Raw genomic sequence first — 57671 nt, forward strand, 5'->3', positions numbered from 1 at the left:
CCACGCGCGCGAGGAGGTCGTCGCCGGTCTGCATGGCCACCTTCAGCATGTGGCTGCCGTGGTTCTCCATGCGGGCGGTCACAGGTGCGGGGGCGGACGTCATGCGTCCGGCACCCCGGGTGTTCGGGTGACAGCCCGTCACATGTCGGGGGTCGCCACAAGCTGGGCCATCTGCTGCACCGCGACCTGGTCGGCCGCCCCGCTGTAGACGCGCACCTCGTCGATGGCTCCGGCGAAGTACTCGCTCGCCCCGCGCAGCGAACGGCCCACCTGCAGGCCGCCGGTGGCGGACCACAGGGTGTCGTCCGTGCCGTAGGCGCCCGCGACGAGCTGGCCCTGGACGTAGAGCCGGACCGTGTTGGCGAAGGCGTCGTAGACGACCGCCAGGTGCTGGCCGGAGCCGCCGGTGTCGGGGAGCTCCTGGTCGTCGGTGAAGGTGACGACCTCGGCGTCGGCGGCGTCGGTGGTGGCGACGGCCAGTTCCCACTGGCCGGTGGCCGCCTGGTAGCGGACCTGGACGCGGTTGGCGTTGGCGCCGGGCAGCGACAGCACGGTCTGCGACTTCTCCGGGTCCAGCGAGGTGAGCTGGGCGCGCGCGGTCACGGTGAAGCTGCCGTTGCCGGCGACCGGGGCGGTGGCGGTGGACGCGTAGTCCCCGTCGCCGTCCAGGACCAGGTTGCCGTCGCCGACGAGGGCCGCGGTGTCGAACAGCGGGTCGGCCGGGCGGTAGACGGAGGCGTTGCCCGCCAGGGTGAGCGCCTGGCCGCCGCCGGTCTCGGCCGCCGCGCCGCCCGCGGCGTCGTCCAGCTGCCAGTAGCCCTTGCGCTCCGGCTTGACCGTCATCAGCTCGGCGACCTGGGCCGGCGGCAGGACGCGGTCGAAGACCCGGACCTCGGCGAGGTCGCCGGTGAAGTGGTCGCGGTAGCCGCTCCTGGCCGTCGCGCGGCCGATCTGCAGCGGTCCGTAGGACTTCCAGGTGGAGCGCCGTGTGGCGGAGCCCTTCAGGTCCTTGTTGACGTAGAGCTGGAGCACCGGGCCGCCGCTCTTCTGCGCGTCGTACACGCCGGTCAGCTGCACCCACTGGTCCTTGACGACGGTCAGCCCGGTGGACACGGCCTTCCACTCGCCGAGGGAGTCCACGTCGTTGACCGGGACGGAGAACTTCCAGGTCTGCGCGGACGCGTCGTAGCCGAGGGTGAAGCCGGGCTCGCCGGTGCCGTCCTGGCTGACGACCGCCATGTCGCGGTCCAGCGAGGTGGGCCGCACCCAGGCGCTGACGCTGAAGCTCCGGGCGGTGTCGAGCACGGTCTCGCTCGCGTCGAGGTACGCCTCGGCGCTGCCGTCGAAGCGGGCCGCCTTGTCGGCCTTTCCGCCGGGACCGTCCACGCCGAACGTGACGGCGCTGCCCGCGGTCGCCGCGTACTGGCCGCTCTCCTCGTTGGCCTCGCCGCTGCCGTCCTGGTCGGCGAGGTTCCACTGGCCGACGACCGGCGCGCCCTCGCTCACCAGGAACTCGTAGTGCGCCTTGGTGCTCGGGTTCTCCGCCTTGTCGACGGCGATCACGTCCACCCAGTGCCGTCCGGAACGGGTGGGCATCCACTGCACGGAGACGGAGCCGCCGGCCGAGGACGGGGTGAGGGTGGTCGCGGGGCTGGCGGTGCTGTCGAAGGCGTAGCGGTACTTGACGACGTCGGTGTCCGGGATGGAGTCGTTCGGGTTGGGCGCGAAGGTGAAGGTGCCGTAGGTGCCCACGCCGTCGTGGTAGACGGTGTCCGACGGGTACTGCTTGGACAGGACGTTGGGCTTGCCGGGCAGCGTCTTGTCGTAGATGAACTCGCAGCGCTGCGCGGTGTCGCCCTCCCAGCTCCACGGGCCCCAGCCGTCACCGTCGTAGGCGCGCGCGCTCCAGTAGACGACGGTGTTCTGCGGGATCGTCGACTTGACGGTGTGCGTGAACTTGGTGCTGGTCGTCGGGGAGAGCCAGTCCGGTGTGGTGTAGCTGTAGGACTTGGCCTCCTTGGTGGCGGGGTCGGTCCACTCCACCTTGAACTCGACCTTCACCTTGTCGGTCTGGCCGTTGCCGTGGTCGGGGTCGCTCGCGATGGCCTGCAGCTTCGGCGGGACCTCGGTGAACTCGCGGCTCGCTCCCCACTTGCACAGGCCGCCGGGATCGGTGGACATGTCGGAGGTCTTGATCTGGCGCGGCAGGTTGTTGTACTTGACCGACAGGTAGGCGTTGCCGCAGATCCGCTTCCACTCGGCGAAGCGGGTCTCGTCCGAGGCCCTCAGGCCCAGCGTCATCGAACTCCAGCCCTCGGCGGCGGCCGTCTTGACCTCGCTGGTCAGCTCCCCGGTCGCACCGCTCTCGAAGTGCAGGTTGGCCTGGCTGGAGCAGGAGGTCGGGGAGATCGCCTTGTCGACGGTCTGCAGGTAGTCGACCCAGTCGTCCGAGGTGTTGGACCAGTTGCTGGACGAGGTGATCGAGTAGTTCTTGCCGCCGACCCGGTACAGCTTGATCGGTTCCGCGGTCGGGGAGGCGCTGTAGATGTGCTCCACCCGGGCGGAGAAGGTCGCGCCCAGGATCTGCTTCCCCTTGTAGAAGGAGAGGGGCATCGTGAACAGCACGCGGCGGACGCCGACGCCGTTGCAGGAGACCGGGTTGTAGTCGGTGGGGCACTTGCCGACGCCCGCGCTGCCCGAGTACTTCCAGTCCTGCTCGCTGGGCATCCCCGACATGACGCCGGTCCAGGCGGTGCGCGAGGTGGTCCGCTGGATGGGGTCGATGACGACGGGAAAGACGGTGTCCGCGCCGGTGAGCAGCCTGCGGTCGGGGACGAGGCTCAGTCTGCCCGGTGCGACCTGGACGTCCAGCGGTGCGACACGGCCGCCGCCGCCCGGGCCTTCGAGGGCGGCCTGTGGCGCCCGGCCCCCGGCCGTGGGACCGGCGGTCGCGGTCGCCGTGGCGGTCGCCGTCGTGCGCTCGCCGGCCCCGGCGGCCGCGGACCTCAGGGCCTTGGTGACGGCCTCGGGGCCCTGCCGCCGCGCCGCGGCCTCGGCGACGGCCGCCGAGTCCCACATCGCCGGCTTGCCGGCCTGGAAGACGGTGCCGCCCACGGCGGAGTCCTCGGCGACGATCGCGCCGGTGGCGTCCTCGGCGACCTTCAGGCCGTCGGTCGTCATGCCGAGGTCGAGCCGGGCCAGCTTCGGGTTCGCCGCCGCCTCGGGCGTCTTGACGACCAGCAGATGGCCGAAGCCGTCGGGCTCGGCGCGGACGGTCAGGTCGACGCCGGGCAGGGCGTCGGGGTAGGTGGCGGTGTCCCCGTCGACCCGCGGCGCGGGCAGCTTGCCGTACGGCCAGGTCAGGGCGAACTCGCGGCCCGCCCGCCGCAGGGTCACGAACGGCTTGCCCGCCTGGCCCGAGGAGAGGCTCAGGTCGACGGTGGCGGCCTTGGGCCCCCAGCCGCCGTCGGCGCGCTTCACCAGGGTGGCGTCGATGTCGACCCACGCGCCGTCGCGGACGGTGCGGACGGGTTCGGTGTACTCGCGGGCGGTGAAGGTGCCGTCGGGCTCGGCGAAGATCTCCCTGCGCTCGGTGCGCAGCCCGACGACCTCGGCCTTCTTGCCGCTCCTGCGGGCCAGTTCCAGGGCCTGCTGCTCGGTCTGCGCCGGCCGGCCGGCGGCGACCGGCGCCTGGTCCCGCGCCGGGGCGTCGCCGCCCGGCAGGACCGCCGCGCCGCCCGCCACCACCGCGCCGGCGACGGCGGCCGCCACGGCGGCGCGCAGCAGCACGGCGCGCCGTACCGGTCTCTGTCTGTCTGCGGACACGCGTCCACTCCCCAGTCGCTTCGTGTCGGTTGTCTCGGAGTTCCGGTCGCCGGACCGCCCGGTCCGGCGTGAGGGGCCAAGGGGCCGGCGGGTGCTCACCGCACGGCCGCGCCGAAGGCGGCGCCGCCCGCGGGAATGCCGCCCTCGCCGGGCTTCCAGGTCTGCGTGGGCGCGCCGCCCGAGGCGGTGTTCCACGGGACGGCGTGAACGGCCGGTCCGCCGGGGGTCACCCTCGGGGTGGCCGTCGTGGGGCCCGGGCGGTGCCGGTCCCCACGACGGTGCGGGCCCTCGTCAGCGGACGGTGGTGCCGAAGGCGACGCCGTCCGCCGGAAGACCGGCCTCACCGGGCTTGATCGTCAGCGTCGGAGCCCCGCCGGAGGCCACGTTCCACGGGAAGCCGTAGACGGCCCTGCCCTCGGCCGGCCCGTAGGGCACCCCCACGTACAGCAGCGCGGAGTTGCCCCCCAGGGACAGGCCGGTGAGCATGCGCGGCGCGGGCGTGGACGGGATGCCGTATCCGGGGTCGACCCACTGGTCGGAGCCGCCGGCGGCGCCGACCATCGGCACGACGAGGACGCCGCCCTTGTCCGCGTGCTCCTCGGACGACTCCTCGCCGGGCACGCCGATCGCGAGCCGGGTCGTCGTCGCGGTGGACGTCGCGTTCGGGGAGGTGTTGACGGCGGCGAGGCGCCGGCCGAAGAAGTCGCCGGCCTCGGCCTCGCCGTCGACATCGGCGCTGTTCTGGTCGATCCAGGCGACCTCGGAGAAGCTGCCGCTCGCGGTGAGGCGGAAGACCTGCACGGCGCCGGCGTCGACGGTCGTCGACAGGTCCTCGCCGGGGACGCCGACCGCGAGCAGCGACTCGGTGGTGGAGGTGGCGCCGGAGGGGCGGTAGGGGACCATGGCCAGCGCGGCGCCGAACTGGTCGCCGACCTCCTCGGCGCCGCTGATCGCGTCCTGGTCCTGGCCGAGACCGCCGAGCGGCTTCGGGTAGCCGGAGGTCAGGGTGTGGTTGAACCAGGCCACGCCGCCCGCGAAGGTCGTCGTGCCGAGCGCCTCGCCGGGCGTGCCGACCGCGAAGTGGGTCGGGGTCGCGGCGAAGGTGGAGCCGAAGCGGTCGTCCTGCTCCGCGACGCCGGCCACGTCGCCGGCCTTGTCGGTGTCCTGGCTGACGAAGACGACCGTCTGCGCGGTGCCGCTCACGTAGTAGAAGGCGCCGGCGTCGTCGACGGTGCCGACGGACTCGCCGGGGCTGCCGATCAGCAGGTACGGCTGGCCGCCGGACGTCTTGCCGGCGGCGACCGCGTAGCCGACCCAGTCGTCGGTCTCCGCGCCGCCGCCCAGTGGCTTGTCGGTGCCCTGGTAGAACTCCTTCACCGCCCGGCCGGCGTTCAGGCCGCTGGTGGAGCCGTAGAAGACGTGCACGGACCCGGAGTCGGGCACGGTGCCGATGTCCTCGTACGGGTTGCCGACCACCAGGTCGCTGCAGCCGTCCAGGTCCGCGTCGTAGACGGCGAGGGAGAAGCCGAACCGGTCGCCCGTCTCGGGGGCTCCCGGCACGTTGTCGAGGGACTGCTTCAGCGTGAGGGTGCCCTTGCCCCCGCCGTAGACGACGTGCACCGCACCCGACTTCGCCACGCCGTCGTCGCTCGCCTCGGGATCGGCGACCGCCGTGTCCCTGACGCCGTCCCCGTTGAAGTCGGACTCGGTTCCCGACGGGCACGCGACGGCGGCCGCGGCCGACGTGGCGCCGGCTCCTAATCCCCCCGTCAGCAGCGCTGCCGTCAGCGCGGCGGCAGCACTGTGCCGCCAGACTTTCCCCACCCTTGACACCGGCCCCCCGTAGATAAAGACGGTCTAAAAACGCCAGGGGATCATCGCGTCACTTGAGGTGAGCATGCAATAGGAGATTCCACTGCCCCGAACGTGGCAAAGGTCACACCGGCCGAGGCGGCCGTTCACAAAACCCGCGTAAGCCGCACACGTGGGACACAGGACCGGCGTGGGTCCGCCACACCGTCGGCGGCTCCGCCCCGCCGGTGGGCGGCCTCCGGCATCCGCGGGACGACGCCCCGCCCTGTGGGGCGCCCGGTCCCCGTATGCTCGCTGCCGAAGCACCAGGGGAAGGCAGAGAAGTGAACTACAGGGTCCAGCCCAGCGCCCAGGTCGACGACACCGCCGAGATCGGCGCCGGAAGCAGCGTGTGGGACCTCGCGCAGATCCGTGAGGACGCCCGCCTGGGCGAGGGCTGCGTCATCGGCCGCGGCGCGTACGTCGGTTCGGGCGTGCGCATGGGCGACAACTGCAAGCTGCAGAACTACGCGCTCGTCTACGAGCCGGCCGAACTCGGTGACGGCGTCTTCATCGGCCCCGCCGTGGTCCTCACCAACGACCACAACCCCCGTTCCGTGGACCCCGAGTTCAAGCAGAAGCGGGGCGGCGACTGGGAGGCCGTCGGCGTGAAGATCGCCGACGGCGCCTCGATCGGCGCGCGGTCGGTGTGCGTGGCCCCGGTCCGGATCGGCCGGTGGGCCATGGTCGCGGCCGGCGCGGTCGTCACCAAGGACGTCCCCGACTTCGCGCTCGTCGTCGGCGTGCCCGCGCGGCAGATCGGCTGGGTCGGCCACGAGGGCGTCCGACTGGTCGAGCGCGAGGGCGAGGCCGGGGTCTGGGAGTGCCCCACGTCCGGCCGGCTGTACAAGGAGACGGCCGAGGGGACGCTCGCCGAGGCGGAGTGAGCGCAAGCGGCATCGGCGGGGGCGGCCCGGGACACCGGAGCCTTCGGTCCTCCGGCCTCACCGGCGCCCGGGCCGCGCGGCCCGGGCGCCCAGAACACACAGCGAGGACCAGACATGTCCCAGACCGACGTCAAGGTTCCGGCACCCCGTGACGCGGCGGACGCGCGCGGCTCCGTGCCGCCCGCGAAGGCGCCGGCCCCCCGGTTGTACGCGCTGGACGCCCTCCGGGTCGTGGCGGCGCTCTCCGTGCTGATATTCCACTTCACCGGCGTCGACGCGGCGACCCGGGCGAACTGGGGTGTGAACCCCAAGGAGCTGTTCCCCTGGCTCTTCCCGGTCACCTCCTACGGCTCCTACGGCGTCCAGCTGTTCTTCATCATCAGCGGCTTCGTCATCTGCCTGTCCGCCTGGGACCGCACGCCGGGGCAGTTCGTGCGGGCCCGCTTCCTGCGGCTCTTCCCCGCCTACTGGTTCTCGGTCGTCGTCGCGGTCCTCGTGTGGCGGGGGCTGCCGGACGGCGCGCGCAAGGCACCGAGCGTCAGCGAGTCCCTGACGAACCTGACCATGTTCCAGGTGCCCCTCTCGGCCCGGCACCTCGTGGGCGCCTACTGGACGCTGTGGGTGGAGCTCACCTTCTACCTGATCTTCCTGGTCGTCCTCTGGAAGGGCCTGGACTACATCCGCGTCTCCGTCTTCTGCTGGCTGTGGCTGCTCTCGAGCGTCCTGGTGCAGCAGGACGACGTCCCCCTGCTCGGCATCTTCGCCCAGCCGCTGAACACCGCGCTGTTCGTGTCCGGCATCGCGATGTACCTGATGTACCGATTCGGCCCCGACCTCAAGCTGTGGGGCCTGCTCGGGGCAAGCTGGCTCGTGATGCAGAGCGACCTCGTCCAGCACGCCGACCACCTGCGCCACGACGAGGGCATGGACCGCGACCCCTACGTCGCCCTGGCTCTGGTCACCGTCTTCTACCTGCTGGTCCTCGCCGTCGCGCTGCACAAGCTCGACCGGATCGGCTGGAAGTGGCTGGCCACGGCGGGCGCGCTGGTCTACCCGCTCTACCTGCTCCACGAGGAGCTGGGCTGGGCGATGATCCGCACCCTGTACGGGCACCTGGGGGCCTGGGCCACGCTGGGCGTCACCACGGCGTCCCTGCTGGTGCTGTCGTGGCTGGTGCACCGGTTCGTGGAGAAGCCCTCGCAGCGGTGGCTGCGCAGCGCCCTGGAGAAGGAGTCCCGCCGGCGCGCGGCCGACGCCGGGAGCTGACCGCCGACACGAGGAAGGGCCCGTCCAGCCGGACGGGCCCTTCGTCGTGAGGGAGGTGTCAGCCGCCGATGACGACGCGGCGGACGCCCTTCCAGGCCTCCGGGTCGGTGGTGCGGCGGCCGTCGACGAGGACCGTGACGTCCGGCAGGTCGGCCGGGGTCAGGGAGCGGTACTCGGCGTGGTCGGCCTGCAGGACCGCGGCGGTGACCTTCTCGCCCTGGTGGGGCGTCAGACCCAGCGCGGTCAGCTCGTCGGCCGTGTACATCGGGTCCGAGACGAACGGGACGGCGCCGCGCGCCTTGAGCGCCTCGACGGTCGGGAAGACGCCGGAGAAGGCGGTCTCCTTCACGCCGCCGCGGTAGGCGGCGCCCAGCACGAGGACGTTCACGCCCGTCAGGTCGCCGTACGCGGCCGCGAGCAGGTCGACGGCGTACTGGGGCATCGCGGCGTTCGCCTCACGGGCGGAGCGCACGACGGTGGCGGCCGGGTCGTTCCACAGGTACATCCGCGGGTAGATCGGGATGCAGTGGCCGCCGACGGCGATGCCCGGCTGGTGGATGTGGCTGTAGGGCTGCGAGTTGCAGGCCTCGATGACCTTCTTGACGTCGATGCCGTTGGCGTCGGCGAAGCGCGCGAACTGGTTCGCCAGGCCGATGTTGACGTCCCGGTAGGTCGTCTCGGCGAGTTTGGCCAGCTCGGAGGCCTCGGCGGTGCCCAGGTCCCAGACGCCGTTCGGCTGCGGCAGGTCGTCGCGCTCGTCGAAGTCGAGGACCTGCTCGTAGAAGGCCACACCGCGGGCGGTGGACGCCTCGTCGATGCCGCCGACCAGCTTCGGGTAGCGGCGCAGGTCGGCGAAGACCCGGCCGGTGAGCACGCGCTCCGGCGAGAACACCAGGTGGAAGTCCTCACCGGCCCGCAGGCCCGAGCCCTCGGCCAGCATCGGCGCCCAGCGGGTGCGGGTCGTGCCGACCGGCAGGGTGGTCTCGTAGGAGACGAGGGTGCCCGGCTTGAGGCCCTGGGCGATCGCCTTCGTGGCCGCGTCCATCCAGCCGAAGTCCGGCACGCCCTCGGCGTCGACGAACAGCGGCACGACCACGACGACGGCCTCGGACTCGGCGACCGCGGCCGCGGTGTCCGTGGTCGCGCTCAGCAGACCGGCGTCGACGGCCTGCTTGAGCTTGACGTCCAGGTCGTGCTCACCGGGGAAGGGCTCGGTGCCGGCGTTGACCAGCTCGACGACCTTCTCGTTGACGTCCGCGCCGATGACCCGGTGGCCCTTGGACGCGAACTGAACGGCCAGCGGAAGCCCGATCTTGCCGAGCGCTACTACACAGATGTTCATGGAGGGTGGCTACTTCCTTTTCGAACCGTTCGGCTTCTTGGAACCGGTCGACGTCAAGCCGACGGCACGGGACTTCAGCTTCCCGGCCACGCGCCGCATGGCCCGGTAGGCCAGGGCCCGCCTGGGCGGGTGCATCTGGGCCGTGTCGATCACCACACGGCCCTTGTCGTTGACGAGCGCGGAGCCGCGGTAGGGGTCCTCGTCCCGGCCCCAGCGGCGGGCCAGGGGCATGGGCTTGTCCTTGCCGCGCACCGCGATCTCGTAGGTCTCGCCGGCGACGTCCACGTACACGCGGACGCCCAGCCTGACGGTACGCCTCTCCAGCGGGACCCGGGCGTGCAGCACGGTGCCGGCCCCGTCCGCGGCGGGCTCCGTCGTGATCTCCCCGACCGGTGCGGGCGGCGTGCGGTCGGCGGGGAGCCTGCGGGCGCCGGTCTTGTTCGCCGACTTCGGCATGGCGCCCTGGACCAGCCGCAGGGTGGCACCGCCGACGTCGCCGACGACCGGCAGCCGCACGGAGGCCGTGTAGACCAGGCCGTCGCCCGGCTGCTCCCAGCCGGAGCTCAGCAGCTCGGTCCCCTCGGCGAGCCGACCGGGGACCGCCTCGCCGATCAGCTCGTAGGTGCGGTCGGGCAGGCCCAGGCGCGGCGAGCGGAAGCCCGGGTAGCGGGCGTAGGCGCGATCGCCCTCGACGACGAAGGGGGGCGCGCCGTGCTCCTTCTCGCCGCTGATCGCCTCGCTCAGCTCGTCCACGGCGCCGGCCTGGGCCAGGGCGATGCGCACCCGGCGCTTGACGTCCATGGCGTCGCGGATGCCGTCGGTGAAGTAGACGTCGGCGAGCTTGGCGATGCCCGCGCAGATCTCCCGCTGCAGGGCGCGGTCCAGGGCGGGGAAGTCGTCCTGGACGAGCTTGGCCAGCTCCCAGGTGAAGTGCCGGCGCAGTACGGCGTCGCGCTGCGGGCCCGGTTCGAGGAGACCGGCCGTGAAGTCCATGATCTCGGCGGTGCAGCGCAGCCGGGACAGGTGGTCGGCGCGGTAGGTGATGTTGCTGGCGTCGCCGCGCTTGACGGCGAAGTAGCAGATGTAGTCGGCCACCACCGAGATCTTCCGCGCGCGCACGCAGGCCTCGATGGTGAACGGCTGGTCGCTGCCGACGGGCAGGTTCTCGGGGAAGCGCAGCTTGTGCTTCTCCACCAGCGACCGGCGGAAGAGCTTGGTGTTGGCCAGGGTGAACGGCAGGGCGGAGTCGTACAGGCTGACGTCCCGGTTGCCGTCCTTGTAGAGCGCCTGGTGCACGTACCGGCCGTTCGTGCCGGCCATCTTGCCGACGACGACGTCCGCGTCGCCCGCGTCGGCGCAGGCCACCATGCGCTCCAGGGCCTCCTCGCCGAGGTAGTCGTCGGAGCCGATGAAGTACACGTAGCGGCCGGTGGCGACCTCCAGCGCGCGGTTGCTGGGCGCGGCCGGGCCCCCGGAGTTGGGCTGGTGGATCACCTTGACGGTGTCCGGGTACAGCCGCGCGAACCGGTCGAGTTCGCGGCCGCTGTCGTCGGTCGATCCGTCGTCGACCGCGACGATCTCCAGCCGCTCGCGGCCGATGCTCTGCCCCACCAGGGAGTTCAGGCACTCCGTGAGGTAGGGCATGGTGTTGTAGACGGCCACGACGACGGTGACGTCGGGAACTCGCCCGGTCATGAACCCGCCCCTGTGGATCTCGCGACCAGCCGGGTGTACAGCCCGTCCAGCACCTCGGCCTGTGCCTCCCAGGTCCAGGTGTCGAGCAGCCCGGGCTTGTCGTAGGCGGCCGTGTACTTCGCGGGGTCGGCCAGCACGGCCTTGATCGCGCGCACGAGGTCGTCGACGTCCTCGGCCCGGCATATCTCGCCCTGGCCCGTGGAGCGGGTCACCTCGGACATCGTCTTCACGTCGCTCACCACCAGCGGCAGCCGGGCGTGCGAGTACTCGAAGAACTTCGTGATGAGCGCGATCTCGTGGTTGGGCCAGTGGTGGATCGGGATGCAGCCGACGTTCGCCGCGGACAGGAAGCGGACGACCTGCCAGTGCTTGACGTACGGGACGGCGTGCAGCCGGTCGCCGACGCCGAGTTCCTGGGCGCGCCGCAGCAGGCTCTGGATGTAGGCGGCCGCCGGCGAGGGGACCACGAACGCCATGTGGACGCCGTCGAGCTTCGGCAGGGCCTCGACCATGTCGCCGAGTCCGCGCTGCGGCCCGGGCGAGCCGCTGTAGACGACGAGCGGGACGTCCGGTCCGATGCCGCACAGGGCGCGCAGGTCCGGCTCCGGCTCGGTGTCCTCGAGCGCCGGGTCCCGCTCGACGGGGCGGTCGGGCGCGTTCAGGACGACGGTCGGCTGCTCCGTGAGGCCGTGGCGCTCTTTGAGCAGGTCGGCGAGGCCGTCGGAGACGGTGACCACGGCGTCGGCGAACGGGGCGTACTCGCTCTCGTGCGCGGTGTTGCCAGGGATCCAGTGGGCGTTGTCCTCCCACGGGCGGACACCGGGCAGATACTCGTGGGCGTCCCAGACCAGCTTGACCGGGCGGCCCTTGGCGCGCGCCCGTATCGCGGCGCGGGCGCCGACGCCGAGCATCCGGAAGTCGTTGGCGTGGATGAGATCGGGCTTGAGGGCGTCGATCTCCTTGCCGTACGTCAGCTCGTAGTCCCACAGGACCGGTTCGAGGCGGCGCCAGGCCCGCCTGCCCTTGACGGTCTTCCACACGGCGGTGAAGGCCCGGTCCAGCGGCCCGCGCAGGGCACGGCCCGCCTTCTGCGCCTGGCTGGTCTGGCGCGCGCGGAACTCGACCCACTTCTGCATGAACTTCGACAGCGGCCCGGCCGCGAGGAGGCGCAGCTTCTCCACCCGTCGGAACGCCGGGCCGCCCACGGCCTGCGGCGCCACCTTCAGGGCGGCTCTGCGGGTGGCCACGTCCGCCCGCCAGGCCTTGGCCCACTGCCGCCGGTAGGCCGACATCGGACCCGGCGGGTAGGCGAACGGACGGCGCAGCAGCGAGCGGTGCCGTTCGGCGTGCCGCTTGGCCAGCGGCGTCTTCAGCGGGAGCAGCCGGACCTCGGCGTCGCCGAGCTTCCAGCTGCGCCCGTTGCCGGAGCGGACGAGACCGAGCAGCACCACGTCCCAGCCGGCGGCCGCGGCGGACTCGGCGGCCTTCTGCACCCGCGAGTCGTTCTGGACGTTGTTGTCGACCAGCATCACGACCCGGCCCTTGACCGGCCGGGGCGCGTCGGCGCTCTGCGCTTCCATGAACAGCCTTTCTGAACTGGTCACTTCAGGAAACCGCCCAGGACCTGGGCGGTCCAGGTGCCGTCGTGGTAGGTCCGGGCGAACTCGGCGGACTGCCGGCCGATGCGGGCCGTGCCCTCGCGGTCGGCCACCAGGCCCTCCACGACCTCGCGGAGGGTGTCGGGAGTGGCGCTGACGATGGGCAGGGCGCCGTCCGTCGCGGCCTTGACACCGTCGCTGATGTAGGCGACGACGGGCTTGCCCGCGGCCATCGCCTCCACGGCGAAGGTGCCGTAGCTGCCGGTGGTGAACTGGTCGAGCACGAGGTCGCAGCTCTGCACCAGGTCGCGCATCTCCGCCCACGGGATGCCCTCGGCGAGCCGGAACTCGATGATCCCCGCGTCGTGGAGCTCGGTGAGCACCGGCATGATCCGGTCGGTGCCCTTGGTCCACCGCTTGGACGGGGCGTGCAGCACCAGCGGGCGTTCGCGCTCCATGACCGGGCGGTCGGTGGCCCAGCTGTCGACGTCGACCACCAGCGGCGCCCACTTCGCCGTCGGCAGGTCCTCCAGGAGATCCGGCGTCGTCACGTAGAGGGGCAGGCCCGCTTCGGACGCGATCCGCTTGTTCAGCTCGGCCTTGGCCTGGAGCCGCTTCGCGATGCCGTCGGGGGCGTCGTGGAAGAGCGAGTACGGGTGCCGCGCCATGTGGTTGCCGGGGTGGCGGATCTCGCTGCCGTGCGCGAGCAGCGCCACCTTGATGCCGGCCTGCTTGAGCGCGTCGAGGTCACCGGCGACGGACGTGCCGTTGAGGTGGCCGAACACCGGCATGAAGGCGTCGACGAGCAGGTGCGTGCAGCGGCCGATGATCCGCTCCACCTGCTGCATCTGCACGTCGAGGTCGCGCAGCCGGTCGGCGTCGACGTACACGTCCGCCGGGTAGTCGAAGGATTCCGGCCGCTTGTTCATCACGACCTCGGCGGACACGTCCGGGTTCAGGCGGGTGATGGCCTGCGCGAACGCGGCGCCCTGGCCGGCGTAGTTGGCGGGGCCGAGGCCCAGCCGGACGCGGGTGTCACCGATCCTGCGCCACAGCGGCCGGCCGTCGGCCGTGGTGGTGTCCGCCGTGCGCACGGCGTCGGGCGTCTCCTGCACCGTCCAGGACACCTCGGGCCGGGAGCCGGGCGGCGTCTTCTTCGACAGCTCGCGGTACAGCTGGAGCAGCTTGCCGCTCTGCGCCTCCCAGGACAGGTCGGTGAGGACGTCCTCGGTGATCGCCTCGGCGAGCCGGCCGCGGTTCTCCATGGCCCGGGCGGCGGCCTCGGCGAACGTCTTCGGGTCGTCCCAGGTCCACACCTCGCCCAGGCCGTGCTCCTCGACGTACGCCTTGATGACCTTCACGTCGCTGGTGACCAGCGGCAGCCCGGCCTGGAGGTACTCGGAGACCTTCGTCGGCAGCGACACCTCGCAGTTGGGCACGCGCCGGAAGGGGGTGAGACCGAGGTCGGCGGAGGACAGGTAGTCGGCGACCTCGTGCTGCGGCACGTACGGCACCAGGTGGACCCGGTCGCGCACGCCGAGCGCCTCGGCCCGCGCGAGCAGCTGCTCCAGCAGCGGCGTCATCCGGCCGTGGACCAGGGCGAGGTGGAAGCCGGGCAGCTCCGGCAGGCCGTCGATGACGGCGTCCACGCCGCGCTCGGGGCCGATCCAGCCCGAGTAGACCATCAGCGGTACGTCGGGGCCCAGACCGCAGGCCTCGCGCACCGACGAGGCGGCGCTGCCGCCGCCGATCACCTCGCGGACCGGCGCGTTGCCGACCACCAGCGGCAGCTCGGGCAGCTCGTGGTCGTTCTTCAGCAGCTCCGCCATCTGCGGGGAGACCGTGACGACCGCGTCGGCACGGCCGATGAACTCGGCCTCCACCGCGGGCAGCGCGTACGCCTGGCGGGGGTTGGGCCACTCCACGCCGCGAACGTACTCGTGCGCGTCGTACAGCCAGGCGCACTTCAGGCCGCGGGCGCGCAGCCGGGCGGCGCTGAGCGCGGCCGTGGCGATCATCGTCACGTCGTTGGCGTGGATGACGTCCGGCTCGATCTCCTCGATCACCGGCCCGAAGGCGAGGTCCAGGTCGACCACCTGCGGCCAGTCCACCCGCCAGTCCCGGACCGGGGCCGGATCCTTGGGCCGGCGCCGCTGCTCCCACTTGTACGCCTGGACGCGCAGCCGGTGCACCGAACGGCGGGCCCGCAGCAGCGCCTTGATGGACGTGCGGCGCGGGGCACCCGCCCAGTTGCTCTCCGCCGACTTCTGCCGGACCCAGGCCTTGTAGGCCGCGGTGTAGCGGTTCAGGGCCGCCTGGTCCGGGAGGTGGAACTGGGTGGCCGCCGCGCGCAGGGTGCGGGTGCGGCGCGCCTTCACCTCACGCATGTAGTCCGATCCGACGGGCACCCGGATCACGTCGATCGGTCCCATTTTCGACCGCTGGACGCGCTTGGTGTCACTCCGGCCTATGAGGGTCACGTCCCAGCCGTCTCGTGCCGCAGCGACGGCGGTCTTCTGCACACGAGAGTCGCCCGTGATGCCGTTGGCGACGATCACTGCCAGCCTCGGCCTGCGAGCACGGGATTCCATCAGGTACTTCCTCCGGGTGGTACAGGAGTGCGGCCCCCCTTGTTCAAAGGGGGGCCGGGGAGCAACGGCGGCGCGCGCCGGAGCCTATCGGGCAGCCGTGTGCTCGTCGCGGTCGATGAAGACGGTACTGCCGTCGGCGGCCGACTCGAGCACCGCCGCCGCCACCTCCACCGTGCGCAGACCCTGGCGCAGGGTGCAGATGTCCTGTCCCTTCCCGAGCACGGCGTCCCGGAACAACTCGTGCTCCACGAGCAGCGGCTCGCGCTTCTGGATCGCGTAACGGATCATGTCGCCCTCGGACACGCCGCGGAAGGCCAGCAGCGCCTCCCACTCCGTCGCCACCGCCGCGTTGGAGTGGAACGTCAGGTCGGCGGTGAGGGTGTCGGCGATGAAGCAGCCGCGCTCGCCGGTGACCGAGGTGAAGCGCTCCTTGAGCGGGCTCAGCCAGTTGACGAGGTGGTTGACCATCGTGCCGTCGTCCAGGCGGCCGACCGCGGAGACCATGTCCTCGTGCTCGCGGCCGCTCTTGGAGACGGTGTGCGCGGCGATGGACACGTACTGGCGGCCCGTCACCCAGCCGGTGAGGTCGATGTCGTGCGTGGCGAGGTCCTTGACCACGCCGACATCGGCGATGCGGTGCGGGAAGGGGCCCTGGCGGCGCGTGACGACCTGGTAGACGTCACCGAGCTCGCCGGCCTCCAGCCGGGCCCGCAGCGAACGCAGCGCGGGGTTGCACCGCTCGATGTGGCCGACGCCGGCCACCAGGCCGCGCGACTCGAACGCCTCGACGAGGCGGCGCGCGCCCTCGACCGTGTCGGCGACCGGCTTCTCGATGAGCGCGCAGACACCGGCCTCGGCGAGCGCCAGGCCGACCTCCTCGTGCAGCGCCGTGGGGCAGGCGACGACGGCGTAGTCCACACCGAGGTCGACCAGTTCCTGGACGGTGCTCAGGACGGGAGCACCGTGGGCGGCGCCGTGCTTGTCGCCCATCGGGTCGACGGCTCCGACGAACTCGACGCCCTCCAGCCCGGACAGGACGCGGGCGTGGTGGCGGCCCATGGAACCGAGGCCGACGAGTCCGGCCCGCAGGGATCCGGTGGTCACAGCTGCTCCCCCAGCGCGTTCACGGCGGACACGATGCGCTCCAGGTCCGCCTGGGACAGGGCCGGGTGGACGGGCAGCGACACGACCTCGGCCGCCGCGCGCTCCGTCTCGGGCAGGTCCCAGGTGCGGCCGGCCTTCTGGTCGGGCTCCCAGTACGGCTTCAGCCGGTGAATCGGGGTCGGGTAGTACACGGCGTTGCCGATGCCGGCCTCGGCGAGGCGGGCCATCGCGGCGTCCCGGTCGCCCCGGAAGCGCACGGTGTACTGGTGGTAGACGTGCCGGGCGCCCTCGGCGACCTTGGGCGTGACCGCGTTCTGGGCGGTGATGTGCTCCGTCAGGTACGCGGCGTTGGCGATGCGCTGCTCGGTCCAGGCGGGGAGCTTGGCCCGCTGGACGCGGCCGATCGCGGCGGCGACGTCGGTCATGCGCATGTTGGCGCCGACGATCTCGTTGGCGTAGCGCTGCTCCATGCCCTGGTTGCGCAGCAGGCGCAGGGTGCGGGCGAGTTCCGCGTCGGCGGTGGTGACCATGCCGCCCTCCAGGGCGTGCATGTTCTTCGTCGGGTAGAAGCTGAACGTTCCCGCGGCGCCGAAGGCACCGACCGGCGTGCCGTGCAGGGCGGCCGCGTGCGCCTGGCAGGCGTCCTCGACGACGGCCAGGCCGTGCTTGCCGGCGATGGCCATGATCTGGTCCATGGCCGCCGGGTGGCCGTACAGGTGCACCGGCATGATCGCGGCGGTACGCGGCGTGAGGGCGGCCTCGACAGCCGCCGGGTCCAGGCAGAAGGTGTCCGCGTCGATGTCGGCGAAGACGACGTCGGCACCCACCAGCCGCACGGCGTTCGCGGAGGCGGCGAAGGAGAACGACGGGACGATGACCTCGTCGCCGGGGCCGAGGCCGAGGGCCATCAGGGCCAGGTGCAGCGCGGAGGTGCCGGAGTTCACCGCGACGCAGTGCCGATCGGCGACCAGGTCCGAGAACTCCGCCTCGAAGGCGGCCACCTCGGGGCCCTGCACGACGCGGCCGCTGCGCAGCACACGGACCGCGGCCTCGATCTCCTCGTCCCCGATGACGGGCCTGGCGGCTGGTATCTCATGGGTGTCGCTCACGACATCCCCCTCCTCTTCGGCGACCTCCGCGGGCGCCACGTTGTACATGGGCCGGGACGGAACGGTGCGCAGCGCGCGTCCGCATCCCTGAAAGTTCGCCAATGCCTGTGCGGCGAACGGCTTTCGCGGAAGACCTGCCCCCACAGATAGTCCTTGCGAGAAGACAGCCGTTGTGCGGACGGTGCGAAGCGGGTGTGCACCCCGGCTGCGGCCCGGCGTGCGGTCAGCACCTGCCGGGGCCGAAGCCACGTTACCAGGACGGGGGGACGCGCTTTCCCCAGGGTTACAACGGAAACACCTCAGCTTGGCGCACGCGAGGTCACAGCCGTCATGCGATCGTGACCGGTTCGTGAGCAGGAGCGGGGAACCGGATGGGGGCCGCTCCACGCGCGGCGCCCGGTGCGTACGGCAGCACGGCGCGGAAAGGTCCCCATGGGGGATACACCGGAGCATTTCGGCCACGCGGCGCGGGAGTTCCTCCGCCGGAGCGCGGCCGGGCGCGGGGCGTGCGTACCGGACGTCGCGCGCCGGGCGCACCTGCTGTTTTTTCGGAGCCCTGAGCCGGCGCGCGCCGACTGCGACTGCGAACTGCGGTGCGGACTGCGGCTGTCGCCGCGAAGTGCGGTGCGGACTACCTCTGCTGCTGCGAGCTGCGGTGCGGACCGCGGCTGTCGCCGCGAAGTGCGGTGCGGACTACCTCTGCTGCTGCGAGCTGCGGTGCGGACCGCGGCTGTCGCCGCGAAGTGCGGTGCGGAGTACCTCTGCTGCTGCGAGCTGCGGTGCGGACTGCGGCTGTCGCCGCCAAGTGCGGTGCGGGCTGCGGGCTGCGGACTGCGGACTGCGGACTGCGGCTGTCGCCGCGAAGTGCGGTGCGGGCTGCGGGCTGCGGGCTGCGGGCTGCGGGCTGCGGGCTGCGGGCTGCGGGCTGCGGGCTGCGGGCTGCGGGCCGGATACGCCGGCGGGGCACCGGTGGTTCACCGGTGCCCCGCACTGTTCCGCTCGCGACGCCGCGAGGGCGACGGCCGGGTCAGTCCTCCGTGGAGGCCGACGCCTGCGGCGCCTGCGCCGCCTTCTTCGCCGCCGCCTTCTTGGCGGTCGTCTTCTTCGCGGCGGTCTTCTTGGCCGTCGTCTTCTTGGCGGCCGTCTTCTTCGCCGTCGCCTTCTTGGTGGCGGCCTTCTTCGCCGTCGCCTTCTTGGCGGTCTTGCGGGCCGCCTTCTTCGCGGGCGCCGCCGCCTCGGCCTCGTCGGCCTCCGCGACCGGGGCGGCCTCCTCGACCGGTGCCTCGGCCGGGGCGGGGGCCTCAGCCGGTGCCTCGGCCAGGACCGGGGCCTCCGCCTCCGCGGATGCCGGGGCCCGGTCCTCGGACGCGGTGCCCGCCGCCGACGGGACCACCACGACGGCCGCCTCCTCGGGCGCGGTCGGCGCGGTGGCCTTGCGCACCGCACGGCGGCGCGGACGGGCCGGGGCGGCGCTCTCGGCGGGCGCCTCGGCCGGGGCCTGCGGCTCCTCGGCCGGCGCCTGCCCGGCCTCGGCGGCCTGCGGCTCGGCGGCGGCCGGCGCGGACTCGGACACCGTCACCACGGCCGGCTCGGCACCCGCCGGGGAGCCGGCCGGGGCCGACACCTTGCGGGTCGCGCGACGCCGGCCACGGCCCCTGGGCGCCTCCTCGGCCGGCGCGGCCGCGGTCTCGGTCTCGGCCGGCGCGGTGTCGTGCCGCTCCGCGACGACGGGGTCCTCGACGGCCACGGGCTCGGCCTTCGCCTCGGCGGCCGGCTCCGGCCGCACCGGGCGCTCGGCCTCCTCCTCGGCGGTGACCTGCTGCGCCGTCGGGGCCACCGGGCCGCCGTCGGCGCCGGCCCGCGGCGCGCCCGCGGGAGCCGACACCCGCCGGCTCGCCCGCCGCCGGCCGCGGCCGCGGGTCGCCGCGGCCTCCGCCTCGGCGACGCTGCTGTACAGCTCCTCGTCCGGGGCCATCTCCGGCGCCGGCAGGGCGACCGACTCGGCGACGGCCTCGGCGGTGACCTCGGCCTCGGCCTCCGCCTCCTCCTCGGCGGTCGGGGCGGTCGCCACGGCCGTCTCGAGCTCGTGCGGCTGCTCGGCACCGGCCCGGGCGCGCTTGCGGCGCTTGCCGCCGTTGCCGCCCGCCGCCGGCTGGTCCAGGTGCACGATCACGCCGCGGCCGTTGCAGTGGACGCAGGTCTCCGAGAACGACTCGAGCAGTCCCTGGCCGACCCGCTTGCGGGTCATCTGCACCAGGCCCAGCGAGGTCACCTCGGCCACCTGGTGCTTGGTGCGGTCGCGGCCCAGGCACTCCAGCAGGCGCCGCAGCACCAGGTCGCGGTTGGACTCCAGGACCATGTCGATGAAGTCGATCACGATGATGCCGCCCAGGTCGCGCAGCCGCAGCTGGCGCACGATCTCCTCGGCCGCCTCCAGGTTGTTCCTGGTGACCGTCTCCTCGAGGTTGCCGCCCTGACCGGTGAACTTGCCGGTGTTGACGTCGACGACGACCATCGCCTCGGTCCGGTCGATGACCAGCGAACCGCCGCTGGGCAGCCACACCTTGCGGTCCAGCGCCTTGGCGAGCTGCTCGTCGATCCGGTGGGTGGCGAAGACGTCGACCTCGCTGGTCCAGCGCTGCAGGCGCGGCGCGAGGTCCGGCGCGACGTGCGAGACGTAGCCGTGGATGGTCTCCCACGCCTCGTCACCGCTGACGATGACCTTGGAGAAGTCCTCGTTGAAGATGTCGCGCACGACCCGCACGGTCATGTCCGGCTCGCCGTACAGCAGCGCCGGCGCGTTGGAGCCGCCGCTCCTGGCCTTCTTCTTGATGTCCTCCCACTGCCCCTGCAGGCGCTCGACGTCGCGGCGCAGCTCGTCCTCGGTCGCGCCCTCGGCGGCGGTGCGCACGATGACGCCCGCGTCCTCGGGGACCACCTTCTTGAGGATGGCCTTCAGCCGGGCCCGCTCGGTGTCGGGCAGCTTGCGGCTGATGCCGGTCATCGAGCCCTCGGGGACGTACACGAGGTAGCGGCCCGGGAGGGAGACCTGGCTGGTCAGGCGGGCGCCCTTGTGCCCGATCGGGTCCTTGGTGACCTGGACGAGCACGGACTGCCCGGACTTCAGGGCGGACTCGATGCGGCGCGGGCCGCCCGCCATGCCCAGGGCCTCGAAGTTGACCTCGCCGGCGTACAGGACCGCGTTGCGGCCCTTGCCGATGTCGACGAAGGCGGCCTCCATCGACGGCAGCACGTTCTGCACCTTGCCGAGGTAGACGTTGCCGACGTACGACGTCGACTGCTCCTTGTTGACGTAGTGCTCGACGAGCACGCCGTCCTCCAGGACGCCGATCTGCGTACGGTCGCCGTGCTGGCGGACGACCATCACGCGCTCGACGGCCTCGCGGCGGGCCAGGAACTCGGCCTCGGTGATGATCGGGACGCGGCGACGGCCCTGCTCACGGCCCTCGCGGCGGCGCTGCTTCTTCGCCTCCAGCCGGGTCGAGCCCTTGATGGACTGCACCTCGTCGGACGGCTCGGCGGGCTTGCGCGGCTCGCGGACCTTGACGACGGTGCGCTCCGGGTCGTCGGTGGACGTCTCGGCGTCGCCGGAGGCGTCACCGGCACGGCGGCGACGGCGACGGCGGCGACGGCTGCTGCTGGAGCCGCCGGCGCCCGGCTGCTCGTCGCGGCCCCCGGCCGACTCGTCCTCCTCCTCGCGGTCCTCCTCGGCCTGCTCGGCGGTGTCCTCGGCGTCCTGCGCGGCCTGCTCGGCGGCGACGTCCTCGGACTCGTCCGGCTCCTCGTCACCGCCGGAGTCCGCGGACTCGCCGCGGCGACGGCGGCGGCCACCGCGACGGCGGCGCCGGCGGGTGCCGCTCTCCTCGCCGTCCTCGGTGTCCTCGGTGTCCTCGCCCTCGGCGGACTCGTCCGCCTCCTCGACCTCATCGTCCTCGGCGGGGGCCTCGACGGCCCGCGCCTCGGACTCCTCGCCGTCACCGGCGCCGCGGCGACGGCGGCGACGGCGGGACCCGGGCTGCTCGTCCTGCTCGGTCTGCTCGGCCGCGGCCCGCTCCTGCGGGGCCTCCTCGGTCCCGGCCGCCTCGGCGGCGGCCTCGGCGGCGGCGCGCTCCGGCGTCTGGAACGTCGGCTCGGTGAAGACCGGCGGCTGGAACACGGCCACGGCGGGACGCGCGGGCCGGCGCGGGGCCTCCTCCTCGGCGGATTCACCGGCGGCGGGCCGGGCCGGCTCGGCGAACCCGGTGGCGGCGCGGCGCACGGCCCGGCGCCGGGCGCGGCGCGGACCGCTCTCCTCGGCGGTCTCCTCGGCGGCGGGCGTCCCGGTGGCGGGGACGTCCTGCGGCGCGTCGGCGGCGGGGGCGGCGACGGTCGACGCCTTCGGCTCACGGGCGGCCCTGCGGGACCGGGTGGCCCTGGCCGGCGGGGCGGCCGCCTCGGCCTCGCCCTCCGCGGCGGAAGGCGTCCCGGCGGCGGGCTCGGGGGTGCCGGCGACAGCTGCCGGTGCAGCGGCGTCGTCGGCGGAGGCACTCACGGCCGGAGCGGCCTCGGGCGCCGGCTCGGCCGCGGGGGCCCCGGCGGGCGCGGCCGCGCGGCGGGTGGCACGGCGGCGGACGCGGCGCGGAGCCTCGTCCTCGGTGGTCCCGGTGGTCGCGGCGGCCTGCTCGGCCGCGGTCTCCGCCATGGGGCTCGCGGCTGCCTCGGCGGCCGGGGCCGCCTCTACGGTCTCGGCGGCCTCGGCGGACCGGGGGGCTCCGGCCGGGGCGGACGCACGGCGCGTCGCCCGGCGGCGGGTCCGTCCGGCGGCCGGGGCCTCCGCGGGCGCCTCGGCGGCGTCCCCGGTGACCGCGGCGGGCTCGTCGGCGACGGCGGGCGCGGCGGTGGCCGGGGCCCCGGCGCTCTCCGCGGCGGCGGGCACGACCGTCTCGGCGGCCTCGGCGGCGGGGGCGCCGGCGGGTGCGGCGGCGCGCCGGGTGGCGCGGCGGCGGGCACGGGGCGGAGCGGCGGCGTCGCCGGACTCGACGGAACCGGCAGGCGTCTGCGCCGTCTCCTCGGCGGCGGCCGGCTTCCGGTCGCCCGCCGCGGGCAGGACCGTCTCGGCGGCCGCGTCGCCCTGGGCAGCCCTGGGGGTCCCTGCGGGCACCGCGACACGCCGGCGCGTGCGCCGTGCGGGCGCGGGCTCGGCGGGACGCTCCCCGGCTTCAGCGGGCTGGAGCGCCTCGGCGGTCTCGGCGGCGACGGCGCCCTCGGCGCTCTCCAGCGCCCCGGTGGCCGCGGCGGCCTCGATCTGCTCCGGCTCGGCGGTCGTGTCCGCCTGGTCCCCCGCGAGGGCGGCGGCATCGGCGGCCGGTATGGCCGGCGCGGTGACCTCGGCGGGCGTGCCCCCTTCGCTCAGCTCGTCGGAGCCCAGGGGGGCGGGCGGCCCCGCCGGGCGGGACGCGGCACGGCGCCGGCGACGCGGGGGCAGCGTGTCGCTGGGGGTGTTCGGTTCGGACCCGGTCACGGGCCCGGTGGGTTCGGTCGGCTCGAGCATGCGGGCGTATCTCCCGTCGGGCTCCCGGGCGCCGCGCCCGGTCCGGCGGCTATCCGCCGTTGACGTCCGCGGCTCGCGCGGTGCGCGGTGCCGCCGTCCGGGGCGCGTGCGCCACACGGGAGCTTTCTGTGTCCTGTCTCGCCGGTTCCGTACGCCTTGTCGGTACGGCCTGGCGAAAGTCTTCTGGTCGGTGCGCTGCCCGACCCAGGTGGCTCCCGGATACGAGGGCGGCGCTTCGACGTCCGTCCCTGACGCGGAACCGTCCCTACGCCGGCGCTGTCGCGGCGGCAGTGGCGGCGGCCGTCTCCGGCGCGGTCGCTGCTGCCTCGCGGTCGGGCGCGAGCGGGTCGGTCACCGTGCCGGTCTCTTCATCGAACAGCCCCTGCGCCAGCCTGGTCACCGCTGCGGGGACCGGCGGCGCCAGGTCGGCCACGGCGCGGAGACCGGACAGGACGTCGTCGGGTCGTACGGCAGGCGTCACGTGCCGAACAACCAGGCGCAGTATCGCACAGGCCCGGTCGCCCGGCCTATCAGCCGGGTCACTCCGTGTTTCGGCGCTCTCCAGGTGCGCGACGGCCGGGCGGGCGTCGAAGGTACGCATGCCGTTCTTGGTCAGGCGCTGCACCTCGACGGTCCCGGCCCGGTTGAAGGCCTCGACGGCGCGCTGGGCCTCGGCCGGTTCCACGCCGTCCAGCCGCAGCTCCCACACGGAAGCCGTCAGCCGGTCGGCGAGTCCCGGCGTGCGGGCCTCGACCGCGTCGACGACGTCCAGCCCGGCGGGCAGCGACTCGTCGAGGAGGACGCGCAGGCGCTCGGGATCGCGCGGCTCGGTGAGCGCGATCTCCAGGTACTCCGCCTCACTGCCCGTGCCGGTGGGTGCGGCATTGGCGTAGGACACCTTCGGGTGCGGTGTGAACCCCGCCGAGTACGCCATCGGCACCTCGGCACGGCGCAGAGCACGCTCGAAGGCGCGCTGGAAGTCACGGTGGCTGGTGAACCGGAGGCGGCCGCGCTTGGTGTAGCGCAGTCGAATGCGCTGCACCGCGGGTGCGGGCGGCGGGCCTTCGGGCTGTCGCTTGCCCAGTGTCGTTCAGTCCTTCGTGAGAACGGTCCTGCTGCTATCAAGAGTACGTGCCGCGCGGCCCGAAGGTTCCCGGCGGGCCCCGGACGGCCGCGGCCGCGGCCCACCGGACATCGTCCGGCGTTCGTCGGCGCGGGCCCGCCGCGCGGTGGCCGTGCCGAGGCCGGGGCCGGGCGGACGGCCCGCCCCTCGAGCGCGGCCGCGGCGGCGGGCCGCGGGACGACGTCCCGTACCGGATGCCCCGGGGGAGCCGGCGCATGCCGGCACCCCCGCCGCAGGGGCGGCCCCCGCGGATCCGGTCCCGGGACGCCCCCTCCCACCTCGCCGTCCGCCCGTCGGCGCGGGTTCCCCGAGGGGCCCCGGTGAGCGGTTGCAGGCGGTGCCGCGGGGGCGTTTTCTGGAACTGTTCGAACCATCCGGCGGTGAAGCGAGAGCATCCGGGCCGCGGCGCAGTCGAGGCCGCGATTCCTCCTGTGTGTCCCCGGGTCGGGCCCGTTCGGCACCGCCTCATCCAGCGTTCGACGCGGAGGTGACCGAGGTGAAAGCCGTCGTTTACGAGAAGCCGTACACCGTGAGGGTGAGGGACGTCGACGATCCTCGCATCCAGCATCCGAACGACGTGATCGTACGAGTGACGTCGAGCGCGATCTGCGGGTCCGACCTGCACATGTACGAGGGCCGCACGGCAGCGGAGCCCGGCATCGTCTTCGGGCACGAGAACCTCGGCGTCATCGAGGAGACCGGGTCCGGCGTGACCTCCCTGGAGGTGGGGGACCGCGTCGTGATGCCGTTCAACGTCGCCTGCGGCTTCTGCAAGAACTGCGTGGCCGGCAAGACGGGGTTCTGCCTGACCGTCAACCCGGGCTTCGCCGGCGGCGCCTACGGCTACGTGGCGATGGGCCCGTACCCCGGTGGGCAGGCCGAGCGGCTGCGGGTTCCCTACGCCGACTTCAACTGCTTGAAGCTGCCGCCGGGTGACGAGTTCGAGACGGACTTCGTCCTGCTCGCCGACATCTTCCCGACCGGGTACCACGGGTGCGAACTCGCCCAGGTCTCCCCCGGTGAGAGCGTGGCCGTGTTCGGTGCCGGGCCGGTGGGGCTGATGGCCGCCTACTCAGCGCTGCTGCGCGGCGCGGCGCGGGTGTTCGTCGTCGACCGGGTGCCCGAGCGGCTCGCCAAGGCGGAGGAGATCGGGGCCGTCCCGATCGACTTCACCCAGGGCGACCCGGCCGGGCAGATCAAGGAACAGACCGGCGGAGAGGGGACCGACAAGGGCGTCGACGCCGTCGGATACCAGGCCCAGGCGCACCACGACACCAACCGCGAGGAACCCGCCGTGGTCCTCAACACGCTGATCGAGACGGTCCGGGCGACCGGCATGCTCGGCGTGCCGGGCCTGTACGTGCCGGCCGACCCGGGCGCCCCCGACGAGCACGCCAAGCACGGCCAACTGCTGGTCTCCGTCGGCCGCATGTTCGAGAAGGGCCAGCTGGTGGGCACCGGTCAGTGCAACGTCAAGCGGTACAACCGCCAGCTGCGCGACATGATCATCGCCGGGCGGGCCAAGCCCAGCTTCGTGGTCTCCCACGAGCTGCCGCTGGACGAGGCACCGCAGGCGTACGAGAAGTTCGACAAGCGGATCGAGGGCTACACCAAGGTGATCCTGCACCCCGGCCACGCGCCGGCGGCCTGAGGGAAGGCGCGGCCCGGGCACGCCGTCCGTGCCCGGGCCGCGGCACGTCCTGTGCGCGCAGGAGGCAGGGCGTCGGCCACCCCGTCCCCGGCCCGGTCACCCGCGGCCGCCGGGGTCGCCGCGGCGTCCGCCGGACCGCGGCCCGTACCAGTCCAGCACCATGGTCGTGGCGTCGTCGGGCAGGTCGCCGCCGCAGACGTCGTACACCGCCTCGATCAGGGCGCGCACGACCTCCCGCGGGTGCCGGTCGCGGGTGTCGAGCAGCGCCTCCACCAGATCGGCGGCGGCCGCGCCCCGCTCCTGCATCCCGTCGGTCAGCAGCAGCAACCGGTCGCCGGGCCGCAGGTCGAGCCGCTGCACCTCGTGGGCGGCCGGAAGCACCGGTACGCCGAAGGGCAGGTTGACCTTCAGCGGCACCTCCTCCACCCGGGTGCCGCGCAACCGCAGCGGCCAGGGGTGACCGGCGTTCACCAGGGTGCAGGTGCCCGTGTCCAGCCCCACGCGCAGCAGCTGCCCGGTCGCGATGCCCCGGCCGTGGGCCCGGAGCGCCTCGTGTGCCGTCCGCGCCTGGTCGGCGAGCCCGCTGCCGGCGCGGCGGGCGCACCGCAGTGCGTTGACGGTGAGGGTCGCCAGCAGGGCGGAGTTGATGTCGTGCCCCATGGCGTCGGTGATCGACAGGTGCAGGGTGTCGTCGTCGAGCGTGTAGTCGTAGGTGTCGCCGCCCACGTCGTCGGCCGGGGCCAGGCCGCCGGCCACCGTGAACTGGGGGGCCTCGCAGCACGGCGCCGACGGCAGGAGCTGGTGCTGGATCTCGGCGGCCAGGGTCATCCGGGTGGTGCGCTTTCCCCAGTGGTAGAGGTCGGTGAAGCGCCGGTCGGTGACCACGATGTACGCCAGCGCGTGAGCGGCCTGCGCGACCCCGTCCCGGACCGCGTCGTCCACGTACGGCACCGACAGCTCCAGCACGCCGATGCAGTCGCCCCGGTTCGTCACGGGCGCGACCAGCCGGACCCCGCCGTCGCCGTCCGGCTCCTGGTGCAGACGCTGGCTCTGCAGGACCCGGTCGTACACGCTGCCGCGCAGCCCGGTCCGCTCCATGCCGGTGCCCCGCCGCACCTCCCCGGCCCGGGGCAGCCGCACCACCTCCTGTCCGATCACGTCCACGAACAGGAACGACACCGCCCGCGCCCCGAAACGCTTCTCCACGTTGCGGGCCACCACGTCGACCGACTCCACGGGCGCGGCGTTCTCAGCTTCCCGCAACACCTCGTCCAGCCCGAGACCGTCCTCACCCACCACACCCACCTCCCCAGCTTTTTCCCAAATGCCCGCCCTCGCGACCGGCACACGGCGTTCCTCCACGGCGGCAGCGGCGCGAGAGGGTGAGCGCGGACGGCCGTGCGCACCCCCCGTCCGGGTGCGGCGGCCCCTGCCGGTGGGCCGCCGGCCGAGCAGCCCACCGGCAAGAAGAAGCGACCGACCGGCACGACGGGGGCCCATCGGCGTCCGGCGCTGCTCAGCGCTCAGGCCCGCGGCGCACCGGCTCCCTGCCCGCCGGGCCGCTCCGGAGGCGGACGTCCGTCCGCGGACACGACGGCACCACGCACGGCGCCGGGCGGCGCACCTACTCGACCTCGATGCCGTAGTCCCCGACGAGCTCCTCCAGGCCCCCGGTGTAGCCCTTCCCACCCAGCACGAAGTCCCAGTCGCCGTGGGCCCTGCGCCGGAAGGAGCCGAGCACCAGCGCCGTCTCCCGGGCGCGGCCGTCGGAGACCTCGAGCCGCCCCAGCTCGGTCATCGCCGGATCCAGCAGCCGGATACCGGCATCGGTGAACCCGGAGAGGTCCGCTCCCGGATTCGCCTCGGGATCGACGGCCGCCACCAGCACCAGCCGGTCGGCGGCCGCCGGCAGCGCGTCGAAGGAGACGCGCATCGCCGCCCTGTCCGGCGCCTCGGCGGGCACGGCACGCACCGCACCGTCCGGAGTGCTCGGGTTGTTGAAGAAGACGAAGTGCTCCTCGCTCAGCACCCGGTCGCCGCGGCAGACGAGCGCGCAGACGTCCAGCGCCACATCGCCGGACCACGTCATGCCCAGCACGTTGCCGGCGCCCTCCACGTCCGCGGCACCGGAGGGCGCCGGCCGCGCCGGGGCGGCCCGTCCTCCCTCCCCCAGGCGTCCACGGAGCCCGTGCCGGTGCAGCAGGTCGACGAGTTCGCTTCCCGAGACGAGCTCCAGGGGCTTGCCGCGGGCGAAGGTGTGCGAGCCGGGGCCGAAGCCCGACGTGGTGACCAGGACGCCCTTGTTCGCGCCGGCGTCCTGGACGGTCCCGTACAGGTCGCGCACCGCCGCCGGAGGCACCGTGTTGCGGTAGCGCTTCACCTGGACGACGATCTTGCCGCCGCGGATGGGCGCCGGGTCCAGCGCGTCGACGTCCACGCCACCGTCGTTCGAGCGCTGCGTCGTCACGGCCCGCATCCCCATCGCCCGGAACAGGTCCGCCACCAGGGACTCGAAGGCGACCGGATCCATGGCGTACAGGTCCGGCTCCTCGCCGTCGCCCGCCGCGACCCCCTGGCCACCGACGTCCTGGGGCCGGCGGGCCGGGCGTACGGCGGTGAGCTGGTCGGGCCGGGACGCGAGCTGCCCCCGCAGCGCGTCGGTCAGGCAGCTGACCCCCTCCACCTGCTCCGGACGCAGCTCGGTGAACACCGCCCGCGACGCCATGACGGTCGCCAGGACGATGTGCGCCCGCCTGCCCGTCGCCGGATCGCGGGCGTCCACGAAGCCGTTCAGGGCCACCGAGTCCAGGGCGCCGTACTCGTCCGCCGCGAAGAGCTGGTGCAGGACGAGCAGCATGCTCTGTGCCAGCACCTCCCGGTACACAGCCCGGCGCCGGCCCACCGGGCGGGCCGTCTCCCGGAACTGGTCGTCGGCCGCCACGTAGCGCACCGACTTCGCCTCCGGGACGACCCCGTACCCGGGGAGCTCCCAGTCCAGCACGAGCTGGCGCCCCGCGGAGTCGTAGGCCGCCGAGGCCCGCCGGGGGAACCCCTCCGGCCACGCCGCCGACGAGTGCAGAGCAGCGGAGAAGTACTCCACCACGGCCTCGGGCTCGCCCCGCCGGACCCCCTCGGTCACCTCGGCGACCGCGGCGTTGTGCCGGCCCACCTCCGCCCGCTGCGCCGCCGCCCTCTGCTCGTACTCCCGCTGCATCGCCGCCAGTTGCTGCTGCCGCTGCGCCTCGGCTGCCTGCGCGGCATACCAGTCGTGCTCGAAACGGGTCCGCGCCTCGGCCTGGGCCTGTGCCCGCCGGCCCGCCGTCCAGCCGCCCTGCACCTGGTACCGGCTCGGGTCCGGCATGGGGACGGGCCACGCCAGCCGTCCGGGGTCGAACGGCGGGACCTCCTCCCTGCGCATCAGGGAGGACGCCCGGAAGGCCGGCGCCCGGCAGCCCGCGGCCAGCAGGCCCTCCAAGGTCGCGACCTGGGCCTCCAGCTCCTCGGTCCGCCGCCTGGCCTCCGCCTGCCGGTACTCCCGCTGCCCGCGCTGGTGGGCCCGCGCCCGTCGCGCCTCCTCCTCCCGGCGGCGCCTCGCCTCGGCCTCCGTCCGGCGCTGCTGCTCACGCTGCAGCTCGGCCCAGGCACCGACAAAACCAGCAGAGCGACGACTCATGCGCTACAGGCCCTCCCCAGGACGTCGGCACCGCCGACCACGCACCGGTTGCCCCCACAACCAGTAGTAACGGGACGACTGTAACCAGCAACCGCCACCCGGGACATCGACTTGGCGAAGCCTTCGGAACCGGCCGTTCGGCCAGGTCACCGCCTTCCGTGGGCCACGGACGCAGCCGCACGGGCCGCTGTGAGCGCCCGCCCTTGCGGGCAGGGGCTTCAGGGGCCACGCGGTCAGCCCCGGCCTGGACCGGGCCGGACTCGATCGAGGACCTCTCGTCCCGAACCGTCGGCCAGGCCGTTGAGGGCCGGAGAGCCGCCCCCTCGGCCGCGGGCGTGGTCGACGGCCGGTGGTGGGCGCGCGGTTGTCGTGGGCCTCTTCGCATACCCCGGCAGACGGGGGCTGCCGAGTGGGGTGTCTGGCGCAAGATCCGGAAAATCACTACCATGCGCACGATCCGGCCACAGTCGGGTCGGTCAGGTGATCCTCCCTGGAAGGGCGGGAGCACATTCAGCGGCGAGAGTCCCATCACCCCGGGAGGGAATGGTGTCGCAGCCCCCTGAGCTCTCAAGTCACCTCACTGGCTGGTTCCCAACGGCCACCCACTACAGTGCGTGGCCGATCCGGTTGAGCACCGTTGATCCCTCAGGGGAAGTAGTTCACGCCGCGGCAGGGAGATCTAGTGGAAGACGTCGGATCGGTGCGTACTGCCGCATTCCGGGAAGATGAGCCCGATTCCGGCGCCTTCCAGGCCAGCGCGAGCATCGTGCAGGCGGGCTTCTACTGCTGGGAGATCGCCACAGGCGAGGTGAGCTGCGATCCGCTCACGCTCGCGCTGCACAGCATGCCCGAGAACGGCCCGTCGGACCTCTCGAGCTTCCTGGCTTGCGTACACGAGTCCGATCTGGCCGATGTACGCCATGCCTTGGGTGTGATCGCGGAATCCTGTGGCAACTACCAGATCAAGTACCGCGTCACTGCCAAGGACGGCCGGCACCGGTCCCTGGAAGCCCGGGGCCGCGTCCTGCCCGGCGCGGACGGGCTGCCCGCCCGCATGGTCGGAGTGGTCATGGACACCACGGCCGTCCATGAACGCCACGAGGCGGAGAAGCGGCGGTTGTACGAGCGTGCCACCCGTGAGCGCTGGATGCGGGAGCTGACCTCGGCCCTGGCCGCCGCGGTGACGGTCAAGGACATCATGACCGCCGCACAAGCCGGATTGCGCACCTTCGGAGCCGGCGCACTGAGGGTGATCGCCCCGGAAGGGAACCGGTTGACCGTCGTCGCCTCGTGCGCCGACGACGAGCAGAACGAGGACTCTCTTCGAGTCCTCGACGCCACAGCCCGCACACTCGTGGAGGAGTCACTCGACCACAGGGCGCCCGTTCTCATCGGCTCCCCGGACGCGCTGATCGCCGGTCATCCGCACCTGGCGCCGCTCGGGCCGTCGTCCTCGCAGGCGTGGGCGGCACTGCCGGTCACGGACTCGCGCGGCCGCGTCAGTTCCTGCCTCGTCAGCTTTCCCGAGCCGCAGGAATTCCTGCCTGAGGAGCGGGCCCTCCTGGTCGCCGCCATGGGACTGCTCGCCCAGTCACTGGAGCGAGCCGGCATGTACGAGTCGGAACACGCACTCGCCACCGAGCTTCAGCGCGGCATGCTGCCGCGCGGGCCGCTCACGGTGCCGGGTGTGACCATCGCCGCCCGCTACCGGGCCGCGACCTCCGGCATGTGGATCGGGGGCGACTGGTACGACGCCATCAGCCTGCCTTGCGGCGGCGTGGCTCTGGTCATAGGAGACGTTCAGGGCCACAGCGTTCACGCCGCGTCTCTCATGGGGCGGCTGCGTACGGCCGTGCACGCCTACGCGAACGAAGGGCACTCGCCCTCGGCCGTCCTGGAACGCACCAACCGCCTGCTGGCCGAGCTGAACACCGACCAGGACCGGGCCCTGTTCGCCACCTGCTGCTACATAGCACTCAACCCCCGCGACGGAACGCTCCGGGTGTGCCGGGCCGGTCATCCTGCTCCCGTGCTGATCCCGCCCCGCAAGGCGCCCCGCCTCCTGGAGGTCCCCGGCGGCCTCCCTCTCGGAATCGACCGGGAGCAGCGGTACCCCACCACCCGCTTGCGCATCGCTCCGGGCAGCGTGCTCGCGCTGACCACCGACGGCCTGCTCGAGGCCGTGAACAAGGACATCGATCAGGGCACCGAGAGGTTCCTCCGGGGTCTGCGAGGCGCTCCCACGGCGGACCTGGAGACCCTTGTCGACGACCTCCTCGACGGTACGCAGAAAGCGCACGGCCTGGGCGACGACGTCGCCCTGCTCCTGGCTCGCCTGAATCGGCCCGGCCACCGCGACTGACCCGGTCGAGACCCGCCTGCTGCCAACAGATCCAAACGGCCTGCCGCTTGTGTCAGCCGCCGACGGCTTTCGCCCGTCCGCGACGCTGCCCCGCGCAGGTCGGTGAGCGCTGACCGCGACAAGGCCTCTGTCGAACGCCGCCGGCGGGAAGGGTACCTTACGCCGGTGGCTGGGACTGCCTGGTCATGCGCATCGGCCAGGTCGCTGGATGTCGCGAATGGCAGAGAATCACCGAGAAGCGAGCTGACGCATGGACACATTCCGGATTCCGGACCTCTACGTCCCCGTACCGGCAGCACTCAATCCGGGACTGGAGGAGGCCACGGCGGCCGCTGAGGCGTGGCTGGACGAGTTCGGTCTGGTGCCCACCGAGGAGGCGCGTCGGCACGTGCACCGCACCCGCGTGGACCGGCTCACCGCGTGGCTGTGCCCGAACGCCACGGCGGATGCACTGGCGCTGATCACCCAGTGGAACGCATGGCTGTTCCAGTTGGACGACCAGTTCGACGACGACCCGGTGCGCGGTTACCAGCCCGAGCGGTGGCGGGAGGCGTTCGGGCCACTGTTCGCCGTTTTCGACGGAACCGTCGCCCCCGGGCGACTGGCGCGCTCCCTGGCCGATCTGTGGCGCCGTACGACGGCTGTCCGTTCCTCCGCGTGGCAGCGCCGGTTCGTCCCCCACCTGCTGTGGTATTTCGACAGCTACCGGGCCGACATGATTCATCGGGAGGAAGGGCGCGTACCCGGCCTGCAGCAGTATCTCGCCCACCGCCGCGCCTCGTTCGCGTTCGACGCCGTTCTGGACCTGATGGAAATCGGAACCGGTGTCGACCTGCCCGACCAGCTGCATGCGAACCCGGCCTTCGCGGACATGCGGGAGGCGGTGATCTATGCGAACGCCTGCATCAACGACCTCTACTCACTCCCCAAGGAACTGGCGCACGACTATGCGTTCAACGCCGTCACGGTGATCTGCCACCATCACCGGTGCAGCCTCCAGGAGGCGGTGGAGCGAGTAGCGGTGATGCAGGCCGGATACATCCAGCGCATCCTCGATCTCGAACAGGTCCTGCCCGAACGGCTGACGCGTTCCGGCCTCGTCGACGAGGTCGTCGACGAGGCGCTGCGCTGTGTCAGGGACTTCCACGCTCTCACCGCCGGGAACGTCGCCTGGTCGAAGGAGACCGGCCGGTATGCCGAGATAGAAGCCGAACCGACCTACCTGGCGGACCTGTTCATGCCGTGACCGGCGCCGGTCACCCTGCGGCCGCTCCACAGGGCGCGCCGCGGACGCCGCGTCGAGACGTCGGCCGGGTGAAGAATTCCCCGTGCACACCTCTTGACCAGTAATACCTACCGGTCAGTACGCTCACGCCACCCTCGATGACACCGGTGTCCTCTTTTCCCCCGTGCGGCCCCGGCGAGCCGGCCCCTCGGCATGCCGTCGCACGTCTGCAGGCGCAACTCCCGCGACCCGGGAAACGCCCCCGCGCCGTCCCCCTGTCAGAACGCGCCGTCGAGCGCTGTCCCGAACCCCACCGGGAGTCCGTCATGAACAAATCCCTCGCCGGGGCGGCCGTCGCCGCGGCCGCCGGCGCCCTGCTCGCCGTACAGGCCGCCCTTCCCGCCCAGGCGTCAAGCAACTCCACCTTCAACTCGACCAGCAACCCCGTCCTGTTCGTCCACGGCTACACCGGCGACGCCAGCAACTGGAGCACCATGGCGGACCGCTTCAGAACCGACGGCTGGCCGTCCACCTACCTCGACCAGTGGTCCTACGACTGGCGCCAGTCCAATGCGACGACCGCCCAGCAGCTGTCCGCCGAGGTCGACCGTCTCCTCACGGCCACCGGCGCCACCAAGGTCGACATCGTCAGCCACTCCATGGGAGGGCTCTCCTCGCGCTTCTACCTCAAGAACCTCGGCGGGACCTCCAAGGTCGACGCCTGGGTGTCACTGGGCGGCCCCAACCACGGCACCGACAGCGCCAACGGCTGCTTCGACACTTCCTGCACCGAGATGCGTATCGGCTCCAGCTTCCTCGCCGCCCTCAACTCCGGCGACGAGACATCAGGCTCACCGCGTTACGCCACCTGGTGGTCGCCCTGCGACACGGTGATCAACCCGGACAGCTCCGTATCCCTGACCGGCGCCGCCAACACCAAGACCGCCTGCCTCAGCCACACGGGCCTGCTCACCGACGCGACGGCCTACGCCCAGACCCGGGACATGATCAACAACTGACCGCTCCCACCAGCCGGCAGGGGTCGCTCACTGCGGCCCCTGCCACCGTCCCCAGCCCGGCCCCAACGTGTTGGGCCCGGCCACCCGCTGCGCGTGCCGACCGCCCTTTCGGCCAGCACGCTCCGGCAGCGGCGCCTGGTTGACCACCGCGAAGATCGTGGCGCCGCAGTCACCCGATCGAGTACCTCGCCACCCGCCGGGGCCGCCTCAGGGGGTGTGACCACCCGAAGCCGGCGCGGGCGCTGCGTTCTTGACCGTCAGGGGCAGCAGCTTCTTGCCGGTCGGGCCGATCTGGATGGCCGTGTCCATCTGAGGGCAGACACCGCAGTCGAAGCACGGCGTCCAGCGGCAGTCCTCGACCTCCGTCTCGTCAAGGGCGTCCTGCCAGTCCTCCCAGAGCCAGTCCTTGTCGAGGCCGGAGTCGAGGTGGTCCCAGGGCAGGACCTCCTCGTAGCCGCGCTCGCGGGTGGTGTACCAGTCGACGTCCACCCCGTAGGGGGCCAGCGCCTTGGCCGCGCAGGCCATCCAGCGGTCGTAGGAGAAGTGCTCGCGCCAGCCGTCGAAGCGGCCGCCGTCGTCGTAGACCGCGCGGATGACGGCGCCGATGCGGCGGTCGCCCCGGGAGAGCAGGCCCTCGACGATGCCCGGCTTGCCGTCGTGGTAGCGGAAGCCGATCGAGCGGCCGTACTTCTTGTCGCCGCGGATCTTGTCCCGCAGCTTCTCCAGGCGGGCGTCCGTCTCCTGTGCCGAGAGCTGCGGCGCCCACTGGAACGGGGTGTGCGGCTTGGGGACGAAGCCGCCGATCGAGACCGTGCAGCGGATGTCGTTCGAGCCGGAGACCTCGCGGCCCTTCTGGATGACGTGCATGGCCATGTCGGCGATCTGCAGGACGTCGTCGTCGGTCTCCGTGGGCAGGCCGCACATGAAGTACAGCTTCACCTGGCGCCAGCCGTTGCCGTAGGCCGTCGCGACGGTCCTGATCAGGTCCTCTTCCGAGACCATCTTGTTGATGACCTTGCGGATGCGCTCGGAGCCGCCCTCGGGGGCGAAGGTGAGGCCGGAGCGGCGGCCGTTGCGCGTCAGCTCGTTCGCCAGGTCGATGTTGAAGGCGTCCACGCGGGTCGACGGGAGCGAGAGGCCGATCTTGTCTTCCTCGTAGCGGTCGGCCAGGCCCTTGGCGATGTCGCCGATCTCCGAGTGGTCCGCCGAGGAGAGGGAGAGCAGGCCGACCTCCTCGAAGCCGGTCGCCCTCAGGCCCTTGTCGACCATCTCGCCGATGCCGGTGATGGACCGCTCGCGGACCGGGCGGGTGATCATGCCGGCCTGGCAGAAGCGGCAGCCGCGCGTGCAGCCGCGGAAGATCTCCACCGACATGCGCTCGTGCACCGTCTCGGCCAGCGGGACCAGCGGCTGCTTGGGGTAGGGCCACTCGTCGAGGTCCATCACGGTGTGCTTGGACACGCGCCACGGGACGCCCGACCTGTTGGGGACGACACGCCCGATGCGGCCGTCGGGGAGGTACTCCACGTCGTAGAACGCCGGGACATACACCCCGCCGGTCCTCGCCAGGCGGAACAGCAGTTCCTCGCGGCCGCCGGGGCGGCCCTCGGCCTTCCAGGCGCGGACGATCTCCGTGACCTCCAGCACGGCCTGCTCACCGTCGCCGATGATCGCGCAGTCGATGAAGTCGGCGATCGGCTCCGGGTTGAAGGCCGCGTGGCCGCCGGCCATCACGATCGGGTCGTCGACGGTGCGGTCCCGCGACTCCAGCGGGATGCCCGCCAGGTCGAGCGCCGCGAGCATGTTGGTGTAGCCGAGCTCCGTGGAGAAGCTGAGGCCGAACACGTCGAAGGCGCGGACCGGGCGGTGGCTGTCCACCGTGAACTGCGGGACGCGGTGCTCCCGCATGAGCGCCTCGAGGTCCGGCCACACGCTGTAGGTGCGCTCGGCGAGCACGCCCTCCCGCTCGTTGAGGACCTCGTAGAGGATCATGACGCCCTGGTTGGGCAGGCCGACCTCGTAGGCGTCCGGGTACATCAGCGCCCAGCGGACGTCGCAGGAGTCCCACTCCTTGACCGTGGAGTTGAGCTCTCCGCCGACGTACTGGATCGGCTTCTGCACATGCGGGAGCAGTGCTTCGAGCTGCGGAAACACAGACTCAACAGTCTCGACGGCTTCGGCAGGCATCTCGCGGACCTTCGTGAGCTGACAGGGGGTGACCATCAAGCCTAACCCGGTCCGGGGGCTGCCCCGCACGCCCGGACGGCCGCCCGCGGCCGGGCCGTGCCCGGAGCCGGGCGAGTTCCGTCCCGCCCGGCGGCCTCGCACTCGCCCCGTACGGCCGGAGCGGGTCCGTGCCGTCCGGCCGTGGCCTCGCCCCGTACGGCCGGAGCAAGCTCGTCCCGCCCGGCCGGAGCAGGCTCATGCGGTCCGCCCGACGCCCGCTCTCGGCCGGTGTGCGCCGCCGGGTGCCCCTCCCGGCCGTGGGGCACCCCCTGACCTCCCGGCCTCACGCCGACATGGGCCGCTGCACCCGGATGGACTGCAGCAGCCCCACCGCCACCCAGACCGCGAACATCGACGAGCCGCCGTAGGACACGAAGGGCAGCGGCAGACCGGTGACCGGCATGATGCCGAGGGTCATGCCGATGTTCTCGAACGACTGGAAGGCGAACCAGGCGACGATCCCGGCGGCGACGATCGTGCCGTACAGCTCGGTCGTCTCGCGGGCGATGCGGCAGGCGCGCCAGAGGATGACGCCGAGCAGGACGATGATCAACCCGGCGCCGACGAAGCCCAGCTCCTCGCCCGCGACCGTGAAGACGAAGTCGGTCTGCTGTTCGGGCACGAACTGGCCCGTGGTCTGCGAGCCGTGGAACAGCCCGGCGCCCGTCAGGCCGCCGGAGCCGATGGCGATGCGCGCCTGGTTGGTGTTGTAGCCGACGCCGGCCGGGTCGAGGTCGGGGTTGGCGAAGGCGGCGAAGCGGTTGATCTGGTAGTCGTCGAGGATGTGCAGCTGCCACACGGCGACCGCGCCGATCGCGCCGGCGGAGAGCAGGCCGAAGACCCAGCGGTTGGAGGCGCCGGAGGCGAGCAGCACGCCCAGGATGATGATCACCATGACCATGACCGAGCCGAGGTCGGGCATGAGCAGGACGATCATGATCGGTACGGCGGCCAGTCCGAGGGACTGAAGGACCGTGCGGTGGTCGGGGTACTTCTTGTCGCCGGCGTCGACCCGCGCCGCGAGCAGCATGGCCATGCCCAGGATGATCGTGATCTTCACGAACTCGGAGGGCTGGAGCGAGAAGCCGCCGCCGAACACGATCCACGAGTGGGCGCCGTTGACCGTGGAGCCGAGCGGTGTCAGCACCAGCAGGATGCCGAGGACCGACAGGCCGTAGAGGACCGGCACGGCGTTGCGCAGGGCGCGGTGGCCGAGCCAGACCGTGCCGATCATGAGGGCCAGCCCGATGCCGGTGTTCATCCAGTGCCGGATGAGGAAGAAGTACGGGTCGCCCTGGTTGATCTCGGTGCGGTTGCGGGTGGCCGAGAAGACCAGGGCGGAGCCGATCGCCGAGAGCGCGAGCGCGGCGAGCAGTATCGGCCAGTCGAGCCTGCGGGCCATTCCGTCGCGGGCGAAGACCTGGGTCCAGCGGGCGCGCTCGGGCCCGTATCCGGAGACGGAGAAGGTGTTGGCACCGGTCATGACAGCTTCCTCCGGCTTCCCCGCCTGCGCGGCCGTCGGCGGGTGTCGCGGTTGGTGGCCTCCGGGGAGGCGGCCGTCGCCGCGGGCTGCCCGTCGTCCGGGGCGTCGTCGCCCTTCTCGGTGGCCTTCAGGTCCTGGGCCGGGTCCTTGGAGATCTTCGGCGCGGCGATCGAGCCGTCGGGCTGGACCTTCGGCAGGGTCTTCTGCGGGGTGGGCAGCAGGGCCTTCTTCGAGTCGATCGAGCCGTCGGCCTGGACGCCGTACAGGGCGCTGTAGATGTTGCGCACGGCCTCACCGGAGGCGCCGGAGCCCGTACCGGCCTGGGCGATCGTCATGACGACCGCGTAGTCCTTGGTGTAGGTGGCGAGCCAGGACGTGGTCTGCTTGCCGTAGACCTCGGCGGTACCGGTCTTGGCGTGCAGGGCGACCTTGTCCTGCGGCCAGCCGGAGAACTTCCAGGCGGCCGTACCGCGGGTGGCGACGCCGGCGAGGGCGGCGTCCATCATGTTGCGGGTGGCCTTGGTGATCGGCAGCTTGCCGTGGGACCTGGGCTTGATCTCGGTGACATGCTTGCCGTCGGCGCTGACGATCGCCTTGCCGATGGTCGGCGTGTAGAGGGTGCCGCCGTTGGAGATGCCGGCGTAGATGTCGGCCATCTGGACCGGGGTCACGAGGGTGTCGCCCTGGCCGATGGAGTAGTTGATCTCGTCACCGGCGCGCATCTTGTTGCCCTCGAGGCAGTTCTCGTAGGCGATCTTCTCGACGTAACTGCCGTCCTTCTTGCCGCTCTTGCACCAGGCGTCCTTGTTGGCCTGCCAGTAGCTCTGCTTCCACTGGCGGTCGGGGACGCGGCCGGTGACCTCGTTGGGCAGGTCGATGCCCGTCTCGGCGCCCAGGCCGAACTGGTGGGCGGCCCTGAAGAAGTGGTCCTTGGGCTTCTTCTTGGGGTTGATGCCGCCGTCCTTCTTCCACTCGTTGTGGGCGAGGCCGTAGAACACGGTGTCGCAGGAGACCTCCAGCGCCCGGCCGAGCGAGATGGGACCGAAGCTCTCGCCCTCGAAGTTCTTGAAGACCTGGCCGCCGACGGAGTACGAACTCGTGCACGGGTAGCGCCCGTTGAAGTCGTACCCGGCCTCCACCGCGGCCGCCGTCGAGACCACCTTGAACGTCGAGCCCGGTGCGGACTGGCCCTGGATGGCGCGGTTGAGCAGCGGATAGTCGGAGTTCTTGCCGGTGAGCTTCTTGTAGTCCTTGGCGGAGATGCCGCCGACCCAGACGTTCGGGTCGTACGTCGGGGCGGACGCCATGGCGACGACCCGGCCCGTCTTGGCCTCCATCACGACGACGGCGCCGGAGTCGGCCTTGTAGTTGGTGCCGGTGATCTTGTCGAACTGCTGGCGGGCGACCTTCATCGCCCGGTCCAGCTCGTACTCGGCGACCCGCTGGACGCGGGCGTCGATGCTGGTGACCAGGTGGGAGCCGGCCTGGGCGGGGTCGGACTCGGCCTTGCCGATGACGCGGCCGAGGTTGTCGACCTCGTAGCGGGTGACGCCGGCCTTGCCGCGCAGCTCCTTGTCGTACTGGCGCTCGAGGCCCGAGCGGCCGACCATGTCGGAGCGCAGGAAGGGCGAGTCGGTGTCCTTGGCCTTCTGGATCTCCTCGTCGGTGACCGGGGAGAGGTAGCCGAGGACCTGGCCGGTGTTGGCCTTGCCGGGGCTCGGGTAGCGGCGCACGGCCTCGGGCTCGGCGGTGATGCCGGGGAAGTCCTCGGCGCGTTCGCGGATCTGCAGGGCCTGCTTCGCGGTGGCCTCGTCGGTGATGGGGATCGGCTGGTACGGCGAGCCGTTCCAGCAGGGCTGCGGGGTCTCGGCGTCGCACAGCCGGACCTTCTGCAGGACCTCGTCCGGGTCCATGCCGAGGACGCCGGCGAGCTTGGTGAGGACCGCCTTGCCGTCGTCGTGCTGCTTCAGCAGGTCGGTGCGGGAGGCGGAGACCACGAGGCGGGCCTCGTTGTCGGCGAGCGGGACCCCGCGCGCGTCCAGGATCGAGCCGCGCACGGCGGGCTGCACGACCTGCTGGACGTGGTTGCCGGAGGCCTCCTTCTGGTACTCGGCCCCGTTGCGGATCTGCAGGTACCACAGCCGGCCGCCGAGGGTGCCCAGCAGGGACAGGACGAGGATCTGGATGACGACGAGCCGGGTCTGGACCCGCGGGGTCCGTCCGGTCTCCGGGATGTTGGTCATGGGCGGGGCCCGTTCTCCGCGAGGGCGGTGGCGGGAGACGGGTGGGCGTGGGTCACGGCCTCCCCCTTCTCAGCGTGTGGACGAGTCGTGTGGGTACGCGCGGGCCGCGCGGGAGTTGTGTGCGGCCCGCCCGTGGGGCCCGCCGGCGGCCGACTCCGCTGTCCTCACAGTCGCTTGACCCCCTTGATGCGGCCGGCGCGGGCCGTGCGCGCCCGGGCGGCCCTCACCTTCAGGCCGCCGAGCCCGCCGCGCTGGCCGCCGATGCGCAGGCCGGTGCCGGAGGTGTGCCACTTGGACGAGATGTCGGCCGCCTTCGTCGCGGAGCCGGTCTCGGCGAGCGGGTCGTTCTCCGACTTCCGGGCCAGGGCCATGATCGCGGGGACGACGAACGGCGCGAGCAGCAGGTCGTAGAGCACGGCCGTGAACAGCAGGCCGACGAGGCCGACGTGGCGGGCGGCGGTGTCGCCGACGAGGGCGCCGACGCCGGCGTAGAGCAGCGTGGAGCCGATCGCCGCGGCGACGACGACGGCCATGGGGCCCAGGGCCGACTTGACCTGGCCGTTGTCGGGCTTGACGAGGCCGGCGAGGTAGCCGATGACGCACAGCACCAGGGCGTAGCGGCCGGCGGCGTGGTCGGCGGGCGGCGCGAGGTCGGCGAGCAGGCCCGCGCCGAAGCCGACGAGGGCTCCGCCGACGTGGCCGTAGACCATGGCCAGGGCGAGCACCGTGAGCAGCAGCAGGTCGGGGACCGCGCCCGGCAGGTGCAGCCGGGACAGGACGCTGACCTGGACCACCAGGGCGACGGTGACCAGTGCGGTGGACAGCAGGATCCGGTTGACACGCATGGGACTTCGAGCTCCTACTGCTGCTGGTCGTCGGTGGCCGGACCGCCGGTCGGCTGACCGTCGTCCGCCTGCTCGTCGGTGGCCTGGCCGTCCGTCAGGCGGCCGTCGGACGGGTCCTCTTCGGTGGTCGCGCCGGGGGTGACCGTCACGGTCACGGTCGGCGTCGGGGTCGGCTTCGGCTTCTTCGGCAGGACGGCGTCCCGCGGGTCCTTCTTGGGGGCCTGGACGACGACGCCGACGACGTCGAGCTTGGTGAAGCCGACGTACGGCGTGACGTAGACGGTCCGGGTCAGGTCGCCGCCGGCGGGGTCGACGCGCGAGACGACACCGACCGGCACGCCCGGCACGAACGGCTTGTCGGCCTGCGAGCCGAAGGTGACCAGCCGGTCGCCCTTCTTCACCTGCGCCTTGCCGTTGAGCAGTTGCACGCGCAGCGGGCGGTCGCCCTGGCCGGTGGCGAAGCCGAGTTCGCCGGTGCCCTCCATGCGGGTGCCGACGGTGAAGTCGGGGTCGTTGGCGAGCAGCACGGTGGAGGAGTCGGGGCCGACGGTGGTGACGCGGCCGACCAGTCCGTCGCCGTTGAGGACGGTCATGTCCCGCCGGATGCCGTCGTGCGCGCCGACGTCGATGGTGATGGTCCAGGAGAAGCCCTGCGCCGACCCTATGGCGATGACCTGGGCGCCCTTGATGCCGTACTGGCCCTCGCCGGCCACCTTCAGCATCCTGTCGAGCTGCTGGAGCCGGCTGCGGTTGCGTTCGTCGCTGCCGAGTCGCGCCTTCAGGGCCGCGTTCTCCTTCTCCAGCGCGGCGAGCCGGTCGTGCCGGTCGCCGGAGGCGCGGATGGCGCTGACCGCGTTGCCGACCGGGTCGACCGCGGCCGACACCCCGTTCTCGATCGGGCCGAAGACGGTGGCGGCGGCCTGCCGGGCGCCGTCCACCGGGGAGTTCTGCCCTCCGCGGATGTCCACCGTGATCAGTGCGAACGCGATGGCGATCAGCAGCACCAGGAGCAGCCGGCTCTCTCGTGTGTCCCTCACGTGCGGCGGCCGTGCCTTCCTCGTCGGAAATCGTCTGGGGCGCGTCGCGGGCCCGGATACCCGCGTGCTTGAGGTCGTGCGGTGTTCGGGTGGTGCGGGGTGGTGCGGTGTTCGGGTGGTGCGGTGTCCGGCCGTGCGGTGTCCCGGCGGTGCGCCGCCGCTCCGGGTGTGCGGCGGTGCGGGGTGCCGGGGCCTCGCACGGCCCATGGGGCAGCCTATGCGTCGATGTCAGATGTCAACGATCCGCCGTACGAGGTCAGATCGTCTCGTACGGCGGAATCGAGGACGGCGGGTCATCTGCGCGGCTGGGCGTCCAGGACCTGCTGGAGCGCCTCGAACTCCTCGACGCACTTGCCCGAGCCGAGCGCCACGCTGTCCAGCGGGTCCTCGGCGATGTGGATCGGCATGCCGGTCTCGCGGCGCAGCCGCTCGTCCAGGCCACGCAGCAGCGCGCCGCCGCCGGTCAGGACGATGCCCCGGTCCATGATGTCGCCGGACAGCTCCGGCGGGCACTTGTCGAGGGTCGTCTTGACCGCGTCCACGATCGCGTTGACCGGCTCCTCGATCGCCTTGCGGACCTCGGCGGCCGAGATGACGACGGTCTTCGGCAGTCCGGAGACGAGGTCCCGGCCGCGGATTTCGGTGTGCTCGTCGGTGTCGAGTTCGTACGCCGAACCGATCGTGATCTTGATCTGCTCGGCCGTCCGCTCACCCAGCAGGAGCGAGTACTCCTTCTTGACGTGCTGGATGATCGCGTTGTCCAGCTCGTCGCCGGCGACCCGGATGGACTGCGCGGTGACGATGCCGCCGAGCGAGATGACCGCGACCTCCGTGGTGCCGCCGCCGATGTCCACCACCATGTTGCCCGTGGCCTCGTGGACCGGCAGGCCGGAGCCGATGGCGGCCGCCATGGGCTCCTCGATGATGTGCACCTGGCGGGCGCCGGCCTGGGACGACGCCTCGATGACGGCGCGGCGCTCGACGCCGGTGATGCCGGAGGGCACGCAGACGACGACGCGCGGACGAGCCAGATAGCGCCGCTTGTGGATCTTCAGGATGAAGTAGCGGAGCATCCGCTCGGTGATCTCGAAGTCGGCGATGACGCCGTCCTTGAGCGGACGGACGGCGACGATGTTGCCGGGCGTGCGCCCGATCATCTTCTTGGCTTCGGCGCCGACGGCGAGGATGCCACCGGTGTTCGTGTTGATCGCGACGACGGACGGTTCGTTGAGTACGATCCCGCGACCCCTGACGTACACCAGCGTGTTGGCGGTCCCGAGGTCGACAGCCATGTCACGGCCGATGAACGACATTGAGTTCCCCATCAGGATTCGTCTGGCCTCCCCACAAGCTTTTGAGGGCTTTTCAGGTCGGCGAGGTGGGTGCTGTGACGTGAAGGCTTCCATCGTAGACGCGCCTGCACGAACACTGCGCGAGGGTCTCCGCCATTGTCGGCATGTGGCGTACCGCCTCGCTTGTGGAGACGGTCCATCGGGGGCATCCGTTCCCCCGATCGGCACGCGCATGCCGGCGGGCGGCCGGACGGACTCGGCCGCCCCAGGTCAGGCGCCCCGGCGGGCTGACAGGGCGTCAGTACGGGCGGTCGCCGGCGGTGGGCCGGCGGCGCCGGCGGCTCAGGCCCGGCCGGGGAAGAAGATCTTCAGCTCGCGCTCGGCGGACTCCTCCGAGTCGGAGGCGTGGATGAGGTTCTCCCGGACGACGACGCCGTAGTCGCCGCGGATGGATCCGGGGGCCGCGGCGATCGGGTCGGTGGGACCGGCCAGGGCGCGCACGCCCTCGATCACCCGCTCGCCCTCGACGACCAGGGCCACGACCGGCCCGGAGGACATGAACTCCACCAGCGGCTCGTAGAAGGGCTTGCCCTTGTGCTCGCCGTAGTGCTGCTCCAGGGTCTCCCGGTCCAGGGTGCGCAGTTCCAGCGCGGTGATCTGCCAGCCGGCCTTGCGCTCGATACGGCTGATGATCTCGCCGGTCAGCCCGCGCCGGACGGCGTCGGGCTTGAGCAGGACGAGGGTGCGCTGGGTCACGGGAGGGCTCCTTTTTCCTCACGGGCGTGCGGTGGCACGAGGTTACAGGGCACTTCCCCGCCGCTGTTACGCAGCGTCAGCCTCACCGGAGCCGGCCTGGGCGGCGAAGCGGGCCCTGGCCTCCTCGATCTTCCTGCCGTAGTGGACCGAGGCCCACCACAGCGCTCCGAAGACCGCGCCGAGGAAGAACATCGTGGGCACCACGAAACCGGACACGACGAGCGCGATCTGCAGGGCCCAGCCGAGGGCCACGCCGGCGCGGCGGGTCACCATACCGCACAGCAGCACGCACAGCAGCATGGCGATGCCGCTGACCGTCCACACCGTGGCCGTGGACAGGGCGGGGTCCTTCATCGCGACCAGCGCGGCGAAACCGATGACGAAGAACTCGCCGATCAGCGTCGAGGAACAGAGGGTACGCACGGCGGAGTCAGCCCTTCCCGAGGAGCAGTCGGGCCTCGCCGACGGTGATGACGGAGCCGGTGACGAGGACTCCCCCGCCCGCGAACTCCCCCTCCTCCTCGGCGAGCGTGATGGCGGCCTCCAGCGCGTCGGGCAGCCGCGGCTCGACCTGGACGCGCTCGTCGCCGAAGACCTCGACGGCGACCGCGGCCAGCTCGTCGGCGTCCATCGAGCGGTGGCTGGAGTTCTGGGTGACGACGACCTCGGCGAAGATCGGCTCGAAGGCCTCCAGCAGACCGCGCACGTCCTTGTCGCCGCTCGCGCCGACGACGCCGATCAGACGGCTGAAGTCGAACGCCTCGCCGATCGCCTCGGCCGCGGCCCGCGCGCCCGCCGGGTTGTGCGCGGCGTCCAGCACGACGGTGGGCGAGCGGCGCACGACCTCCAGCCGGCCCGGCGAGGCGACGGAGGCGAACGCCTTGCGGACGGTGTCGATGTCCAGCGGCTCGGCGCGCTGGGCGCCGACCCCGAAGAAGGCCTCGACGGCGGCGAGCGCGACGGCGGCGTTGTGCGCCTGGTGGGCGCCGTGCAGCGGAAGGTAGACCTCGGTGTACTCGCCGCCGAGGCCGCGCAGGGTCAGCAGCTGCCCGCCGACGGCGACCTGCCGCGACACGACGCCGAACTCCAGCCCCTCCCGGGCCACGGTGGCGTCGACCTCCACGGCCCTCTTCAGCAGGACCTGCGCGGCGTCCACCGGCTGCTGGGCCATGATCACGGTGGCGCCCTGCTTGACGATGCCGGCCTTCTCCCCCGCGATCTCGCCGGGCGTGGAGCCCAGGCGGTCGGTGTGGTCCAGGTCGATGGGGGTCACGACGGCCACGTCGGCGTCGATGACGTTGGTGGCGTCCCAGCTGCCGCCCATGCCGACCTCGACCACCGCCGCGTCCACGGGGGCGTCGGCGAAGGCGGCGTAGGCCATGCCGGTGAGCACCTCGAAGAAGGACAGCCGGTACTCCTGCGCGGCGTCGACCATCTCCACGTACGCCTTGATGTCCCGGTACGTCTCGACGAAGCGCTCGGCGGAGATCGGGGCGCCGTCCAGGCTGATCCGCTCGGTGATCGACTGGACGTGCGGCGAGGTGTAGCGGCCGGTGCGCAGTTCGAAGGCGCCGAGCAGCGCCTCGATCATGCGGGCGGTGGAGGTCTTGCCGTTGGTGCCGGTGATGTGGACGGCCGGGTACGCGCGCTGCGGCTCGCCGAGGACGTCCATCAGCGCCGAGATGCGGCTGACGGACGGCTCCAGCTTGGTCTCGCCCCAGCGGCCGGCCAGCTCGCCCTCGACCTCGCGCAGGGCCTGGTCGACCTCGGGGTCCTCCGGCCGCGCCGGCGCCTCGCCCTGCGGCGGGCCGCCCTGCGTGCGCAGGGTGCGGCTGCCGGCCTCGATGACCGCCAGATCGGGGTCGCGGTCGGTCTCGGCCCCGATGATCTCGTCGAAGGAGCCGAGGGGGTCGGGCTGCTGGTCGTCGTGCCGGGGGAGGTCGCTCACGACAGCCAGTCTACGTACCCGGGACGGGGTCATCCGTACCCGCCCGGCCGGCACGGTCACCCGGGCGGCCGCACCGCCGCCCCGCGCCGGCGGGTCCCGGCGCCGGCCTGCCGGGCGCCGTGGCGGGCGTTTTCGCCGGCGGCATGGCGCAGGCCCCGGAGCCAGAACGGCTCCGGGGCCTGCGCCGCCGTCGCGTAAGCGGTCAGGCGGTGTCGCTCACGCCTGCGGCAGGCGGCCGAGCTGGGCCGTGATGCGGGTGATGTCCTCCTCCGCCTTGGCGAGGCGGGTGCGGATCTTGTCCACCACCTGGTCCGGCGCCTTGGCCAGGAAGGCCTCGTTGCCGAGCTTCGCCGTGGCCTGCGCCTTCTCCTTCTCCGCCGCCGCCAGGTCCTTCGCGAGCCGCTTGCGCTCCGCCGCCACGTCGATCGCGCCGGACAGGTCGAGCGCCACCTCGACGCCCGCGACCGGCAGGGTCGCCGTCGCCGTGAAGGCGTCGCCCTCCGGCTGCAGCCGCAGCAGCTGGCGGATGGCCGCCTCGTGCGGCGCCAGCGCCGTGTCCGCGAGGGCCAGCCGGGCCGGCACCCGCTGGCCGGGCTGCAGGCCCTGGTCGGCGCGGAAGCGGCGGACCTCCGTGACGAGCGACTGGAGCGTCTCGATCTCCCGCTCGGCGTCGGCGTCCCGGAAGCCGCCCGGGGCGTCGGCCCCGGGGACGGAGACGGCCGTCGGCCACTCGGCGACGACGAGCGACTCGCCGCCCGTGAGGGTGGTCCACAGCGTCTCCGTGACGAAGGGGACCACCGGGTGCAGCAGCTTCAGGGTGACGTCGAGGACCTCGCCCAGGACCCGCTTGCTGACCTCGGCCGCCTCGCCGCCCGCCTGGAACGTCGTCTTGGACAGCTCGACGTACCAGTCGAACACCTCGTCCCACGCGAAGTGGAACAGGGCGTCGGACAGCTTGGCGAACTGGAAGTCGTCGTAGTACGCGTCGACTTCGGCGACGACCGCGTTCAGCCGGGACAGGATCCAGCGGTCCGTCGCCGACATCCTCGCGGCGTCCGGCAGCGGCCCCTCGACCGTCGCGCCGTTCATCAGCGCGAAGCGGGTCGCGTTCCAGATCTTGTTGGCGAAGTTGCGCGAGCCCTGGACCCAGTCCTCGCCGATCGGGACGTCGACGCCGGGGTTGGCGCCGCGCGCCAGGGTGAACCGCAGCGCGTCCGAGCCGTACTTGTCCATCCAGTCCAGCGGGTTGACCGCGTTGCCGAAGGACTTCGACATCTTCTTGCCGAACTGGTCGCGGACCATGCCGTGCAGGGCGATGGTGTGGAACGGCGGGGTGCCGTCCATCGCGTACAGGCCGAACATCATCATCCGGGCGACCCAGAAGAAGAGGATGTCGTAGCCGGTGACCAGGACGGAGTTCGGGTAGAACTTCGCGAGGCTCTCGGTCTGCTCGGGCCACCCCAACGTGGAGAACGGCCACAGGCCGGAGGAGAACCAGGTGTCGAGGACGTCGGAGTCCTGGCGCCAGCCCTCGCCGGCCGGGGGCTCCTCGTCCGGGCCGACGCACACGACCTCGCCACCCGGCCCGTACCAGACGGGGATCCGGTGGCCCCACCACAACTGCCGCGAGATGCACCAGTCGTGGAGGTTGTCGACCCAGTCGAAGTACCGCTTCTCCATCTCCTGCGGGTGGATCCTGACCTGGCCCTCGCGGACCGCGTCACCGGCGGCCTTGGCGAGCGGGCCGACCCTGACCCACCACTGCATGGACAGGCGCGGTTCGATGGTGGTCTTGCAGCGCGAGCAGTGGCCGACGGAGTGGGTGTACGGCCGCTTCTCGGCGACGATCCGGCCCTCGGCGCGCAGCGCGGCGACGATCGCGGAGCGGGCCTCGAACCGGTCGAGCCCCTGGAAGGGGCCGTGCGCGGTGATCACGGCGTGCTCGTCCAGGACGGTGATGGACGGCAGGTCGTGGCGCTGGCCGATCTCGAAGTCGTTCGGGTCGTGCGCCGGGGTGACCTTGACGGCGCCGGTGCCGAACTCCGGATCGACGTGCTCGTCCGCGACGACCGGGATGGAACGGTCGGTCAGCGGCAGCCGGATCAGCTTGCCGACCAGGTGCTTGTACCGCTCGTCCTCCGGGTGGACGGCCACGGCCGTGTCACCGAGCATCGTCTCGGCGCGGGTGGTGGCGACGACGACGGTGTCGTCCCCGTCGCCGTACTTCATGGAGACGAGCTCGCCGTCGTCGTCCTGGTACTCCACCTCGATGTCCGAGATGGCGGTCAGGCACCGGGGGCACCAGTTGATGATGCGTTCGGCGCGATAGATCAGTTCGTCGTCGTAGAGCCGCTTGAAGATGGTCTGGACGGCCCTGGAGAGGCCCTCGTCCATGGTGAAGCGCTCGCGCGACCAGGCGACGCCGTCGCCGAGGCGGCGCATCTGGCCGCTGATCTGGCCGCCGGACTCCGACTTCCACCGCCAGACGCGCTCGACGAACGCCTCACGGCCGAGGTCGTGCCGGGACTTGCCCTCCTTGGCCAGCTCCCGCTCGACGACGTTCTGCGTGGCGATGCCGGCGTGGTCCATGCCGGGCTGCCACAGCGTCTCGTACCCCTGCATGCGCTTCCGGCGCGTGAGGGCGTCGATGAGGGTGTGCTCGAAGGCGTGCCCCAGGTGGAGCGAGCCGGTGACGTTCGGCGGGGGGATGACGACCGTGTAGGGCGGCTTGTCGCTCTTCTCGTCCGCCTCGAAGTAACCGCGCTCCACCCAGCGCTCGTACAGCGGCCCCTCTACGTCGGCCGGCGCGTACTGGGTCGGCAGTTCGGTGGGGGGCGCTGGTGGCTGCTGCTGAGCGTTCTCGGTCACGGGCTCAGTTTAGAGGTGTCACGGCCCCGTCCCGAAACGCGTTTGTTGTGTAACGGTGCGCACCCCGACGGCCTCCGCACCCGGTACCTGGGCCAGGATGTCAGGTACGCATAAGCATCTGGAGGGGAATCCAGGAATGAGTCACAACCAGCCGGGCCCGTACGGCGGGCAGCCCCAGCAGCCGGGACCGCACGGCCAGCCGGGGCAGCCCGGTCCGTACGGTCAGCCGCCGCAGGCTCCCCAGCCCGGCTACGGCTACCCCCAGCAGGCCCCGCCCGCCCCGCCGCAGCCCGGCTACGGCTACCCGCAGCAGCCGCAGGGCGTCCCGCCCCAGCCGAACCCGTACGGCCAGCAGCCGCCCTACGGCCAGCAGCCCTACGGCGTGCCGCAGCCGCCGGCCCCGGGCGGCGGGGGCAAGAAGACGGGCCTGATCATCGGCGCCGTGGCGGTCGTGGCGGCGATCGCCGTCGGCGCGTACTTCGTGATCGGCGGTGGCGGCGGCTCGGACGTGGCGGACGACGGCCCGCACAAGCTGACGACGCCGGCGACGGTCCTCGACGGCCAGTACAAGAAGGCGAACGACGTCGACAGCGGCGGCTTCGACGAGAACGACGTCAAGGACGCCGAGAAGCACGGCGTGAAGAACGCCAAGGACGTGCACGCCGGATACCAGGCCGGCGACAAGGACAACCCGCTGGCCATGAAGATGGTCAACTTCATGGGCGTGTACGGCGAGATCGACGACCCCGAGGCCGTGGTCGACGCGATGTTCGCCGAGACGAACAAGAACGCGGCCAAGGACGACGAGGGCGAGATGGTCGGCAGCCCGAAGAAGTTCGAGCCGGCCGGTCTCGACGGCGCGGTCCTCAAGTGCCAGGAGATGATGGTCAAGGACAGCTCGCCCGGCAGCGGCTCCTCCACGGGCCCGAGCGAGATCCACATGCCCGTGTGCATCTGGGGCGACCACAGCACGCTCGGCGTCATCCTGAACGTGGACCTGGCCGACGCGATGTCCGGCAAGAGCCCCGACCTGAAGGCCGCGGCCGACCTGACCGCCAAGTTCCGCAAGGACGTCCGCGTCAAGGCCTGACGCGGGTCCGCAGGGACACGGAAGGGCCCCGGTCGCTCGACCGGGGCCCTTCGTCCGTACGGGGTGGGCGGTTACGCCGACTTCTGCTCGCCCGCGCCGCGGCCGCGCGCGTCACGCGGGATCAGGGTCGGGTTGACGTTGGAGAGGACCACGTCGGCCGTGATGACGACGCGGGCGACGTCCTTGCGGGACGGGACCTCGTACATGACCCCCTGGAGGACTTCCTCCATGATGGCGCGCAGGCCGCGGGCGCCGGTCTGGCGGAGGATGGCCTGGTCGGCGATGGCCTCGAGGGCCTCGCGCTCGAAGTCAAGCTCCACGCCGTCGAGTTCGAACAGCCGCTGGTACTGCTTGACCAGGGCGTTGCGCGGCTCGACGAGGATCTTCAGCAGGGCCTCGCGGTCGAGGTTGTGGACCGAGGTGATGACCGGCAGACGGCCGATGAACTCGGGGATCATGCCGAACTTGACCAGGTCCTCGGGCATGACGTCCTCGAACTGGTCCTTGGCCTCCAGCTCCCGCTTGGAGCGGATCGTCGCGCCGAAGCCGATGCCCTTGGCGCCCGCGCGGCCCTCGATGATCTTCTCCAGGCCGGCGAAGGCACCGCCCACGATGAACAGCACGTTCGTCGTGTCGATCTGGATGAACTCCTGGTGCGGGTGCTTGCGGCCGCCCTGCGGCGGGACGGACGCCGTGGTGCCCTCGAGGATCTTCAGCAGGGCCTGCTGGACGCCCTCGCCGCTGACGTCGCGCGTGATCGACGGGTTCTCGCTCTTGCGCGCGACCTTGTCGATCTCGTCGATGTAGATGATCCCCGTCTCGGCCTTCTTGACGTCGTAGTCGGCTGCCTGGATCAGCTTCAGCAGGATGTTCTCGACGTCCTCGCCGACGTAGCCCGCCTCCGTCAGCGCCGTGGCGTCGGCGATGGCGAACGGGACGTTCAGCATGCGGGCGAGAGTCTGGGCGAGCAGTGTCTTGCCCGAGCCGGTGGGCCCGAGCAGCAGGATGTTGGACTTGGCGAGCTCGATGCCGTCGTCGCGGCCCTGGGCTCCGCCGTTCTCACCGGCCTGGACCCGCTTGTAGTGGTTGTACACCGCGACGGACAGGGCCTTCTTCGCGGCCTCCTGGCCGACGACGTACCCGTCGAGGAACTCGTAGATCTCGCGGGGCTTGGGAAGCTCCTCCCAGCGCACCTCGCTGGTCTCCGCGAGCTCCTCCTCGATGATCTCGTTGCAGAGATCGATGCACTCGTCGCAGATGTACACACCGGGCCCTGCGATGAGCTTCTTGACCTGCTTCTGGCTCTTGCCGCAGAACGAGCACTTGAGCAGATCGCCGCCGTCACCGATGCGTGCCACGGTGTGCTTCCCCTTCGCCTGGGAGACGCCTAGGTCCAGCGGCTCCTGGTGCTGCCTTATGTCCGACGGTACCTTGCCGGGACCCTCGTTCGGGCCCCCCTTGGCGCGGTTCACTGCGACGTGCTGCCGACGCACCGTGCCAAGGAGCGGCAGACGATACCCCCAGGCTCCCGGTTTCCCGCGAGCCGGGGGCGCCCCACCCGCGTCAGCGGACGTCGGCGTTGTTCATCTTCCGGGTCGAGATGATCTGGTCGATGAGGCCGTACTCGAGCGACTCCTCCGCGGTGAGGATCTTGTCGCGCTCGATGTCCTCGCGGATCTTGTCGATCGGCGTGTTGGAGTGCCTGGCCAGCATCTCCTCCAGCTGCGAGCGCATCCGCAGGATCTCGTTGGCGGCGATCTCCAGGTCGGAGACCTGGCCGCGGCCCGTCTCGCTGTAGGGCTGGTGGATCAGCACACGGGCGTTCGGCAGGGCCATGCGCTTGCCCTTGGTGCCGGCGGCCAGCAGCACGGCCGCGGCCGAGGCGGCCTGGCCCATGCACACCGTCTGGATGTCCGGCTTGACGAACTGCATCGTGTCGTAGATCGCCGTCAGCGCGGTGAAGGAGCCGCCGGGGCTGTTGATGTAGACCGAGATGTCACGGTCGGGGTCCATCGACTCCAGGCACAGCAGCTGCGCCATGACGTCGTTGGCGGAGGCGTCGTCGATCTGGACGCCGAGGAAGATCACGCGTTCCTCGAAGAGCTTCGCGTACGGGTCGTACTCGCGGATGCCCTGGGAGGTGCGCTCCACGAAGCGCGGGATCACGTAGCGGGACTCGGCGGAGGGGCCGGTGTACTCGGCGCGCGTGCGGTCGTAGAGGCCGCTGCCGGGGAAGTCGTTCACGGTGTCTCCTGGAAAAAGGCTGGGCGGTCGGCTGGGGGCTTGCTGGGCTGCGCCGGCCCCACCGCGGGGGTCCCGGCCGCCCGCAGGGGCCGTCTGGCGCCTCTGCGGGGCTTGGGGCGGCCCACGGAGGCCCGGCGGGGCTCACCGGGGCGCAGGGGGCCTCGTGCGAGCGCACGGGGCCGTGTGGGCCCCGGGAGCGGCTCAGGCCCCGGTGCCGCCACCGCCCGGCATGCCGGCGGCCGTCGGGATCACGTCGTCGATGAGGCCGTACTCCTTGGCCTCGTGGGCGTCGAACCAGCGGTCGCGGTCCGAGTCCCGGGTGATCTGCTCGACCGACTGACCGGTGTGGAAGGCGGTGAGCTCTGCCATGCGCTTCTTGGTGTGCAGCAGCCGCTCGGCGTGGATCTTGATGTCCGAGGCCGAGCCGGCCAGGCCGGCGGAGGGCTGGTGGATCAGGATCTCGGCGTTGGGCAGCGCGAAACGCTTGCCGCGGGTGCCCGCGCTGAGCAGGAACTGGCCCATCGAGGCCGCGAGGCCCATGGCGATGGTCACCACGTCGTTCTTGATGAACTGCATGGTGTCGTAGATCGCCATGCCCGCCGTGATCGAACCGCCGGGGCTGTTGATGTACAGGTAGATGTCCTTGTCGGGGTCGGCGGCAAGGAGCAGCAGCTGTGCGGTGATCTTGTTCGCGATGTCGTCGTCGACCGGCTGGCCGAGGAAGATGATCCGCTCGTTGAGCAGCCGGTTGTAGACCTGGTCGCCGAGGCCACCACCGATGGAAGGCTCGCCGGCGGCGGAGGGCATCAGATTCGTCACGTATCCACCTGCTCGTCTTACGACGGCGCCGGGCCGTCTCACGTGTTCTGCCGGGGCGTGGGACCCCGGTGCGCCACCGTGCGGGGCGGCTTCGGGGACTCCCCTGCCCTCGTATTCATGGACCCTAACGCGCGGGTCCCTCCGGGGAATCCCGCAGACGGGGCTGTTCGCTGTCAGCGCAGGTTGGTGGATTTCCGGCGCTGCCGCGCGCGCCGCGGCGCCCGTGACACCGCGCCCCGGCACGGGGCGCGGCACCGACCAGGGGCAGGAGGGCGGCCACGGGCCGTGAGCGGCCGGTCACACGGCTTCCCGCGTCCCCGGCGGGCGGTGTGCCGACGGGCCCCGGGCGTCGCACGCCCGGGGCCCGTCGTCGCTGCGTCGGGGACGATCCGCGGGGATCAGCCCTCGGACTTCTCCTCGCCCTCGGTGCCGGCGGCGGCCTCGGACTCGGCGGCCTCGGCGGACTCCTCGGACTCCTCCTCGTCGCTCAGGTCGACGATCTCGCCGTTGGTGTCCTTGACCGTGGCCGCCTCGACCACGACGGCCAGGGCCTTGCCGCGGGCGACCTCGCCGACCAGGAGCGGAACCTGGTTCTGCTGGACGACCGCCTGGGCGAACTGGTCGGGGGACATGCCGGAGGAGGCGGCGCGCCGCATGAGGTGCTCGGTGAGCTCCTCCTGGTTGACGTTCACCTGCTCCTTGCTGACGAGCTCGTCCAGCACGAACTGGGTCTTGATGCCCTTGACCGCGGCCTCGCGGGTCTCGGTCTCGAACTCCTCGGCGGTCTTGCCCTGGATCTCCAGGTACTTGTCGAGGGTGAGGCCCATCTGCCCGAGCTGGTGGTGCTCCAGGTTGTGCTTGCGGGTGTTGATCTCGTCCTCGAGCAGCTTCTCGGGGACCGGGACCTCGACCAGCTCGAGCAGCTTGTCCAGGACGCGCTCCTGGGCCTGCGTGGCCTGGTCGTACTCCTTCATGTTCTCCAGGCGCTTGCGGCTGTCCGCGCGCAGCTCCTCGAGGGTGTCGAACTCGGAGGCGAGCTGCGCGAACTCGTCGTCCAGCTCGGGCAGTTCACGCTTGGCGACCTGGGTGACCCTGACGGTGACCTCGGCCTCCCTGCCGGCCGCCGAGCCGCCCTTGAGCTCGGAGGTGAAGGTGGCCTCCTCGCCGGCGGACAGGCCCTTCACGGCGTCGTCGATGCCGTCCAGCAGCTCGCCCGAGCCGATGGTGTACGAGACGTCGCTGGCGACGCCGTCCTCGAGGACTTCGCCGTCGACCTTGGCCTCCAGGTCGACCGTCACGACGTCGCCGTCCTCGGCGGCGCGCTCGACCGGGGTCGTCGACGCGAAGCGCTCGCGCAGCTGCTCGACCGCCTTCTCGACGTCCTCCTCGGTCACCTCGACGGCGTCGACCTCGACCTCGATGCCGGAGAAGTCCGGGATCTCGATGGCCGGGCGGATGTCGACCTCGGCGGTGAAGTTCAGCGTCTCGCCGTCCTTCAGCTCCGTGATGTCGACCTCGGGCTGGCCGAGCACGTTGAGCTCGGCGCCGTTGACCGCCTCGGTGTAGAACTTCGGAAGCGCGTCGTTGACCGCCTCCTCCAGGACCGCACCGCGGCCGAACCGCTGGTCGATGACGCGGGCCGGGATCTTGCCCTTGCGGAAGCCCTTCACCGTGACCTGCTGGTTGATCTTCTTGTACGCCGCGTCGAGGCTGTCCTTGAGCTCCTCGAAGGGCACCTCGACAGTGAGCCGAACCCGGGTCGGGTTCAGGGTCTCCACGGCGCTCTTCACGGTTCGGTCTCCTTGTGGCTGACTTCTTGGTTTTCGCCGGAGCCAGACAGGTCCGGCGGATTCGCCGCCCGGAGGGGTTCGTAGGCCGGTGGGCCGGACATACGGGCGCGCAGTTTGCATAGTAGCCGCAGCCGCTCGGCGCCCCAAAAGGCGATCACACGGGTGGGGGCCGGCCGGGACCGGCGGGTGGTCGGGGTGGCGGGATTTGAACCCACGGCCTTCCGCTCCCAAAGCGGACGCGCTACCAAGCTGCGCCACACCCCGTCTGGTGCGACACGTAGGGTACATGGCCGGGAGCGGTACGGCCTCCGCGTTCACCGGGGGCACTCCGACGCACGAAGGGGTGTGCGGCGACGGCGTGCGACCCGCTACGATGCCTGGTGTGCCGCGGTCACCGACTCGCGGCGCCTTGTGTGCGGGCGTAGCTCAATGGTAGAGCCCCAGTCTTCCAAACTGGCTACGCGGGTTCGATTCCCGTCGCCCGCTCCAGACGGCTCAGGCCCAGGCGAGAGGGTGTTTCCCCCTCCCTGGGCCTGAGCCCTTCTCCGAGCATGGGCTGCTGTCGAGGTCTGCCGCTTCAGCCCAGGGACATGCCCACCAGCGAGATCACCGTCGTCCTGGGCTGAAAAGCGTCGGTGGTTGTTCGGCTGTCCGGGAGGGCCGGCCTCAAGATGCGATCGCTCATGCGGCGACTAGCGTGGGTGAACGAAGAGGTCTGACACGGGCACACACCCGATCCGGCAGGTTCTCTTCAGGCCGCCCGCCGCAGCGCAAGTCGGCGAAGCCCGCGCTGTGGCCCTGCGGGGCCGCGAAAAGCGGATACCTGGCACATACGCGGCGAATCCAAGACGGCGCCGCACACCTTTCTGGCGGCCGCGACCGTCCCGCACGTGTCCGACAGCGCGCGGGTCGCCATGAAAGAGAAGGAAGGGTACTGAATCATGCGGGCACGACACCTCAAGCACCTCCTCGCTGCTTCGGCGGCGGGCGTCCTCGTGGCCGGCGGTGCCGCGATCGGCGCGGCCGGAACTGCGGTCGCTTCCGCTCCGGCTCACGCTCCCGAGATCTCCGCCGGCTACCACAGCGACGGCGACGGCGGCGGTGGCGGCGGCCACGGCGACGGCGGTGACCACGGCGGCGACCACGGCGGCGACGGCCACGGAGACGGCGGCGGCCACGGCGGCGGCCACGGAGACTGATCCGACCCGACATCGACAGAGCGCGGCGTGCGGCCGAAGGGACCGCGGGCCGCGCTTGCACGCCTACAGGTCGGACCATCGGCAGGTGAGAGGCGCAGCGGCTCAAGCCGGAGGTCAGGGGCTCATCCGGACCCGGTGACCCCCGCCGGCCCCGGCCCGCAGGGGTCACCGGTGCTCCCGTAACAGCGCAAGCCGACGTCTGTACTCGTCATCGTCGATCTCCCCGCGCGCGAATCGCTCGGCGAGCAGGTTCTCGGCTCGCCGGCCCTGCCACCCGCCTTCGCCGGACGGTGGCGGCGCGCCGGCTGTCGCTGGTGCGCCGAACCGGTGAGGTGGCGCACCAGGGCGATGAGGCCGACAAGCAGGGCGGCCGGGAACAGCACCACGAAGAGCGGCATGACGACGAACCACCCGCTCCAGCCCCCTCGGCCGTCGTACCCCGTGATGCCGATCACTTCCCTCGGCCGACGACTGCGTCAATGCCGGCATGAATCAGCGGGGCCTCGCTCACGCCGGACCGAAGTTCCCGGCCGCAGGGCCGGGGGCCCAAGGCCGTCCTCGGATCGGCTGCGGTTCTCCGGAGCAGCGGAATAGGGCGGCCACGGCGATCCGGCAGGCGGGCGTTCGCGCCTGCGGCGGCTTCTTCGGCCGGGGGCCCGCCGCCCGCCGGAGCGGACGGCCGGGCACCTGCGTGACCAGGGTCGGCCCGGAACTGATCGCAGGGTGACCGAGGACGGTCAGAAGCTGATCGAGTTGATCGTGTCGGCTATCGAGTCCATGAACCGGTTGATGGACGGCGCCATGCCGGTCGACGCGAGGAAGAAGCCGAAGAGCACGGCGACGATGGCCGGCCCCGCCTTGATCGACCCGCCTCGGAGCAACACCACCAGGATGATCGCCAACAGCAGCACCACAGACAGTGAAATGGCCACAACTGATCACACCCTCGGTCGGTCCGCTCTCCGGCCCGGGGACGCCAGCCCGCACCCCCGCCAGAACCATCGTGCCACCAAGGCGGCCCGCTTATGCGGCGAGTGACGCATCATCGGCCCCGGGCGTGGCCGGCCGTCCTCGCCCAAGGGGCCGGCGCACCCCTCCTGTAGTGCCCCTCACGCCAATTCGCAGAGCATTCTCACAGGAAATTTCCAGGCTTCGTTTCCATGTCCACACACGGCGTTCGCAGGTGACTCGCATGGTTACCGCGGACACGCCTCGATGAGCCCATCAGTCGGGAAGAATCGGCATATCCAGGGTGCCCCGGAGCGGTTCTGACGGTGCGGCCGATGTGTCGGCCGTCACCGCTCCGCCCCGTCTGGACCGTCAAATCCCGGGCATGCGCAGCGAATACGCAGAACGACGCCGGGAGTTTTACGGATTCCCGCGGCCGACGCTAGGGTGCCTCAGATGTTCCACGCTGCCTCGTCCCCCGGCCAGAACAGAACACCGCTCACCCAGGCCCGTCCGTCGGCGCCCGGAGTGCCGAGCCCGCGGCCGCCGGCCGAGCCGGGCGGCAGACCCGGCAAGCAGCGCGACGCGTTCTTCGACAACGCCAAGTACCTGGCGATCGTGCTGGTGGCGATGGGGCATTCCTGGGAGCCGCTCAAGGGCGACAGCCGAATACTGGAAGCCGCCTACACGGTCGTGTACTCCTTCCACATGCCGGCGTTCATCATCATCTCCGGATTCTTCTCACGGAGTTTCGACACCCGTCCCGACCGGCTGAAGCGGCTGGTCACCGGCGTGGTCGTGCCGTACGTCCTTTTCGAGACCGCCTACTCCGTCTTCGCCCGCGTCGTCGGTCACGCCGCCGACCAGGAGATCAGCCTCCTCGACCCCTGGTACCTGACCTGGTTCCTGTGCGCCCTGTTCGTCTGGCGGCTGACCACTCCGCTGTGGAAGCTGGTGCGCCGGCCCCTCCCCGTCGCGCTCGGGATCGCCATGCTGGCGTCCGTCAGCCCG

General features: G+C 71.9%; 37 protein-coding genes, 2 tRNA genes and 1 pseudogene (1 of these 40 running past the window's edge). 10 read left to right on the plus strand and 30 right to left on the minus strand.

The window, feature by feature from the left end; all coding sequences use genetic code 11:
* The 3 genes and pseudogenes from ABZ920_RS03580 to ABZ920_RS03590 form a co-directional block, all read right to left on the minus strand.
* A pseudogene (locus ABZ920_RS03580) lies at nt 1-103 on the minus strand (AIM24 family protein); the annotation flags it as partial.
* 35 nt (nt 104-138) lie between these two features.
* A complete protein-coding gene (locus ABZ920_RS03585; RefSeq protein WP_361498384.1) occupies nt 139-3825 on the minus strand; it encodes a LamG domain-containing protein in 3687 nt (1228 codons plus the stop codon).
* 291 nt (nt 3826-4116) lie between these two features.
* On the minus strand, nt 4117-5649 hold the full coding sequence (locus ABZ920_RS03590; protein ID WP_361498386.1) for a VCBS repeat-containing protein: 1533 nt from the start codon (nt 5647-5649) through the stop codon (nt 4117-4119).
* Nucleotides 5650-5960: 311 nt separating this feature from the next.
* Here ABZ920_RS03590 and ABZ920_RS03595 point away from each other — a divergent pair, with 311 nt between their 5' ends.
* Together ABZ920_RS03595 and ABZ920_RS03600 are read left to right on the plus strand one after the other, a co-directional pair.
* Nucleotides 5961-6563 carry an acyltransferase gene (locus ABZ920_RS03595; protein ID WP_361498388.1) on the plus strand — a complete coding sequence of 201 codons (603 nt, stop codon included), beginning with the start codon at nt 5961-5963 and terminating at the stop codon, nt 6561-6563.
* 114 nt (nt 6564-6677) lie between these two features.
* A complete protein-coding gene (locus ABZ920_RS03600; protein ID WP_361498390.1) occupies nt 6678-7829 on the plus strand; it encodes an acyltransferase in 1152 nt (383 codons plus the stop codon).
* Nucleotides 7830-7887: 58 nt separating this feature from the next.
* On the opposite strand, the gene ABZ920_RS03605 is transcribed toward ABZ920_RS03600, so the two are convergent.
* The 8 genes from ABZ920_RS03605 to ABZ920_RS03640 all read right to left on the minus strand — a co-directional run bounded on the left by ABZ920_RS03605 (nt 7888) and on the right by ABZ920_RS03640 (nt 23861).
* Nucleotides 7888-9171 carry a nucleotide sugar dehydrogenase gene (locus ABZ920_RS03605; RefSeq protein ID WP_361498392.1) on the minus strand — a complete coding sequence of 428 codons (1284 nt, stop codon included), beginning with the start codon at nt 9169-9171 and terminating at the stop codon, nt 7888-7890.
* A 9-nt stretch (nt 9172-9180) separates the two neighbouring features.
* A complete protein-coding gene (locus ABZ920_RS03610) occupies nt 9181-10866 on the minus strand; it encodes a glycosyltransferase (RefSeq protein WP_361498394.1) in 1686 nt (561 codons plus the stop codon).
* Nucleotides 10863-12446, minus strand: a complete 1584-nt coding sequence (locus tag ABZ920_RS03615; RefSeq protein WP_361498395.1) for a glycosyltransferase family 4 protein — start codon at nt 12444-12446, stop codon at nt 10863-10865. The genes ABZ920_RS03610 and ABZ920_RS03615 overlap by 4 nt, the downstream gene beginning before the upstream one ends.
* Nucleotides 12447-12466: 20 nt before the next feature.
* Nucleotides 12467-15055 carry a glycosyltransferase gene (locus tag ABZ920_RS03620; protein WP_361498396.1) on the minus strand — a complete coding sequence of 863 codons (2589 nt, stop codon included), beginning with the start codon at nt 15053-15055 and terminating at the stop codon, nt 12467-12469.
* 84 nt (nt 15056-15139) lie between these two features.
* Nucleotides 15140-16159 carry a Gfo/Idh/MocA family oxidoreductase gene (locus tag ABZ920_RS03625; protein ID WP_361498398.1) on the minus strand — a complete coding sequence of 340 codons (1020 nt, stop codon included), beginning with the start codon at nt 16157-16159 and terminating at the stop codon, nt 15140-15142.
* The gene (locus tag ABZ920_RS03630; protein ID WP_361498400.1) at nt 16156-17268 is read right to left on the minus strand and encodes a DegT/DnrJ/EryC1/StrS family aminotransferase; all 1113 of its coding nucleotides are present in this window, start codon (nt 17266-17268) and stop codon (nt 16156-16158) included. Before ABZ920_RS03630 ends, ABZ920_RS03625 begins: the two co-directional genes overlap by 4 nt.
* 1027 nt (nt 17269-18295) lie before the next feature.
* On the minus strand, nt 18296-22819 hold the full coding sequence (locus tag ABZ920_RS03635) for an Rne/Rng family ribonuclease (protein ID WP_361498402.1): 4524 nt from the start codon (nt 22817-22819) through the stop codon (nt 18296-18298).
* A 265-nt stretch (nt 22820-23084) separates the two neighbouring features.
* A complete protein-coding gene (locus tag ABZ920_RS03640; RefSeq protein WP_361498404.1) occupies nt 23085-23861 on the minus strand; it encodes a TIGR03936 family radical SAM-associated protein in 777 nt (258 codons plus the stop codon).
* Between the two features lie 577 nt (nt 23862-24438).
* Here ABZ920_RS03640 and ABZ920_RS03645 point away from each other — a divergent pair.
* Nucleotides 24439-25593, plus strand: coding sequence for a glutathione-independent formaldehyde dehydrogenase (locus ABZ920_RS03645; protein WP_361498406.1), 1155 nt, complete (start codon nt 24439-24441; stop codon nt 25591-25593).
* A gap of 96 nt (nt 25594-25689) precedes the next feature.
* Here the strand turns inward: ABZ920_RS03645 and ABZ920_RS03650 are convergent, their stop codons facing one another.
* Nucleotides 25690-26892, minus strand: a complete 1203-nt coding sequence (locus ABZ920_RS03650) for a PP2C family protein-serine/threonine phosphatase (RefSeq protein ID WP_361498408.1) — start codon at nt 26890-26892, stop codon at nt 25690-25692.
* 325 nt (nt 26893-27217) lie between these two features.
* Entirely contained in the window at nt 27218-29266 is a 2049-nt protein-coding gene (locus ABZ920_RS03655; RefSeq protein WP_361498409.1) for a restriction endonuclease, read from the minus strand.
* Between the two features lie 700 nt (nt 29267-29966).
* Between ABZ920_RS03655 and ABZ920_RS03660 the strand changes: the two genes are divergently transcribed.
* The 3 genes from ABZ920_RS03660 to ABZ920_RS03670 all read left to right on the plus strand — a co-directional run bounded on the left by ABZ920_RS03660 (nt 29967) and on the right by ABZ920_RS03670 (nt 33872).
* Nucleotides 29967-31628, plus strand: a complete 1662-nt coding sequence (locus ABZ920_RS03660) for a SpoIIE family protein phosphatase (RefSeq protein ID WP_361498411.1) — start codon at nt 29967-29969, stop codon at nt 31626-31628.
* A 250-nt stretch (nt 31629-31878) separates the two neighbouring features.
* Nucleotides 31879-32874: a hypothetical protein gene (locus tag ABZ920_RS03665; RefSeq protein ID WP_361498413.1), complete on the plus strand. Its 996-nt coding sequence runs from the start codon at nt 31879-31881 to the stop codon at nt 32872-32874.
* Nucleotides 32875-33179: 305 nt separating this feature from the next.
* On the plus strand, nt 33180-33872 hold the full coding sequence (locus ABZ920_RS03670) for a triacylglycerol lipase (RefSeq protein ID WP_361498415.1): 693 nt from the start codon (nt 33180-33182) through the stop codon (nt 33870-33872).
* Between the two features lie 207 nt (nt 33873-34079).
* Here the strand turns inward: ABZ920_RS03670 and ABZ920_RS03675 are convergent, their stop codons facing one another.
* The 10 genes from ABZ920_RS03675 to ABZ920_RS03720 form a co-directional block, all read right to left on the minus strand.
* Entirely contained in the window at nt 34080-36059 is a 1980-nt protein-coding gene (locus ABZ920_RS03675; protein WP_361498417.1) for a TIGR03960 family B12-binding radical SAM protein, read from the minus strand.
* Between the two features lie 322 nt (nt 36060-36381).
* Complete coding sequence (gene rodA / locus ABZ920_RS03680) at nt 36382-37581, minus strand: rod shape-determining protein RodA (RefSeq protein ID WP_361498418.1); 1200 nt, start codon at nt 37579-37581, stop codon at nt 36382-36384.
* Entirely contained in the window at nt 37578-39824 is a 2247-nt protein-coding gene (gene mrdA, locus ABZ920_RS03685) for a penicillin-binding protein 2 (protein WP_361498420.1), read from the minus strand. Before mrdA ends, rodA begins: the two co-directional genes overlap by 4 nt.
* A 164-nt stretch (nt 39825-39988) precedes the next feature.
* Complete coding sequence (gene mreD, locus ABZ920_RS03690; RefSeq protein ID WP_361498422.1) at nt 39989-40669, minus strand: rod shape-determining protein MreD; 681 nt, start codon at nt 40667-40669, stop codon at nt 39989-39991.
* A gap of 14 nt (nt 40670-40683) precedes the next feature.
* Nucleotides 40684-41706 (minus strand): rod shape-determining protein MreC, encoded by a 1023-nt coding sequence (gene mreC, locus ABZ920_RS03695; protein WP_361498424.1) that lies wholly within the window; start codon nt 41704-41706, stop codon nt 40684-40686.
* 293 nt (nt 41707-41999) lie between these two features.
* The gene (locus ABZ920_RS03700; RefSeq protein ID WP_361498878.1) at nt 42000-43019 is read right to left on the minus strand and encodes a rod shape-determining protein; all 1020 of its coding nucleotides are present in this window, start codon (nt 43017-43019) and stop codon (nt 42000-42002) included.
* Nucleotides 43020-43340: 321 nt separating this feature from the next.
* Nucleotides 43341-43754 (minus strand): nucleoside-diphosphate kinase, encoded by a 414-nt coding sequence (ndk, locus tag ABZ920_RS03705; RefSeq protein WP_361498426.1) that lies wholly within the window; start codon nt 43752-43754, stop codon nt 43341-43343.
* A gap of 66 nt (nt 43755-43820) precedes the next feature.
* Nucleotides 43821-44177: a DUF4233 domain-containing protein gene (locus tag ABZ920_RS03710; RefSeq protein ID WP_361498428.1), complete on the minus strand. Its 357-nt coding sequence runs from the start codon at nt 44175-44177 to the stop codon at nt 43821-43823.
* A 7-nt stretch (nt 44178-44184) separates the two neighbouring features.
* Nucleotides 44185-45702 (minus strand): folylpolyglutamate synthase/dihydrofolate synthase family protein, encoded by a 1518-nt coding sequence (locus ABZ920_RS03715; protein WP_361498430.1) that lies wholly within the window; start codon nt 45700-45702, stop codon nt 44185-44187.
* A 216-nt stretch (nt 45703-45918) separates the two neighbouring features.
* Nucleotides 45919-48570 (minus strand): valine--tRNA ligase, encoded by a 2652-nt coding sequence (locus tag ABZ920_RS03720; RefSeq protein WP_361498432.1) that lies wholly within the window; start codon nt 48568-48570, stop codon nt 45919-45921.
* 136 nt (nt 48571-48706) lie between these two features.
* On the opposite strand from ABZ920_RS03720, the gene ABZ920_RS03725 reads away from it, so the two are divergent.
* Nucleotides 48707-49660, plus strand: a complete 954-nt coding sequence (locus ABZ920_RS03725) for a hypothetical protein (protein WP_361498434.1) — start codon at nt 48707-48709, stop codon at nt 49658-49660.
* A 71-nt stretch (nt 49661-49731) separates the two neighbouring features.
* Here the strand turns inward: ABZ920_RS03725 and clpX are convergent, their stop codons facing one another.
* From clpX to ABZ920_RS03750, 5 genes are all read right to left on the minus strand, one after another.
* Complete coding sequence (gene clpX / locus ABZ920_RS03730; RefSeq protein WP_361498436.1) at nt 49732-51018, minus strand: ATP-dependent Clp protease ATP-binding subunit ClpX; 1287 nt, start codon at nt 51016-51018, stop codon at nt 49732-49734.
* Nucleotides 51019-51223: 205 nt separating this feature from the next.
* On the minus strand, nt 51224-51904 hold the full coding sequence (locus ABZ920_RS03735) for an ATP-dependent Clp protease proteolytic subunit (protein WP_361498438.1): 681 nt from the start codon (nt 51902-51904) through the stop codon (nt 51224-51226).
* A 201-nt stretch (nt 51905-52105) separates the two neighbouring features.
* Nucleotides 52106-52711, minus strand: coding sequence for an ATP-dependent Clp protease proteolytic subunit (locus ABZ920_RS03740; RefSeq protein WP_189705719.1), 606 nt, complete (start codon nt 52709-52711; stop codon nt 52106-52108).
* Between the two features lie 410 nt (nt 52712-53121).
* Nucleotides 53122-54513, minus strand: a complete 1392-nt coding sequence (gene tig / locus ABZ920_RS03745) for a trigger factor (RefSeq protein WP_361498440.1) — start codon at nt 54511-54513, stop codon at nt 53122-53124.
* Between the two features lie 187 nt (nt 54514-54700).
* A tRNA-Pro gene (locus ABZ920_RS03750) sits at nt 54701-54777 on the minus strand.
* 151 nt (nt 54778-54928) lie between these two features.
* On the opposite strand from ABZ920_RS03750, the gene ABZ920_RS03755 reads away from it, so the two are divergent.
* Together ABZ920_RS03755 and ABZ920_RS03760 are read left to right on the plus strand one after the other, a co-directional pair.
* Nucleotides 54929-55002 (plus strand) — tRNA-Gly (locus ABZ920_RS03755).
* A 452-nt stretch (nt 55003-55454) separates the two neighbouring features.
* A complete protein-coding gene (locus ABZ920_RS03760; RefSeq protein ID WP_361498442.1) occupies nt 55455-55712 on the plus strand; it encodes a hypothetical protein in 258 nt (85 codons plus the stop codon).
* Nucleotides 55713-55877: 165 nt separating this feature from the next.
* Here ABZ920_RS03760 and ABZ920_RS03765 read toward each other — a convergent pair whose 3' ends face one another.
* Both ABZ920_RS03765 and ABZ920_RS03770 read right to left on the minus strand, forming a co-directional pair.
* On the minus strand, nt 55878-56201 hold the full coding sequence (locus tag ABZ920_RS03765; RefSeq protein WP_361498444.1) for an SHOCT domain-containing protein: 324 nt from the start codon (nt 56199-56201) through the stop codon (nt 55878-55880).
* Nucleotides 56202-56449: 248 nt separating this feature from the next.
* Entirely contained in the window at nt 56450-56644 is a 195-nt protein-coding gene (locus tag ABZ920_RS03770; RefSeq protein WP_361498446.1) for a hypothetical protein, read from the minus strand.
* Nucleotides 56645-57116: 472 nt separating this feature from the next.
* On the opposite strand from ABZ920_RS03770, the gene ABZ920_RS03775 reads away from it, so the two are divergent.
* Nucleotides 57117-57671, plus strand: the 5' portion of a protein-coding gene (locus ABZ920_RS03775; protein WP_361498448.1) for an acyltransferase family protein. Its footprint extends 636 nt past the window's final position; only the first 555 of its 1191 coding nucleotides appear in the window; its start codon is at nt 57117-57119; its stop codon lies off the right edge, out of view.

The sequence above is a fragment of the Streptomyces sp. NPDC046831 genome, from assembly GCF_040645305.1.
Lineage (GTDB): Bacteria > Actinomycetota > Actinomycetes > Streptomycetales > Streptomycetaceae > Streptomyces.

What these genes read in the sequence shown, in the direction of transcription:
- ABZ920_RS03600 (WP_361498390.1), top strand. Translation starts at nt 6,678, where the DNA reads ATGTCCCAGACCGACGTCAAGGTTCCGGCACCCCGTGACGCGGCGGAC.
- ABZ920_RS03605 (WP_361498392.1), bottom strand. Translation starts at nt 9,171, where the DNA reads ATGAACATCTGTGTAGTAGCGCTCGGCAAGATCGGGCTTCCGCTGGCC.
- ABZ920_RS03610 (WP_361498394.1), bottom strand. Translation starts at nt 10,866, where the DNA reads ATGACCGGGCGAGTTCCCGACGTCACCGTCGTCGTGGCCGTCTACAAC.
- ABZ920_RS03615 (WP_361498395.1), bottom strand. Translation starts at nt 12,446, where the DNA reads ATGGAAGCGCAGAGCGCCGACGCGCCCCGGCCGGTCAAGGGCCGGGTC.
- ABZ920_RS03620 (WP_361498396.1), bottom strand. Translation starts at nt 15,055, where the DNA reads ATGGAATCCCGTGCTCGCAGGCCGAGGCTGGCAGTGATCGTCGCCAAC.
- ABZ920_RS03635 (WP_361498402.1), bottom strand. Translation starts at nt 22,819, where the DNA reads ATGCTCGAGCCGACCGAACCCACCGGGCCCGTGACCGGGTCCGAACCG.
- ABZ920_RS03655 (WP_361498409.1), bottom strand. Translation starts at nt 29,266, where the DNA reads ATGAGTCGTCGCTCTGCTGGTTTTGTCGGTGCCTGGGCCGAGCTGCAG.
- ABZ920_RS03665 (WP_361498413.1), top strand. Translation starts at nt 31,879, where the DNA reads ATGGACACATTCCGGATTCCGGACCTCTACGTCCCCGTACCGGCAGCA.
- ABZ920_RS03670 (WP_361498415.1), top strand. Translation starts at nt 33,180, where the DNA reads ATGAACAAATCCCTCGCCGGGGCGGCCGTCGCCGCGGCCGCCGGCGCC.
- ABZ920_RS03675 (WP_361498417.1), bottom strand. Translation starts at nt 36,059, where the DNA reads ATGCCTGCCGAAGCCGTCGAGACTGTTGAGTCTGTGTTTCCGCAGCTC.
- rodA (WP_361498418.1), bottom strand. Translation starts at nt 37,581, where the DNA reads ATGACCGGTGCCAACACCTTCTCCGTCTCCGGATACGGGCCCGAGCGC.
- mrdA (WP_361498420.1), bottom strand. Translation starts at nt 39,824, where the DNA reads ATGACCAACATCCCGGAGACCGGACGGACCCCGCGGGTCCAGACCCGG.
- mreD (WP_361498422.1), bottom strand. Translation starts at nt 40,669, where the DNA reads ATGCGTGTCAACCGGATCCTGCTGTCCACCGCACTGGTCACCGTCGCC.
- ABZ920_RS03700 (WP_361498878.1), bottom strand. Translation starts at nt 43,019, where the DNA reads ATGTCGTTCATCGGCCGTGACATGGCTGTCGACCTCGGGACCGCCAAC.
- ABZ920_RS03725 (WP_361498434.1), top strand. Translation starts at nt 48,707, where the DNA reads ATGAGTCACAACCAGCCGGGCCCGTACGGCGGGCAGCCCCAGCAGCCG.
- ABZ920_RS03740 (WP_189705719.1), bottom strand. Translation starts at nt 52,711, where the DNA reads ATGCCCTCCGCCGCCGGCGAGCCTTCCATCGGTGGTGGCCTCGGCGAC.
- ABZ920_RS03760 (WP_361498442.1), top strand. Translation starts at nt 55,455, where the DNA reads ATGCGGGCACGACACCTCAAGCACCTCCTCGCTGCTTCGGCGGCGGGC.
- ABZ920_RS03765 (WP_361498444.1), bottom strand. Translation starts at nt 56,201, where the DNA reads ATGCCGGCATTGACGCAGTCGTCGGCCGAGGGAAGTGATCGGCATCAC.